Annotated in this window: 52 protein-coding genes (2 of these 52 cut by a window edge); 34 read left to right on the forward strand and 18 right to left on the reverse strand. The window is 47.1% G+C overall.

Going from position 1 to position 57,671, the window contains the following annotated elements:
• The 6 genes from B5Z18_RS26865 to B5Z18_RS26890 all read left to right on the forward strand — a co-directional run.
• Window positions 1-2,930, forward strand: partial view of a glycosyl hydrolase gene (locus B5Z18_RS26865; protein ID WP_079472646.1) — the 3' portion only. It extends 193 nt beyond the left edge of the window; 2,930 of the gene's 3,123 nt are visible here — the last part of the coding sequence; its start codon lies off the left edge, out of view; its stop codon occupies window positions 2,928-2,930.
• 183 nt (window positions 2,931-3,113) lie between these two features.
• The gene (locus B5Z18_RS26870) at window positions 3,114-3,680 is read left to right on the forward strand and encodes a Crp/Fnr family transcriptional regulator (RefSeq protein WP_079472647.1); all 567 of its coding nucleotides are present in this window, start codon (window positions 3,114-3,116) and stop codon (window positions 3,678-3,680) included.
• A 63-nt stretch (window positions 3,681-3,743) separates the two neighbouring features.
• A complete protein-coding gene (locus tag B5Z18_RS26875; protein WP_079472648.1) occupies window positions 3,744-4,577 on the forward strand; it encodes an alpha/beta fold hydrolase in 834 nt (277 codons plus the stop codon).
• 344 nt (window positions 4,578-4,921) lie between these two features.
• Window positions 4,922-5,929, forward strand: a complete 1,008-nt coding sequence (locus B5Z18_RS26880; protein ID WP_079472649.1) for a bestrophin family protein — start codon at window positions 4,922-4,924, stop codon at window positions 5,927-5,929.
• Between the two features lie 35 nt (window positions 5,930-5,964).
• The gene (locus tag B5Z18_RS26885) at window positions 5,965-6,636 is read left to right on the forward strand and encodes a succinate dehydrogenase cytochrome b subunit (protein ID WP_079472650.1); all 672 of its coding nucleotides are present in this window, start codon (window positions 5,965-5,967) and stop codon (window positions 6,634-6,636) included.
• Window positions 6,637-6,697: 61 nt separating this feature from the next.
• Complete coding sequence (locus tag B5Z18_RS26890) at window positions 6,698-7,738, forward strand: SMI1/KNR4 family protein (RefSeq protein WP_079472651.1); 1,041 nt, start codon at window positions 6,698-6,700, stop codon at window positions 7,736-7,738.
• Between the two features lie 79 nt (window positions 7,739-7,817).
• On the opposite strand, the gene B5Z18_RS26895 is transcribed toward B5Z18_RS26890, so the two are convergent.
• Both B5Z18_RS26895 and B5Z18_RS26900 read right to left on the reverse strand, forming a co-directional pair.
• A complete protein-coding gene (locus B5Z18_RS26895) occupies window positions 7,818-8,567 on the reverse strand; it encodes a hypothetical protein (RefSeq protein ID WP_079472652.1) in 750 nt (249 codons plus the stop codon).
• 108 nt (window positions 8,568-8,675) lie between these two features.
• Window positions 8,676-9,053 (reverse strand): hypothetical protein, encoded by a 378-nt coding sequence (locus tag B5Z18_RS26900; RefSeq protein ID WP_079472653.1) that lies wholly within the window; start codon window positions 9,051-9,053, stop codon window positions 8,676-8,678.
• 304 nt (window positions 9,054-9,357) lie between these two features.
• On the opposite strand from B5Z18_RS26900, the gene B5Z18_RS26905 reads away from it, so the two are divergent.
• Window positions 9,358-10,029: a class I SAM-dependent methyltransferase gene (locus B5Z18_RS26905; protein WP_079472654.1), complete on the forward strand. Its 672-nt coding sequence runs from the start codon at window positions 9,358-9,360 to the stop codon at window positions 10,027-10,029.
• A 33-nt stretch (window positions 10,030-10,062) separates the two neighbouring features.
• Here B5Z18_RS26905 and B5Z18_RS26910 read toward each other — a convergent pair whose 3' ends face one another.
• On the reverse strand, window positions 10,063-10,428 hold the full coding sequence (locus tag B5Z18_RS26910) for a DoxX family protein (protein WP_079472655.1): 366 nt from the start codon (window positions 10,426-10,428) through the stop codon (window positions 10,063-10,065).
• Between the two features lie 139 nt (window positions 10,429-10,567).
• Here B5Z18_RS26910 and B5Z18_RS26915 point away from each other — a divergent pair, with 139 nt between their 5' ends.
• From B5Z18_RS26915 to B5Z18_RS26925, 3 genes are read left to right on the forward strand one after another with little or no spacing between them, the layout of a single operon-like run.
• Window positions 10,568-10,906 (forward strand): winged helix-turn-helix transcriptional regulator, encoded by a 339-nt coding sequence (locus B5Z18_RS26915; RefSeq protein WP_079472656.1) that lies wholly within the window; start codon window positions 10,568-10,570, stop codon window positions 10,904-10,906.
• Between the two features lie 27 nt (window positions 10,907-10,933).
• Window positions 10,934-11,818, forward strand: coding sequence for a hypothetical protein (locus B5Z18_RS26920; RefSeq protein ID WP_079472657.1), 885 nt, complete (start codon window positions 10,934-10,936; stop codon window positions 11,816-11,818).
• 1 nt (window position 11,819) lies between these two features.
• The gene (locus tag B5Z18_RS26925; protein ID WP_079472658.1) at window positions 11,820-12,179 is read left to right on the forward strand and encodes a DUF4180 domain-containing protein; all 360 of its coding nucleotides are present in this window, start codon (window positions 11,820-11,822) and stop codon (window positions 12,177-12,179) included.
• Between the two features lie 4 nt (window positions 12,180-12,183).
• Here the strand turns inward: B5Z18_RS26925 and B5Z18_RS26930 are convergent, their stop codons facing one another.
• Complete coding sequence (locus B5Z18_RS26930) at window positions 12,184-13,449, reverse strand: LVIVD repeat-containing protein (protein ID WP_079472659.1); 1,266 nt, start codon at window positions 13,447-13,449, stop codon at window positions 12,184-12,186.
• Window positions 13,450-13,629: 180 nt separating this feature from the next.
• Here B5Z18_RS26930 and B5Z18_RS26935 point away from each other — a divergent pair, with 180 nt between their 5' ends.
• The 7 genes from B5Z18_RS26935 to B5Z18_RS26965 all read left to right on the forward strand — a co-directional run bounded on the left by B5Z18_RS26935 (window position 13,630) and on the right by B5Z18_RS26965 (window position 20,177).
• Window positions 13,630-14,601, forward strand: coding sequence for a 3-keto-disaccharide hydrolase (locus B5Z18_RS26935; protein ID WP_079473106.1), 972 nt, complete (start codon window positions 13,630-13,632; stop codon window positions 14,599-14,601).
• Window positions 14,602-14,952: 351 nt separating this feature from the next.
• Complete coding sequence (locus tag B5Z18_RS26940) at window positions 14,953-15,276, forward strand: S24 family peptidase (RefSeq protein ID WP_079472660.1); 324 nt, start codon at window positions 14,953-14,955, stop codon at window positions 15,274-15,276.
• 48 nt (window positions 15,277-15,324) lie between these two features.
• Complete coding sequence (locus tag B5Z18_RS26945) at window positions 15,325-16,299, forward strand: hypothetical protein (protein ID WP_079472661.1); 975 nt, start codon at window positions 15,325-15,327, stop codon at window positions 16,297-16,299.
• A 13-nt stretch (window positions 16,300-16,312) separates the two neighbouring features.
• On the forward strand, window positions 16,313-17,056 hold the full coding sequence (locus tag B5Z18_RS26950) for a hypothetical protein (protein WP_079472662.1): 744 nt from the start codon (window positions 16,313-16,315) through the stop codon (window positions 17,054-17,056).
• Window positions 17,057-17,150: 94 nt separating this feature from the next.
• Window positions 17,151-18,260 carry a calcium:cation antiporter gene (locus tag B5Z18_RS26955; protein ID WP_079472663.1) on the forward strand — a complete coding sequence of 370 codons (1,110 nt, stop codon included), beginning with the start codon at window positions 17,151-17,153 and terminating at the stop codon, window positions 18,258-18,260.
• Between the two features lie 101 nt (window positions 18,261-18,361).
• A complete protein-coding gene (locus B5Z18_RS26960; protein WP_079472664.1) occupies window positions 18,362-19,300 on the forward strand; it encodes an alpha/beta hydrolase in 939 nt (312 codons plus the stop codon).
• A gap of 292 nt (window positions 19,301-19,592) precedes the next feature.
• Window positions 19,593-20,177, forward strand: a complete 585-nt coding sequence (locus B5Z18_RS26965) for a PhnA domain-containing protein (RefSeq protein ID WP_079472665.1) — start codon at window positions 19,593-19,595, stop codon at window positions 20,175-20,177.
• Between the two features lie 39 nt (window positions 20,178-20,216).
• On the opposite strand, the gene B5Z18_RS26970 is transcribed toward B5Z18_RS26965, so the two are convergent.
• From B5Z18_RS26970 to B5Z18_RS26985, 4 genes are all read right to left on the reverse strand, one after another.
• Complete coding sequence (locus B5Z18_RS26970; protein ID WP_079472666.1) at window positions 20,217-21,437, reverse strand: glycosyltransferase family 87 protein; 1,221 nt, start codon at window positions 21,435-21,437, stop codon at window positions 20,217-20,219.
• A gap of 198 nt (window positions 21,438-21,635) precedes the next feature.
• Window positions 21,636-22,619: a transglutaminase family protein gene (locus B5Z18_RS26975; protein ID WP_079472667.1), complete on the reverse strand. Its 984-nt coding sequence runs from the start codon at window positions 22,617-22,619 to the stop codon at window positions 21,636-21,638.
• 12 nt (window positions 22,620-22,631) lie between these two features.
• On the reverse strand, window positions 22,632-23,567 hold the full coding sequence (locus B5Z18_RS26980; RefSeq protein ID WP_079472668.1) for an alpha-E domain-containing protein: 936 nt from the start codon (window positions 23,565-23,567) through the stop codon (window positions 22,632-22,634).
• Between the two features lie 16 nt (window positions 23,568-23,583).
• Window positions 23,584-25,032 carry a circularly permuted type 2 ATP-grasp protein gene (locus B5Z18_RS26985; protein WP_079472669.1) on the reverse strand — a complete coding sequence of 483 codons (1,449 nt, stop codon included), beginning with the start codon at window positions 25,030-25,032 and terminating at the stop codon, window positions 23,584-23,586.
• Window positions 25,033-25,338: 306 nt separating this feature from the next.
• Between B5Z18_RS26985 and B5Z18_RS26990 the strand changes: the two genes are divergently transcribed.
• Both B5Z18_RS26990 and B5Z18_RS26995 read left to right on the forward strand, forming a co-directional pair.
• A complete protein-coding gene (locus tag B5Z18_RS26990) occupies window positions 25,339-27,720 on the forward strand; it encodes a glycoside hydrolase family 2 protein (protein WP_200817373.1) in 2,382 nt (793 codons plus the stop codon).
• A 366-nt stretch (window positions 27,721-28,086) separates the two neighbouring features.
• Complete coding sequence (locus B5Z18_RS26995) at window positions 28,087-29,253, forward strand: hypothetical protein (RefSeq protein ID WP_079472670.1); 1,167 nt, start codon at window positions 28,087-28,089, stop codon at window positions 29,251-29,253.
• A 42-nt stretch (window positions 29,254-29,295) separates the two neighbouring features.
• On the opposite strand, the gene B5Z18_RS27000 is transcribed toward B5Z18_RS26995, so the two are convergent.
• Together B5Z18_RS27000 and B5Z18_RS27005 are read right to left on the reverse strand one after the other, a co-directional pair.
• On the reverse strand, window positions 29,296-30,129 hold the full coding sequence (locus B5Z18_RS27000) for a ThuA domain-containing protein (protein ID WP_079472671.1): 834 nt from the start codon (window positions 30,127-30,129) through the stop codon (window positions 29,296-29,298).
• A gap of 62 nt (window positions 30,130-30,191) precedes the next feature.
• On the reverse strand, window positions 30,192-31,079 hold the full coding sequence (locus tag B5Z18_RS27005; protein ID WP_079472672.1) for a LysR family transcriptional regulator: 888 nt from the start codon (window positions 31,077-31,079) through the stop codon (window positions 30,192-30,194).
• A gap of 117 nt (window positions 31,080-31,196) precedes the next feature.
• On the opposite strand from B5Z18_RS27005, the gene B5Z18_RS27010 reads away from it, so the two are divergent.
• Both B5Z18_RS27010 and B5Z18_RS27020 read left to right on the forward strand, forming a co-directional pair.
• Entirely contained in the window at window positions 31,197-32,381 is a 1,185-nt protein-coding gene (locus B5Z18_RS27010) for an MFS transporter (protein WP_079472673.1), read from the forward strand.
• Window positions 32,382-33,226: 845 nt separating this feature from the next.
• Window positions 33,227-33,703 carry a VOC family protein gene (locus tag B5Z18_RS27020; protein WP_079472675.1) on the forward strand — a complete coding sequence of 159 codons (477 nt, stop codon included), beginning with the start codon at window positions 33,227-33,229 and terminating at the stop codon, window positions 33,701-33,703.
• Window positions 33,704-33,707: 4 nt separating this feature from the next.
• On the opposite strand, the gene B5Z18_RS27025 is transcribed toward B5Z18_RS27020, so the two are convergent.
• Window positions 33,708-34,127, reverse strand: a complete 420-nt coding sequence (locus B5Z18_RS27025; RefSeq protein ID WP_079472676.1) for a VOC family protein — start codon at window positions 34,125-34,127, stop codon at window positions 33,708-33,710.
• A 123-nt stretch (window positions 34,128-34,250) separates the two neighbouring features.
• On the opposite strand from B5Z18_RS27025, the gene B5Z18_RS27030 reads away from it, so the two are divergent.
• The 4 genes from B5Z18_RS27030 to B5Z18_RS27045 all read left to right on the forward strand — a co-directional run bounded on the left by B5Z18_RS27030 (window position 34,251) and on the right by B5Z18_RS27045 (window position 39,107).
• Window positions 34,251-35,243, forward strand: coding sequence for a GlxA family transcriptional regulator (locus tag B5Z18_RS27030; RefSeq protein ID WP_079472677.1), 993 nt, complete (start codon window positions 34,251-34,253; stop codon window positions 35,241-35,243).
• 2 nt (window positions 35,244-35,245) lie between these two features.
• Entirely contained in the window at window positions 35,246-35,686 is a 441-nt protein-coding gene (locus tag B5Z18_RS27035; protein ID WP_079472678.1) for an SRPBCC family protein, read from the forward strand.
• 164 nt (window positions 35,687-35,850) lie between these two features.
• On the forward strand, window positions 35,851-38,475 hold the full coding sequence (locus B5Z18_RS27040) for a glycoside hydrolase family 2 protein (protein WP_079472679.1): 2,625 nt from the start codon (window positions 35,851-35,853) through the stop codon (window positions 38,473-38,475).
• 158 nt (window positions 38,476-38,633) lie between these two features.
• The gene (locus tag B5Z18_RS27045) at window positions 38,634-39,107 is read left to right on the forward strand and encodes a GNAT family N-acetyltransferase (protein ID WP_079472680.1); all 474 of its coding nucleotides are present in this window, start codon (window positions 38,634-38,636) and stop codon (window positions 39,105-39,107) included.
• Here B5Z18_RS27045 and B5Z18_RS27050 read toward each other — a convergent pair.
• Both B5Z18_RS27050 and B5Z18_RS27055 read right to left on the reverse strand, forming a co-directional pair.
• The gene (locus tag B5Z18_RS27050) at window positions 39,099-40,187 is read right to left on the reverse strand and encodes a mechanosensitive ion channel family protein (protein ID WP_079472681.1); all 1,089 of its coding nucleotides are present in this window, start codon (window positions 40,185-40,187) and stop codon (window positions 39,099-39,101) included. The two genes, B5Z18_RS27045 and B5Z18_RS27050, sit on opposite strands and share 9 nt — an antisense overlap.
• A 27-nt stretch (window positions 40,188-40,214) precedes the next feature.
• Window positions 40,215-41,258, reverse strand: coding sequence for a quinone oxidoreductase family protein (locus B5Z18_RS27055; protein ID WP_235016036.1), 1,044 nt, complete (start codon window positions 41,256-41,258; stop codon window positions 40,215-40,217).
• Window positions 41,259-41,321: 63 nt separating this feature from the next.
• Between B5Z18_RS27055 and B5Z18_RS27060 the strand changes: the two genes are divergently transcribed.
• Window positions 41,322-41,717 (forward strand): winged helix-turn-helix transcriptional regulator, encoded by a 396-nt coding sequence (locus B5Z18_RS27060; protein WP_227024633.1) that lies wholly within the window; start codon window positions 41,322-41,324, stop codon window positions 41,715-41,717.
• 28 nt (window positions 41,718-41,745) lie between these two features.
• Here B5Z18_RS27060 and B5Z18_RS27065 read toward each other — a convergent pair whose 3' ends face one another.
• Window positions 41,746-42,414 carry an NAD(P)H-dependent oxidoreductase gene (locus tag B5Z18_RS27065; RefSeq protein WP_079472683.1) on the reverse strand — a complete coding sequence of 223 codons (669 nt, stop codon included), beginning with the start codon at window positions 42,412-42,414 and terminating at the stop codon, window positions 41,746-41,748.
• 98 nt (window positions 42,415-42,512) lie between these two features.
• On the opposite strand from B5Z18_RS27065, the gene B5Z18_RS27070 reads away from it, so the two are divergent.
• A complete protein-coding gene (locus B5Z18_RS27070; protein WP_079472684.1) occupies window positions 42,513-42,878 on the forward strand; it encodes a winged helix-turn-helix transcriptional regulator in 366 nt (121 codons plus the stop codon).
• On the opposite strand, the gene B5Z18_RS27075 is transcribed toward B5Z18_RS27070, so the two are convergent.
• Entirely contained in the window at window positions 42,867-43,508 is a 642-nt protein-coding gene (locus tag B5Z18_RS27075) for a VOC family protein (protein WP_079472685.1), read from the reverse strand. The two genes, B5Z18_RS27070 and B5Z18_RS27075, sit on opposite strands and share 12 nt — an antisense overlap.
• Window positions 43,509-43,609: 101 nt before the next feature.
• Between B5Z18_RS27075 and B5Z18_RS27080 the strand changes: the two genes are divergently transcribed.
• Entirely contained in the window at window positions 43,610-44,215 is a 606-nt protein-coding gene (locus tag B5Z18_RS27080; protein WP_079472686.1) for a TetR/AcrR family transcriptional regulator, read from the forward strand.
• A gap of 47 nt (window positions 44,216-44,262) precedes the next feature.
• Here the strand turns inward: B5Z18_RS27080 and B5Z18_RS27085 are convergent, their stop codons facing one another.
• Both B5Z18_RS27085 and B5Z18_RS27090 read right to left on the reverse strand, forming a co-directional pair.
• The gene (locus B5Z18_RS27085) at window positions 44,263-44,730 is read right to left on the reverse strand and encodes a YMGG-like glycine zipper-containing protein (protein WP_079472687.1); all 468 of its coding nucleotides are present in this window, start codon (window positions 44,728-44,730) and stop codon (window positions 44,263-44,265) included.
• Between the two features lie 66 nt (window positions 44,731-44,796).
• Window positions 44,797-45,258, reverse strand: a complete 462-nt coding sequence (locus B5Z18_RS27090; RefSeq protein ID WP_079472688.1) for a GNAT family N-acetyltransferase — start codon at window positions 45,256-45,258, stop codon at window positions 44,797-44,799.
• A gap of 194 nt (window positions 45,259-45,452) precedes the next feature.
• Here B5Z18_RS27090 and B5Z18_RS27095 point away from each other — a divergent pair, with 194 nt between their 5' ends.
• Window positions 45,453-47,066 carry a glycoside hydrolase family 43 protein gene (locus tag B5Z18_RS27095; RefSeq protein WP_079472689.1) on the forward strand — a complete coding sequence of 538 codons (1,614 nt, stop codon included), beginning with the start codon at window positions 45,453-45,455 and terminating at the stop codon, window positions 47,064-47,066.
• A 9-nt stretch (window positions 47,067-47,075) separates the two neighbouring features.
• On the opposite strand, the gene B5Z18_RS27100 is transcribed toward B5Z18_RS27095, so the two are convergent.
• Window positions 47,076-48,095 (reverse strand): LacI family DNA-binding transcriptional regulator, encoded by a 1,020-nt coding sequence (locus B5Z18_RS27100; RefSeq protein ID WP_079472690.1) that lies wholly within the window; start codon window positions 48,093-48,095, stop codon window positions 47,076-47,078.
• A 222-nt stretch (window positions 48,096-48,317) separates the two neighbouring features.
• Between B5Z18_RS27100 and B5Z18_RS27105 the strand changes: the two genes are divergently transcribed.
• The 5 genes in view from B5Z18_RS27105 to B5Z18_RS27125 are tightly spaced (at most 18 nt apart) and all read left to right on the forward strand, a layout consistent with a single transcriptional unit that may run on beyond the window.
• Complete coding sequence (locus tag B5Z18_RS27105) at window positions 48,318-51,275, forward strand: SusC/RagA family TonB-linked outer membrane protein (protein ID WP_079472691.1); 2,958 nt, start codon at window positions 48,318-48,320, stop codon at window positions 51,273-51,275.
• Between the two features lie 18 nt (window positions 51,276-51,293).
• Window positions 51,294-52,934: a RagB/SusD family nutrient uptake outer membrane protein gene (locus tag B5Z18_RS27110; RefSeq protein WP_079472692.1), complete on the forward strand. Its 1,641-nt coding sequence runs from the start codon at window positions 51,294-51,296 to the stop codon at window positions 52,932-52,934.
• Window positions 52,934-55,165: a glycosyl hydrolase family 28 protein gene (locus B5Z18_RS27115; protein ID WP_079472693.1), complete on the forward strand. Its 2,232-nt coding sequence runs from the start codon at window positions 52,934-52,936 to the stop codon at window positions 55,163-55,165. The genes B5Z18_RS27110 and B5Z18_RS27115 overlap by 1 nt, the downstream gene beginning before the upstream one ends.
• Window positions 55,155-56,327, forward strand: a complete 1,173-nt coding sequence (locus tag B5Z18_RS27120; RefSeq protein WP_079472694.1) for a glycoside hydrolase family 88/105 protein — start codon at window positions 55,155-55,157, stop codon at window positions 56,325-56,327. The genes B5Z18_RS27115 and B5Z18_RS27120 overlap by 11 nt, the downstream gene beginning before the upstream one ends.
• Window positions 56,328-56,334: 7 nt before the next feature.
• Window positions 56,335-57,671: the 5' portion of a tagaturonate reductase gene (locus B5Z18_RS27125; protein WP_079472695.1), read on the forward strand. It continues 127 nt past the right edge of the window; only the first 1,337 of its 1,464 coding nucleotides appear in the window; it begins with the start codon at window positions 56,335-56,337; its stop codon lies beyond the right edge, outside the window.

The following is a 57,671-nucleotide window of genomic DNA, read 5'->3' on the forward strand; positions in this document are numbered from 1 at the left end:
ATTCCATGCTGAATGATTACCGGAAAAATGACTTTGGCGGCGTGATCATTCATCCACGCCCCGGGTTAATTACGGAGTTCTTATCAAAAGAATGGTTTGATTTATTTGAGTATGCCCTTCAGCAGGGAAAAAAGTTAGGGCTGAATATCTGGATATACGACGAAAACTCATACCCTACAGGCTTTGCCGGCGGATTAGTGGGAGAGCAAATGCCCGAAGCCTACAACCAGGGTCAGATGTTGTATATGGAAGAAGCAACCCGGTTGCCTGATGATCTTTCTGCTTTCTTTTTATTTCTTAAAGAAGAAAATGGATCTTATAAAGATGTAACGAGTAATTTGAAGGAAGAAGAAGGGAAAACCGGGCATTACCGGTTATTCAAAAAAGTAAATTATCAACGATCCAACCGGGGCTCGGTGGCAGGTCCTATTGGCGTGTCTTATGTAGACCTGATGGCCAAAGGCGTTACGGATAAGTTCATCGATATTGCATACAAAAGTTATGAAAAAGTGGTGGGCAATGAATTTGGCAAAACCATCAAAGGCGTTTTCTCTGATGAACCCACCATCATCAACGAGGGCCGCAACTGCGTACGCTGGACACCTGATCTGTTCGACCGGTTTTATAAAGACTGGCACTACGATCTGAGGTTACATCTGCCGTCCCTGTTTAAAGAAACAGGTGATTGGAAACGGGTACGCCATAATTACTACCAGGTTCTGCTGGAACTATTTATCGACCGGTGGTCTAAACCTGTGTCAGCCTATATGAGTGCTCATCAGCTTACCTGGACGGGGCATTATTGGGAACATGGTTGGCCAAGCCCTTATCACGGGCCAGATAACATGGCCATGTATGCCTGGCATCAAATGCCGGGTATTGATATGCTGTTCAACCAGTTTAATGAAGATAAACCGGTGCAGTTTGGCAATATACGCGCCGTCAGGGAGCTGGGGAGTGTGGCTAATCAATTGGGTAAAACACGTACCCTGTCTGAAACCTATGGTGGCGCTGGTTGGGAGCTTACCTTCAAGGATATGAAACGCCTGGCCGACTGGGAGTTTGTATTAGGAGTTAACTTCCTGAATCAGCACTTATCGTTTATGACGCTCACGGGTGCACGTAAATACGATTATCCGCCCAGCTTCTCTTATCATGAACCCTGGTGGCCCTATTACCGTTTCATGAATCATTACTTCACACGGTTGTCTTACCTATTATCCAAAGGACAACAGTACAACAACATCCTGGTAATTGAACCCACCACTTCGGCCTGGATGTATTACGCCAGGGATGCGGAAAACAAACGTTTCTTCGATATCACCAAAACTTTTAATGATTTCGTGACAAAGATGCAGCGGTCGCACCTGGAATATGATTTAGGTTCAGAAAACGTGATCAAAGATCATGGCCGTGTTGATGGCAATAGCTTTGTAGTAGGACAACGGGCTTACAAGGTGGTAGTGATTCCGCCGGGTATGGAAAGTATCAACAGCGCCACCTTCCGTTTACTGAAAGACTATATCGCAGCCGGGGGAAAGGTGATTTGTTTTGAACAATTAAGATTAGTAGATGGAGCAGTGAACAATGAACTTTCCATCATCAGCCAGATCCCGGAAATGAAACCGGATCTGTTCCATAATGAAGGCTTTAGCATCTCAGGATTAAAAGGCGACAGCATTGGTGGTAACATTTATCATCAGCGCCGTAAACTGGCCAACGGGGAATTATTGCTGTTAACCAATGCCAGCATGACCGGAGCCTCTTCAGGCAGCATCCACATGCGGGGACAGGACGTGGTACAGATGGATATGAATTCGGGAAATATTTCCCGCATTAACTATTCGCTGCATGATCAGGAGGTGCATTTCGACTTTAATATCCCGCCCGCCGGAAGCCAGGTGCTGTTTATTGCGGATAAGAAATTACCGGAATATAAAATAAACGCACCAGCCGCAGAATGGGCTACCGTGAACGCTTCCGCGACAAAAATAAGCAGGCCGTTTGATAACAACCTGACGATTGATTTTTGCGATCTTCATTTGCATAAGCCGGATTCAAACTATACTAGTATACACGTAGGCGTAGCTTCCAATACGGCTTTCAAACACCACGGGTTTACGGATGGCGTAGGCAACCCCTGGAATAACCGTACCCAATTTAAACAGGCGATTGTAAGCCGGGATACTTTTTCCACTGGTACCGGGTACACAGCTGTCTATCATTTTAATATAGCCGCCGGTGTTGATTTCCGGAATTTCAAAGCGGTAATAGAGCAGCCGGAACTTTGGCATGATGTAAAGATTAATGGCGAGTACATTAAAAATGAACCCGGGCAATGGTGGCTGGACCGCTCCTTTGGCGTGTACCGGATTGGCCGCTATTTAAAAACCGGGGATAATGAACTGGCTGTAACCGTTTCCCCTATGAGCGTTTATGCTGAAATTGAACCGGTTTATATTTTGGGAGATTTCAACCTGGAAGCGGCATCACGCGGCTGGAGCATCGTTAAACCGCAACCATTACAGTTTGGTTACTGGGATAAGCAGGGACTACCTTTATATGGCCACGGTATCACCTATACGAAAACATTTACTATAACAGAGCCGGGCAAATCATACGCCGTGGAATTAGGTAAATGGAAGGGAACGGTGGCAGCGGTAAAGGTCAACGGGGTACTTGCCGGCGTTATCACTGCTGAACCCAACAGGCTATCTATCGGGGAATTCGTGAAAAAAGGAACTAATAAGATTGAAGTAACCGTAACCGGTAGTCTGAAGAATGTTTTAGGACCATTTTACAACAAACCTGCGCCAGGATTGGTTGACCCGGGTAAATGGTACAATGTGAAAACGCAGCCGCCAGGGAATGAATATGATATTTACGATTATGGACTAACAGAGGATTACGGGATTAAGGTTATGCGCTGAGATTAGTTTGTGTCATTGTAAATGACCGGCATTTGTCCTTTCCACTTATTCCAGGTGATATCATCTGTGATAAGCCTGGTTATGCAATGAGGTATCCTGTCCAAAATTCATTTGCGCAAGATAATGAATCTGTTTATTTTCATATTTGCCGGGAATTTTAGTTAAAATGAAGAGGACTATTTTATGGAGCGATATGAATTTTTCAGACAATTTCACGACATCAGTATAACAGACTATCATTTGCTGACTGATTGCCTTAGTACCAGGTCGTTTAAGAAAGGGGAGTTCATTACCGTTCCCGGACAGATCCAACGGGAGCTTTACTTTGTAAAAAGCGGTGTCCAGATGTCTTATTTTGACACCGGCGATAAAATCTATACCCTTGCCTTTACCTATTTCCCGTTTTTATGTGCCATAGCAGAGTCTTTTTCGTTCCAGGTACCTTCGAAATACTTTTTAGTTTGTTTGACGGACAGTGAACTGGAGTACATCACCTACAACGATCTGCAAACAGTGGTTAACCAATCGCAACAAATAGAAAGGCTCTTCAGGCGAATGACGGAAGCCATGCTGGCAGGTATGATTGATCTCCATATTGAACTGCGTGCAATGACTATTGAAGAACGATACAAAACATTTTGCCGGAAAAGCCCGCACCTGCTTCAGCTTGTGCCGCACAAGTACATCGCCTCTTACCTGGGTATAGACCCCACTAATTTCAGCAAGCTGTTTAACAACGTGATATTCTGATGTTGGTGCACACCAAGATTTGTTTGCCGGCAAGTTCAGAACTTTGGAAGCAAATAAACAGGTATGCAAACGAACAAAACAATTATTTCTTCCAATAACACGACAGACAGCTGTGGTAACTATGCAGAGGTCAACGGACTAAAGATGTATTATGAAATATATGGTGAAGGAAAACCGCTGTTATTGTTGCCCGGCGCGCTTTCCGGAATCAGCACTGCATTTGGGAAGCTGATTCCTTTACTTGCCACAGAAAGGCAGGTCATCGCTGTTGAATTCCAGGGATATGGCCATACAACTGATGTCCCAGGTCGTCCACTTTCCTATGAACAACTTGCAGATGATGTGATGGCATTACTTGATGTTTTGAATATCACTCAAACAGATATTTTCGGGTATAGTACAGGTGCCGGAGTGGCTTTGCAGGTAGCTATCCGCAAACCTGGTGTGATCAGGAAACTTGTACTGGCTTCTGTTAGTTACAACAGCAACGGACGTCATCCGGATCTTAAAACCCTTTTTAGCCCGGAAGTGATGGAGGTAGCTCTGAAGGGGAGTCCATATGAAACGGAGTACATGAACACGGCCGCGAATCCCGGAAACTGGTCCGTACAACTTGCCAAAGTAAGGGCGTTTGAACAAACAGTGCAGGACTGGCCTGAGGACGAAATCAGAAGCATTAAGGCGCCTGCCCTGATTATTGCCGGCGATGCGGATATTATTCAACCAGCGCATATTTTAGCCTTGTACAAATTATTTGGTGGCGGGAGCTTAGGTGAGTTATCAATGCCTGCTTCACAACTGGCAATATTGCCGGGAACCATGCATACAGCATTAACACAAAAAACAGATTTATTGATGGCAATGATCCCCGGTTTTCTTGATCAGGATCACGGATAAAGCAGCGCCTTGTTATGCATTAACCCGTTGGGTGAAATTAAGTGATTTAATTTCACCCAACGGGTATTCTTACCACGGACTGGCATTACCTGGCAACTTGCTCCTGGCCGGGTAGTTTCCGTTCACTTACGGGCTGCCACGTTTCATTCCCGCGACCAGGAAACCCGGCATTTCCGGGAGTGAACCAGGTAACAATTACACTATATTTCGTGTATACGAAAGTGAAATAACGAAATATCGTGTAATTTTTTTGCTGGTTAGAAGATAATCACCTGATTTCTAATGAATTTTTTTGCTGGCCTGTTGATTGTAAATTGACAATACCAAACAGAAAGACTAAAAATATGCATGGAGGTAAATCATACAAATTCGGGGAATTTCTCTTCTGGACACGAAGAAAGGTATATGTACTGCTGGTTATAAGCATTGTACCGGTGATACTATACGAAACATGCGGCCTGGAATGGATCAGTATCCCCTGGACGGTAGTAGCGCTGTTGGGCACTGCCACCGCATTTACCGTTGGGTTCAAAAACACACAGACCTATAACCGCACCAATGAAGCACAACAGGTTTGGACATCTATCGTGAGCCTCAGCAGGTCATGGGGGATATTCAGCAGGGATTTCTTCTCCAATACAGCTACAACGCGGGAGCTGATCTATCGTCATATGGCCTGGTTAACGGCGCTTCGCTATGAAATGCGGACACCACGCACATGGGAAACAATAGACCGGAAGCACAATACAGAGTACCAACGGTTTTACCGTGTGGCAGAAAGGGAAACGCCGTTAGACAAGGAGCTGGCAAAATATCTTTCCGGCCAGGAACTAAAAGAGGTGTTAGCGGCCAGTAATACTGCAGCCCGCATTTTGGCGAACCAGGGCAAATTATTGCGGAAAAGTTTTGATGAGCAGCAGATGCAGATTGCACAGTTTCTTGAAATGGAGAAGGGACTCAAAGAGTTTTATATCAGCCAGGCTAAAAGCGAGCAGGTGAAAAATAGTCCGTATCCGCGGCAATATGCCGTGGTTAACAGTTTTTTTATCAGGATCTTTTGCCTGCTGCTGCCGTTTGGATTGCTGAGGGATTTTGATAAGCTCAATGAGTTGGTGGAAGGAGCTGTAAAAGGACATATGGTATGGCTCGTGGTTCCCTTCAGCATCATGATTTCCTGGATGTATACCTCGCTGGAACAAATTGGCGAAAGCACTGAAAATCCTTTTGAAGGCAGCGCGAACGATGTACCGCTCACCAGTATATGCCGCGATATTGAAATAGAACTGCGTGAACTGCTGGAAGAAAAAGACCTTCCACCGAAACTATATCCTCAGCATAACATCCTTCTTTAGTCCCGGCTTTAGCCGGTTAAAAACATTATTATATCATGAACTGGTTTATTACATTTTTGTCAAGTTCTATCGGTAAGAAATTCCTCATGGCAACAACCGGGCTGTTTCTGATCAGCTTTCTCGTGGTGCATTGTTTCGTTAATGCCATGATCTTTTATAACGACGGTGGTCAAACCTTTACCCTTTGGGCGCATTTTATGGCTACCAACGTGGTAATCCGGACAATTGAAATTGTATTGGTGCTGGCGTTTATCGCGCACATTGTACAGGGCTTATGGTTATGGAAGAAAAACAGGGATGCCCGGCCTGTGAAATACCGTGTAAACAAACCGGGCGCCAACAGCACCTGGTATAGCAGGAGCATGGCATTGCTGGGAACGGTCATTTTGTTGTTCCTGGTAGTGCATACTTCCAATTTCTGGATTCCCAACCGTACAAATCAGTTTCTGCATGGAGAGGAGCTGCCGTTGTATGAAATGATGCTGGAAAAATTTCATCATCCGGTAGAAGTTGTGATATATCTCATTGGCTGTTTCTCGCTTTTCTGGCACTTATTGCACGGGTTCAAAAGCGCTTTTCAATCATTGGGCCTGAATCATGTGAAATACAATACGCTCATCAGGTACAGCGGTATTATATTTTCCATTATAGTGCCGTTTATACTGGCCATGATGCCGGTAGCTATTTATCTGCACTGGATAGGGTAATTTTAGTATGAATGCGCTATTTTTGACCAGGTGAATAATTTTAAACGAAGATTTTTCCATTATGAAGATAATCGGGAGAGAAGAACTGGAGCGGAAGTTATTTGAAGAAACGGATGGGATAAAGTTTTCCCGTCATAAAGATAAATTGATAAAGCTTTTTGCAGAATCGGAGCGGGAAGCTGTGATACACGCATTCATGCAGTATGCAAGGGAGGGCGGATTAAAACATTGGCGTGGTTTCCTGATGACAGATATTCTCGGCCTGGTGCAGGAGGGCGAATCGGCTTATGCATCATTTTTTAAATGGGCGCTTACCGATCCGGCAACGGCCTACTGGGCGGTTGATGGATTTCTGAAAACAGCCGGGCCGGAAGCTTACCCCTTACTGGTAACAATGGCAACTGATGAAGCCGTGGAATTGGCCGTCCGTGCAAATGCCATCAAATGCCTGTCGGTACACAGCCAACAAACATTCGACAGTGGCCTCCCTGCTGATCCCGGTTATTGGAAACCTGAGCAGTTGCCCGTTCAGGCGTTGTTGCAGTGGCAGGAGGAAGGATATCCCCAGGGCATAGGATACGCGCCGCCGGTAACGCACCCTGCATTGCTGGAGCCGATAACGCCATTGGAAAACCTGGCCGCAAAGCTTGAAAAGAAACTGGCGAAACTGCGGAAGCAGCGCTATGATAAGGCCAATCCCGATAATCACCTGGTGGTGGCCAACGAAAATGACCTGGTGCGTATTACTGAAAAATGGACGTTACCGGAAACATATGCGTTATTCCTCAGAAATTTTTCACCGCTGCATGTACAGATTGATGGCGACAGCTTTGAGCAGGGACTACATCTCTACGGCGCACAGGAGCTGATAGCGCGTCAATCCGGATATTCGATGAATACCGTTACCAATGAGGTTATACCGGAGTGGCCCCTGCATCTGTTGGTAATCGCCGATGATGGTGGTGATCCTTACTGCCTGGATTTGTCGGTGATCAGCAATGGAGATGCTCCTGTATTATACAGCCAGCATGGCATAGGGTACTGGGAGTTTGAGAAAGCGGCCGATAGCTTTATAGATTTTCTTAAGATACTGACAAAGTAAAAAATGCAATTATTACTGAATAAGAAAAAGCCTTCAAATCGTTAGATCTGAAGGCTTTTTTTCTGAAAGCAGATAGTCATTAAAACTTAATCAGCAGTTTTTCCGAGATCAGCTTATTATCTTTATAATATTCAAAATACCAATCTCCGTTCTTCTTCAGCACTATTCCATGAGATGCCTCGTTATCGGCAATAAAATAATCCTGTACGGAAGTTTTAAATAATGTCAGTACTTTTTTCGGAGAGGTGTCAATTAACTGATATCCGTTAGCGGTTGCCTGGGCATATAACGTGCCGGCAGCTTCCTTTGTTTCTGCAACGGCAGGTGTTGTAGTAGCGGCAGGAGTGGGAGCCGGGGCTACTGCCGGGGCAACGGCCTGCTGGGGCGCTTCACTAACAGTTCCGTCATACGCGTATGGTACATCATTCAGTGAGGTAAAGGCGTCTCTTAAAGCGAGGTTATAGGAAGCGGCAAATTCTTTCTCCCTGCTTTTACCTTCTTTACTTTTAAAGATGACATTACCTTTGCAGTCCTTTAGTAAAAGTGTAAGATTGGTAACAAACAGTCCTTTTTTCTGCACTACATCAGCATTCAGGGCATTGCATCTATTGCCGGCCAGTTCTTTTGGTATTTCTGAATTGTCGAAATAAACAGTAAACCCTTTTTCTTCCAGCAGCGCTTTGGCTACGGTGTTTAATCCATACTGGTTATCTTCCCGCGAAAAATTAAATCTTTCCGGTATCACCACATATTTGTAATTATTGATCGTATTCTGGGCATACCCGGAAAATGAAATGAATAAAAGAATGATGAAGGCGTATCTTTTCATAAAGCATTATGTGTTCTGATTACGACGAATATATACAAAATAATTATCAAAATCAGCAGAATCCCGGAACGGGAGAATGCACCGTTCCGGGATTGTTTACACAAAATATTATCTGCCACAGTCTGCAGTCCAGGACCTGCCGTCCCTTGCAAAGCCTATTATAAGCTTGTCTTTATTAATTGTTATAAGGCCGGTACCTGAAGAGCCAACGCTTATCATCGTGTTATCGTCTTTCTTTTCAAACTGCACACCAGTAAGATCAGGGATACCGTCGGAGAACCTGAAATCATACCGGGTACCAATTTTTGTGACGAAAACGCTGCCATTGTCCTGGGAGATATTTTTTTCAGAGTCAACATACCCGATCTTTCCCCTGAAAGTACCGGCAAAGATATCAGTGTCTGCAGGATCGGTGTCTTTACTACAGGAAACAAAAAGGATGGCTGATAACAACAACACTCCAATGATGCTAAGAATCGGTTTCATAAACAGTTTTTTAGGTTATTCAATACAGATTTAAATACAAAAATGCAATTAGCATACCAGAAGCGCTCTTACCCGGGGTGCCTCTTCTATATATCAGGCTATCACCGGTATTTGGGTGAAGTGATACACAGAATGGGTATGTATATGCTATGATACAACCCTTTTGAGCCCCGGAAAGGGACGGAAACATTATATTTCGTAATTTGTAAGAAGCAAAAGGAGCCTCCCGCGCAGAGGGCGCTTAATAAAATGAGTGTAGTCGGTTTGCTGAAGCCGGCGATTACAAAACCATCAAAAACAAATCATGGATCAATCAACAAAAATAACTGCTTCCTGGCACGCCAATGCCCATAACTGGATTGCATCCATTGATAACGCAGAAATTGAAACCAGGATACTGGTAACCAATGATGCTATTGTGAACACAATTTGTTCCCACAATATTCAGTCAATATTAGACATCGGCTGCGGCGAAGGATGGCTCACCCGTTGTTTGCAAAACAAAGGAATCGTGGCCTTTGGTGTAGATGCTGTCAGCGCTTTAATAGAAAATGCCATTGAAAAAGGCGGGAATCACTATGCGGTAGCCAGTTTCAATGACCTGGCTACAGGTAAATATACTATCGGAAACAGGCCGGACGCAGCTGTCATTAATTTTGCACTGCTGGATAAAACAGATTCGGAAACACTGTTGAAGAATATAAAGAAATTGATTGTTCCCGGGGGACTGGTGTTTATTCAAACATTACACCCATCTGCAATTGTGCAGCAGGAACCCTATGTTGCCGGGTGGAAGGAAGGGAGTTGGAAAGGTTTGAAAAGAGATTTCGAACAACCTTATGAGTGGTACTTCAGAACATTGGGGGCGTGGGTATCGCTGTTCAGCGAAGCAGGATTAACTATCCGGAAAATAGAAGAACCGTTGCATCCTCAAAGTCAAAGCCCGGTGTCCATCATCTTTGTATTGAAGGCATAAAAGAATTTGGTACTTCTATTCCCCGGAGTGTCATCATTTGTTTAGCGGCAGAAACATCTCTTTTGATTTTAGAAACATGGAGATCCAGAGTATCGCCAGGAATACAACGGAAGCAGTGGGCTGTCCACCGGATATTTCCAGGCACAGGGCGCCACCGAAATAACAGCTTGCCAGCAGGAACCCGGTTTTATTGGTTACCGGGTAAAGCAACAGCGCCGCAATGATCAGTTCAGTTACACCAAGTGCTTTTATATAGTTGCCAAATCCCGATTTTGTCAGGAACTGCATCACTGATTCCGGCTCCGCTCCAATTAGTTTCATTACTCCTCCTATCACAAGCACTATAATGGGAATGGCCATCAGTACCATGGATAGGATACGCTTCGTTTTAGCTGTCATCGTTATTTTTTAAAGCTGTTATCAATTATGCAGCAAAAGTATCTACATTTGCTATACTTGTGATAGTACTATCCCGTTGGATAGCGCTATCCGATCGGATAGTAACGTGAAAACATCGTTTGAATAAAAGGATAAAAAAATGCTGACAAGGGAAGGATGCCCACATAGCGTATTGGCTATAAAAGATGCTTTGGAAGCCCTGGAAGGCAGATGGAAGCTGCTTATCATGCTTTCTTTATCTACCGGGAACAAGCGTTTCAAACAAATATCAAAAGAGGTAGGTGGTATTACGGATAAAGTACTGTCAAAAGAATTGAAAACGCTGGAAGCAAACAAACTGATAAAAAGAGAAGTGCATAATACTTTTCCTCCCACGGTTGAATACTCAATCACCCAACATGGCACCTCTATCGAAAAAATACTGGATTCACTGCATGATTGGGGGATGGAACACAGAAAGCAGGTGATAGGAAAGTAAATTGCTAATAGCGATCCCACGGCAAAGATGACCATTTTTGAGCTACAACTGTATATCGCCGAAACAGAGAAAAATCCGGCACTCTACCAGGAGCATGAATTTGATAAGCGTATAGAGGCGATAGACTTTATCGATTTCCAGGTTCTCGGCCGGATTGATGAACTCCTGCCGGGAACGGATCAACCGGATCAGCTGATCTTACTCAGGAACCGCGCTGAAAAGGTAAAGGCTAAACTGGAAGAAATTGATGTTACCCTCTTTCAGCAACTTCAGCAAACAATCAAAGCAGCCGGGTATACTACGAACGGGTTCAAAAACCTGGTGAATGAATACGTGGATACCAGCTCTGAAGAAACAGGCTATGATAACCTGGATATCTTTATCAACGGATTATCTCATCTTCAAACGATGCCGGAGCAAACCAGGGAGCTTGAACCTGAAATGGTGTATTATCAGAAAACCCCGGCCAGGATCGTGTTTGAACTTGCAGAGAAAGCACATTTCGTAAAAGAAGATATCTTTTTTGATATCGGCGCCGGGCTGGGACAGGTAGCGATCCTCGTACATCTTCTTACCGGAATCCCCACCAGGGGAATAGAGTTGGAGCCGGCTTTCTGCGATTATGCAGGGGATTGCGCTGCAGCACTCTGTCTGCCGGATGTTATATTCACAAATGTGGATGCGCGGGAAGCAGACTATTCGGAAGGAACGGTATTTTTTATGTTCACACCTTTCAGGGGAGAAATTATGCAGGAGGTTTTAGCGATCCTGAAAAAGGAGTCGCTGCAAAGAAAAATAAAAATCATTACCTACGGCCCCTGCACTGCCAGGGTAGCATTGGAAAGCTGGCTGTATTTTGCAACCCCGGAGGATAACAATATGTATAAACTGGCTGTTTTTAATAGTTACTGATATGAAGATAACAATACACGGGAACGGAAATACGAGGATAGCAGAACTAGTTGCAGATGAAGTACTGATACAAACGCCTGATGAGGCGCTGCAGCTAATTATGGATCTGCATTACCAGGACTTCGATAAAATGATTATCCGTGAGAAAAATATCACACCGGCGTTCTTTGATCTGAAAACCGGTGTCGCAGGAGAAATTCTCCAGAAGTTCTCCAATTACAGATCGCGGCTGGTCATCATCGGCGACTTTTCAAAATACCCCGGAAAAAGCATCAGGGATTTCATTTACGAAAGCAATAAAGGTCGTCAGGTTAACTTTATGGATTCGCTGGAAGCAGCGATTGGGCAATTATTAAAATGACCGATTAATAAGGATTACCCACTACGTTTATTTTACTTAACAGCTGAGGGTTGATCATTGAGCTGTAGTCGTATTGATAAATCCCATCCCTGGCGCTTACCAGCAGGCGGTGCTGGTTTTCAAAAGGAATTACATCATAAGTATCCGGTCCTGTTAGCAGCTTTGTAGTGGTGATATTACTGATACTTGTGGCATCCATGAAGCGGAGCCCGAACTGTCCTTCACAAACAAAGAGCTTCCCGTTATCGATACCTAAACCGTGCGGGTTTTGCATTTCAGTAGTACTCAATTTCACGGGACTATCCACATTACTGATATCAAAGATCTGCAGCTGATTGATGTTACCTGCGCATATGGCGCCGCTTCTGATGGTAACATATGCCCTGTTTCCTTCCACCACTACCGGGTCGCATGCCCTGAAATGGGTAACCATGGAGCGTTTGGCAGGTGCCGCCGGATTCGTGATATCATAAATGAACATCGCGCTCTGGCTGCCGATAAAAAGATATTCACCATATGGGAAAATGGTTTCAATAAACGTGTTAAAGGTTTGCAGGCTTTTAAACGCCGGGTTAGCGGCATCGGTGAGATCAAATGCTTTCAGCTGCCACGAATTTACAGTATAGAGATAATTTTTGGCGATGGTGAACCTGGCCATAGACCCGCCTTTCCCGGTACCGGCCTGGTTTTTATAAGAAGCGGCTACTTCTGCGCTGGCAAAGTATATCATGTCGCGGTCTGAAGAACAATCGCAGTAAGTGGTATCCTTAACGGTATAGCCAATCACCATACTGTCCTGCTTTAAGCGCCATCCTACTATCATACCGTTTGCGTCGGTAGGATAGCTGGTGGCTTCCGGTATCCGTTTAACAAACGCGATATTACGCGGATCGCTGATATTGAATACGATCAGGTCAGTATAGCTGTCGGCATAAAGGAAATCCCCCTTTATGGCGATGTCTGCATTTCCCATCACATTTAAAAAAGAAACTTTCTGAGGGGAGGATGGATTACTGTTATCAATAACGTGGATGCCGGCGTAAGGCTCGTTCACAAAAATATACTGGTCTTTCACATAGATCTTGCCGGTGTGGGAAATTTCCTTTGGCGCCTCCGATTTGATGGAAGCCTGGTAGTCCGACAGTGCCATCAGAATGGGCGTGTGTATTTTTGTAGTGATGGTTTTAGTGCACTTCTCCTTTGTGCATCCGCCCAGTACCAGGATAGCCGCGATAAGAACCGGGAATTTAATATAGGTAGAAATATGCATGGGGATAGCTTTGATCGTTTAACGAGAGTGGCGGAACAAATGTTACAGGAGGGTATGCCGGTGGATATCACGATAATTATAGGTTTGGCTTCCGCTTTTAAATAAACCTGATAAAGTGCTATAAGAAGCAGGATCAAATATTTATCTTTATAGCTTTCTTCAATAAACATGGACATGAACATGAATAGAAAAAGTATTATCGCAGGTCTGATATGCTGCATGGGGCTGGGATTAGTGAGTCCTGCCGGTGTAATGGCACAGGTATCAGCTATTAAGACCGAAGCCGTAAAAGGCGGGGCCCTGATTGGCGCCTGGGATATCAAAGTCAGCGAAAACGGCGTAGATAAGCCCTCCTGGCTGGAAGTGGAGCTTTCCGGTTTTAAAACCCTCGTAGGCCGCTTTGTAAGCACCGGCGGAAGTGCCAGACCCATCTCCAAAGTGAACTTTGATAACGGGAAGTTCAGCTTCTCCATTCCGCCGCAATGGGAACGGGAAGACCGCGACCTGACGCTGGAAGGCACCGTAACCGATGCCGGCATAAGCGGCACTATTCATACCAGTGACGGACAGTCCTATTCTTTCACCGGCGTAAAAGCACCGGATCTTAAAAGAACTGCAGCGCCAGCCTGGGGCAAACCCGTGAAACTGTTTAATGGAAAAGACCTCACCGGCTGGAAAGCACTGGGTGAAAACCAATGGATCGTGAAGGATGGCATCCTTACCAGCCCGCATTCCGGCGCTAACCTGATCTCTGAGCAAAAATTCACCGATTTTAAGCTGCATGTGGAATTCCGGTACCAGGCAGGCAGCAACAGCGGCGTTTACCTGAGAGGCCGCTATGAAACACAGATCATCGACAATCCAAAAACAGATCCGCCATCCAGTCACCTGTTTGGGGGAGTATACGGATTCCTGGTACCAAACGACATGGCGGTACTCGGTCCCGGCCAGTGGCAAACATTTGATATTACACTGGTGGGTCGCTTAGTAACCGTTGTGGCTAACGGCAAAACCATTATCTGCAACGCAGCCATTCCCGGTATCACCGGCGGCGCACTGGATAGCAACGAAGGTGAACCCGGCCCGATCTATTTCCAGGGAGATCACGGTCCTATTGAGTTCAGAAACATTGTCATTACTCCTGCAAAATAAAAATGCATAAAAAAAAACGTGATACAATTCCTGTATCACGTTTTTTTTATCTGGCAGAATAGAAAATTTTATTATTTTTGCGGCAGTTGTTCTTTATAGAAAATGCCCCGGCAGTATCCCCAAATAGTTTGATACCTGCGCTGCCCGCAGGTTTTGTTATTTCACAGCATACCATTTGTTATACCCGCCCATCTTGTGTAGCCCAACAGAGTTTCACCATCATGCTTACAATTGAATTTGCCCGCTTCAGTTAATCCTTCCGCATATTGGCTTCAGCAACTCCACGAGCCTCCACTACGATCATTTTACTATATGGTCATCCATTTTTTTATTCAATCAATTAAAAACAACATGAACAAGTACGAAAGATTAAAGTCCGGACTGGAAACCACCGGCACAGGAAAAATGAAAGCCTTTGGCTCCTCTATGTTACCCATTTTGAAAAGCGGTACCCTGCTCACCTTTGTGAAAGAAACAGAATATGCCATTGGCGATATCGTTTTTTGCAAGGTAAAAGGCCGCTATATTGACGCGCACAAGGTGATTAAAAAAGATACCAACAAAGGTTACCTGATCGCCAATAATCACGGTTTCGAAAACGGCTGGACGAAAGTGATTTATGGCCGCGTGATGCTCGGTGAGTTTGAGAATAAAATAATCTATAGGAAAGACTGACCGGGTTGTAAAAATGTTTCCCTTAAATTTAATAATTAAATTAGCTGAATGAAAGGTTTTTGGAATTACTTCTGGTTCATTTACATGCTTTTCTTTGCCATCCCTTTTCCCATGCTCATCTATTACAATACAGAGTATGGGGTGATTGATGGGGATGGTGGCACCGCGCCCTGGCTGGCGCTCACCTGGCTGGCCGTGTCCGCAATACTATGGATCATATTGATCCAGGGCTGGTTTAGGAAATGGATTATACTGCCCTTCATCATGAGAGGCAATATCCTGCGTCTTTTAAAGGAAGGGGTGAAAAAAAATGCACGTGTATTAACCAGTAAAGAATTACCGGCTGAAGGAAAGGATGTTGTGACCCGTGAAATCACCTGTTCCCTGGAGAATTTCTGTGGCACCGGAATCACGGAACAGTTGACGGTGAACGATACCAAACCGGAGCTGAACCGCTACGATGTAGGTAAAACCATTCAACTGCTGATCGATGGAAAACTTAAAGCAGTACCTCACTTAACACTGGATGGTGTAACGGTAGGAATAAAAGCAGGCCGGATCATCATGATGTGCCTTGCATGGTTGCTGGTAGTAGCCGCAATAGTGGGCTACTACGTATATTCCTATATGTTAGAGAACCACGGACGGGGCTGGCGCTTTATGGCCTTCTATCATCCGCTTCTTTTATGTCCCCTGATTTTGCTGGTGAGCCGTATCGGGTTTGGCTGGCTGCTGAAACTCTTTATAGGCACGCCGGACAACGCATTGCAGCTTAAGTATTACGGTTTGCGCACAGATGCACAAATTGTATCCGCCGAGCAAACAGGCACTTATATTAATGAGCAACCCCAGGTACGCTTTGAGTTACGCTACCAGGATGATTTGGGTAAAACCCATACCGCCTCGTTAAAGAAAATAGTGCCGCTACTGGATCTGGGTATGACCAGGCAGGAGTCTGTCCCGGTTTTTTATCTGAAAGAAAATCCTCAACAGGTAGCATTTGCCAGTGATATAGAGGGTTAAAAATATAATGAAGATGCGTTTACAAAAGATGACCGGCATTATAATAGCATTGATGATGTGTATGTCCTGTAACCAGTTCCGGGAATCCATACACGACACCTTGTATGGCAGCGATACAGACAGCAGCTATAAAGATCTTCCGTCCGGCGAAGACGAAACCAGTACTACCACCAGTTCCAGCACAAGTACCCACCTGAGTACCAGTTCCAGCACAACCCATACTACGGTTGTGGAACAACGCAATGGTACCACTATCATATACAATTCCACCAAAACATCCGGCGACAATGATTTTCTTGGCAATGCCGGAAAGCTGGTGGCCGCCGAACGCGCGCTTCGTGAATTACCGGCCTTTGCAGGGAAAAGTATCCATCTCTACAGATCCATTCATTTTTATGAAGACGGACGGATAAATGTAACTATTCAGCATCCGCAGAACCCTGAATATATTGATGAATACAACTATAGCAAAGGGAAATGGGAGGAACCCAAACCAGTGCAGATGTCTGTGCGTGATAATATCAGCGAATCACTTGTTAGTCTTGATGATATCAGCTTTGCAAGCGCAACCGCAGTATACCGGAACTACAACCGCAAAGCGGAAGATGTTGCAGGCGCCAAACCTCTTACACATATTTACGGCATTTTCCGTGGGAACAGTATTACCTGGTATCCCCAGTCCATCAATGGCAGCCGGGAAAAGTATTTCATCAGCTTCACCCCAAACGGCAGCCTGAAGGATTATTACCGGGAATAACATCAGCCCTTTGCTGGAAAACAACCGGATCGTGTGATCGCTGATGCTGATAGATACATGCGGCCATGTGCATAAATTTTTGTAAATTAAACACATGGCATTCAATCACTTTCTCTACAGGAAATGGAAAATTACGCTCCCGTTATGGTGTCTTATCAGTCCAGTGATCGGGTTGGCTTTATTAGGATTCGCAGGGGAACAGCAGAGTGGCGTATTATCAGCAGTGATGGGCCTGGCGCTCATTACGGTGGTATTATCTGCCGTGCATCATGCGGAAGTGGTAGCGCACAAGGTGGGAGAGCCGTATGGCACCCTCATTCTGGCGCTCGCTATTACGGTGATAGAAGTATCACTGATTGTATCCATTATGTTGAATGAAGCGGATCAGGGCGCAACGCTGGCAAGAGATACCGTGTTTGCTGCTATTATGCTGATCCTTTCTGGTATCATTGGAATGTCTTTATTTATAGGCGGCTACCGTTTTAAAGAGCAGGCGTATATAAAAGCCGGTGTCAGCGCCGCATTGGTCGCATTAACGGCGATCTCCGTTTTAACCCTCGTCTTACCAAATTATACTACTACCGAAGCGGGGCCTGTTTATTCCAGCAGCCAGCTGATATTTGTAGCCATCATTTCTTTGGTGTTGTATGGCGGTTTTGTAGCGGTACAAACGGTCAGGCACCGCGATTATTTCCTGCCAAAAGATGCAGCGCCGGGTGATGAAGATACGCACGCCGCACCGCCATCTGGACTCACTACCACCGTGAGCCTGGTGTTTTTATTAATAGCACTGGCAGTAGTAGTGTTGCTGTCGAAAAAATTATCGCCTGTTATTGAAACCATTGTGGTGAACCTGGGCGCGCCTAAAAGCCTGGTGGGCGTTATTATTGCAGCCGTTATTCTTCTGCCGGAGGGACTGGCTGCTATCAGGGCCGCCTCACAAAACCGGTTGCAAACAAGTTTGAACCTGGCACTGGGTTCGGCGCTGGCAAGTATTGGTCTTACTATTCCCGCAGTAGCCATAGTAGCTCACACGCTGGATTTCAGAATTACGCTTGGTATCGATGCCAAATCCACACTGTTACTCATCCTCTCTCTTTTTACCATCAGCATTTCCTTTAATGCAGGAAAAACCAATATCCTGCAGGGGATTGTGCTGCTGGTAATATTGGCTACTTACTTATTTATTACCGTGGTGCCTTAATTTGCACATAAATATTCTTATAGCCAGCAATAAACTATATTATTTTCTTTATAGCCGTAGGAATGCCAGCTTTGTGATCATAAAATAAATTATTACATCACATGACGACAGATCTGGCATTTAAACCCGCCGTACAGGCGGCATTGGACTATATCAATCACATACCAACTGACCCTGCACAAACAGACCCCATTGCGGGCGCACGCGATTTCTACCACCGGTTTATACCGATGGCCGGCACACCGGCCATTGTAAAGAACGTGCAAAACCTTACCCTGCCTACTACCGAAGGCCCGGTAAACGTACGCATTTACAGGCCCTCAGATACCCCCGGCCTGCCGGTAACCGTTTATTTTCATGGCGGATGGTTTTATTTAGGTAGCCTCGATACGCACGATACGCCCCTGCGCGCATTAACCAATGCGGCGGATTGTGTAGTGATATCGGTAGACTATGCCCTGGCGCCCGAACATCCGTTCCCTAAAGGGTTAAAAGAAGGCATCGCCGTGCTACACTGGATCGCGGCGCATGCAGATGAACTACAGGTAGATGCGAATCGTATAGGTGTGGCCGGTGACAGCGCCGGTGCAGCACTGGCCACTGTAATTGCCCGGCATGCAAAGGAGAACAACGGTCCGGCGCTGCGCTTCCAGGCATTGATTTACCCGGTTACCGATGCTTCGCTCCAAACGCCTTCCTGGAAGGAGTTTGCAGAAGGATTGAACCTGGACCTGGCCGGAGCAGAGCTGGCATGGTCGTTATACATCCCCCATTCGCAAGACAGGCAGCATCCGGATGCTGCGCCGCTGCTGGCCGAAGATCTTACAGGACTGCCGCCTGCACTGGTTATTACTGCGGAATACGATCCGTTAAGAGATGAAGGTATGGCCTACGCCGCAGCACTCCGCAGGAACGGCGTACCGGTTCAGGAAACCTTGTATGAAGGCATGATACACGGGTTCTTTCAAATGGGCGGCATGATTGAAGAAGGGAATACCGCGATTAACGAAACGGCTGCTTTTATCCGCAAACATTTTTAACCGGCACTTTAACGCCCCGGCCTTCCTGTACCTTGCGGGAAAACCGGGCGTTTGTCAGTTCAGTCCACTCCGTAATATTTCCAATTGTGCATATCTGGAAGTTGTTGTAACATGACCCCTTTCTATTCCCTGGATGCTTAATCCCGCCTGGATTGCTGCCGGCAACAGTACTTAAAAAAAATAATCCCGCAGGGGCCTGTTAACAGGGTGATAACAACAGGATAATGAGAAAATCACTGTTTCCCGCAACAAAAAACATTACCTTCGTGCACATTTTTTTATAAAGGATATTATGAAGCTGAACGAACTATTACTAACAAGGAGTGAAAACAAGTGCGAACTATGCAAATCAGAAGGACCGCTGAATGTGTATGAAGTACCTCCTCAGACCTACAGTGATCAGGATAATTGTATCTTCATCTGTGAGAAATGTCAGTCGCAGATTGAGAAAAAAGCAGAGCTGGATAGTACCCACTGGCATTGCTTAACTGAATCCATGTGGAGCGAAATTCCGGGTGTGCAGATTGTATCCTGGCGTATGCTGAACCGCTTAAAACAGGAAAGCTGGGCAGCAGATAACCTGGACATGATTTACCTGAACGATGAAGCGCTGGCCTGGGCCAAAGCTACCGGAGATCATGAAAACGACGGCGCTGTAGATCTGCACAGGGACAGCAATGGCGCCATCCTGCAAAACGGCGATACCGTTATTCTTACCAAATCCCTTGATGTAAAAGGTTCTACCTTAAATGCTAAAATGGGTACCGTGGTAAAGAACATCCGCCTTGTACCGGATAATACAGAACAAATAGAAGGAAAGATAGAAGGACAACTCATCGTGATCCTTACCAAATACGTAAGAAAACAAAACGCATAAAAAAGGGAAGGCATCGCGCCTTCCCTTTTCGTTTTATCTTTATACCGCCCGCTGCAGCTTCTCTGCCGTAATGGTTCCCGGCTCCGGGGATGTGACGAAAAATGGTTCCAGCACTATTTTCAGCCATACAATAGAACAAAACACCGCTTTCACTGCATAAGGTTCTACATAAGTTCTGGCAATCCAGTAGGGAGTGATCAGGTCTGTAGAAGAGAAGGAGGTGAATACCAGCGTAAGCACAGCCAGTACTGTATTTAACGTGGATGGCCGCTCCTGTGTAAAATACCAGATCGCCACACCCGTGAGCGCAATAATATAAGTAGGCGATTCCCCCTTGTGGTTAAAGATCACCACCCATATCAGCACAGAAGCCAGCATGCTCAGGTTAAATTTCGATTCCCGGTTGTAAAGTATAGGTATGAACGGCCCCATAAATACTGCCGCCGCAGAAAGCATGAACAGCTGTTTGGAGATATCCATATCAAACCAGGTATGCCACCATCCCATCACGGACACGCCGTAGGAGGCAGAGTAGTCATTGGCCAGCAGGTGGCCCCAGCTCTTGTAAAGGAACAGCAACTGATCCCAGGAAATTACCAGCAACGGCATCAATGCAATCACTACTGTCCAGAACACCGTGTACAACGCGGCTTTCCAGCGTTCAGGATACAACAGGAACAACGACATAGCCACTACGCCAAATAACTTGATATACACGGTTACTACCAGCAGCAATGCTGCCAGCCAGATCTTTTTATTTTCCATGCAATGCCATGCGAGGATGAAAAAGCCCGCGATCAGTACGTTGATCTGGGAGCTGGTGAGCGCAATCATCATCTCGATAGCCAAAAACAATAACAGGATCGATTGCTTTTCTTTCTTTACCGGTAAGGTCCTGATAGCAATAATAAATACTACCACGTTCATAATATTCCAGCAAATCAGGGACGGTACATCCGGCATCCAGGCGAAAGCACCCATCCACAGGGCAAACGACGGACTGTACTTATACAGGTCGTAATACTCTGATTCGTATAATACGTAGAGGTCCTGGTTGTGTATCAGGTGCGAAAACGCCTGTTTAAAGATCAGGAAGTTATTATAACGGGTCCATCTTTCCATATCCTGCGAGGAATACCAGGAATGAAAGGAGATGCCCACCGCCATTAATAAAAATAAAGCATACAGGTATTTCAGCGGGATTTTGCTGACGGTATTACAGATAGCATCCCAGCGGCCTTTTATGGCTAAGCTTTGCATTGTACTTTTTTAAGTTGTGACAGTTGTAGTTATCGTTCGCTCATCAAGGTTCCAGGCAAAACTATATAAATTTTTCTTTATTTGTGAATTATCAAATTGTTTTAAGAAATAAATAGGAAAGATAGTTTAGCGGGCCAAACCGTTGAATGGCGGGCTCCGCAGACGATATCCCGCCATTCAACGGTATAATTCCGGTACTCATTGTTGTTGCTGCTGTTGTTGTATCATCATTTCTTCAAGATGACGCTGATAACTATTTTTTGCAGGCGCTGCCGGAACCGTACTGCTCATGGCGGGCTGGGCAGGGAAAAAGGGCTCCGGATCAAACTGATCCTGGTCGTCGTAACCCACTGATACGGTAACATCCAGCGTGTGGCCGGCGCCACCGCTGTATACGCCTTTCACCGGCGAGCAGTCGCTGAAATTACGTCCCACGGCCAGTTTTACATGGTTCTCACCGGCAATGCAGTTGTTGGTGGGGTCCAGCCCCAGCCAGCCATATTCAGGAATATACACCTCTGCCCAGGCGTGGGTGGCGCCTTCGCCGCGCATACCGTTTTTATTGGGACAGATATACCCGCTCACATACCTCGCCGGAATTTGTGTAAACCGCAGCATGGCTGTTAGCAGGTGCGCGAAATCCTGGCATACGCCTGCCTGTAGCAGCAGGATCTCATCCAGGGTACTGTCTACCGTTGTTACCCCCTTGATATAATCGAAATGGGTGAACACGTAATCACAAAATCGCACCGCTGTTTTGAAAGGCGTGTCTGTATCTTCTTTCAGGTCCAGCGAAATTTGCCGTAAGGAAGCCACGCTTTCAAAAACTTCGTGTTTGAGATAATCAATAAATGCTACGTCGTAGCGGATATCTTCCAGCATTTGCCACTGGGTGGCGGGAGGAAGGGTATCGGCTGGCAGCGGCCGTGGTATGGTTTCTACAACGATGGCGGAAAATATTTTCAATTCATGATGCGGCTCCGTTTGCGTAAAAATACCCACTTCATTGCCGTAATAGTCTTTGAATATTTCCACTTCCGGGTGACGGGAAATACTCAGATCATGTTTGATCACTTTCTGGTATTCATCTTTTACGGGATACAGGATAATTTGATTGGCGCTGTCCCGCACGGGTGTTTCATAGGTGTAATGCGTGATGTGTTTTATTTTGAAAACAGGCATATAATGCAATGGTTAAGCGTTTGCGAAATAGTATTCATTCAGCAGGTTTCCGATGCCATACAGCTCGCTCCTGATTTTAACAAGATAGGGATGTAACCCTTCCGCTTTCATACTGTTTACGGAGCTGTAAGTGATGGTACTGTTCAGCCGCCCGATGTTAAACGACAGCTTATTATAGTGTTCAATATTTTTATCACTTTTCAATCGTTCAAAATAACGGTAAATATTATTGACGGAATATTTTGCCGACCGTGGAAAATCGTTATTGAGCATCACCAGTTCCAGTACGTTTTCCGCCTCAAAGCCTTTACGGTAGGTTTTCAGGTACAACTCATAACCGCCCAGCGACAGCAGCAGGTGTTGCCAGTAAGAGGTATCCGTGAGCAGGTCCGGATTATTGGAGATAGAAATAAACTTGATGTCGAGGATATCGATGGACTGTATACTTCTTTCCAGGTATTTACCAATGCTCATAAAGCTCCTGCTTTCGCCTCTTTCCATGATACTGCCTGCAGTGCCGTAATACAGCATTACCTGCTTAATAAGGATGTCCAGCGCTGTTACGGGATCATCTTTCTGTACATACCAGAGCAGCTTTGGATCTTTCACGGTATGATAGTATTCATTGAGGCATTGCCAGAGGTCTTTTGCAATGTGTTCCTGCACACTCCGGGCGTTTTCACGGGCCAGTGTGATCATGTTGATGATGGAGTTGGGATTGTCGCGGTTAAAGAGCAGGTACTCGATCACCGACCGGCTGTCGTTTTTGATAGATGAAATTTCTGCTTCATTTCCGCCGGAAGAAATACGGATCACCGGTGTCCACGTAAATTCCTGGATGGTGTCCTGTGAAGATGCGTAGTTTATTTTCAGCATTCTTAAAATACCATCGCTTCTTTCTACATACCTGCTCAACCAATATAAACTGGAGGCTACTCTGCTTAACATAGGCTTGTGTTTTAGTTTATGATGCCAGTACCCAGGTGTCTTTACTGCCGCCACCCTGTGAGCTGTTTACTACGAGGGAGCCTTCTTTCAGGGCTACCCTGGTTAATCCGCCGGGAACAATAGAGATGCCGTCTGGTCCTACAAGGGCATAAGGTCTCAGGTCTACCCGGCGCGGTTGCAGCATTCCGTCGAGGTAACAAGGGGCGGTAGACAGGCTGATAGTGGGCTGTGCGATGAAATTGCGCGGATCTTTCAGTATTTCTTTTTTATAACTTTCTATTTCTGATTCGGAGGCAGCATGCCCCATTAACATGCCATAGCCGCCGCTTTCATTGGTTTTTTTGATCACCATTTTATGCATGTTCTGAAAGACATATTCCTTATGTTCCGGGTTACCCAAACTATAGGTAGGTACGTTTTTCAGGAGCGGTGTTTCATTCAGGTAATATTTGATCATGTCGGGCACGTAGCTGTATACAGCTTTATCATCGGCCACACCGTTGCCGGTGGCGTTGATGATGGCTACATTGCCTTTGCGGTAAGCGCTCATCAGTCCGGCTACGCCGAGTACACTTTTAGGATTGAACACCAGCGGATCTATAAACTCATCATCTACGCGGCGATAAATCACATCTACCTGTTGCAAACCGGTGGTGGTTTTCATGTATACTTTCTGATCGCGTACCACCAGGTCGCGGCCTTCCACCAGTTCTACGCCCATGAGGCGGGCCAGCGTGGTATGCTCATAGTAGGCGGAGTTGTACATACCGGGGCTGAGCAAAACGATGGTGGGATTGGCGACCGCCCGCGGCGACAGCGACAGGAGGTTTTTATAAAGAATAGACGGGTACTCCGTTACGCTGCGCACCTTGCACTGTGGCAGCAGGTCGGGGAAAAGCCGTTTGGTGATTTCGCGGTTTTCCAGCATATAACTCACACCGGAAGGCGTACGGAGATTATCTTCCAGCACATAGAAAGTACCGTCGTAATCCCGGATAAGGTCTATCCCGGCAATATGGATATAGATGTCGTAGGGCACATTCAGCTGATGCATTTCCCGCAGGAAATGAGGGCAGGAGTAGATCAGTGAAGCAGGGATCACGCCATCGCGGATAATAAACTGGTTATTATATACATCTTTCAGAAAAAGGTTGAGGGCTTTCAAACGTTGTTTAATACCTTTTTCAATAAAGGTCCATTCGGCGCAGGTGATGATGCGGGGGATAATATCAAACGGAAAGATCTTTTCAATCCCTTCTCCGCTGTCGTATACCGTGAAGGTGATCCCCTGGCTCATAAACAGCCGTTTCGCCAGTTCTTCTTTCTTATTGAGGTCGTTGGCAGATTCATTCTCCAGGTAGCTGATAATCCGGTGGTATTGCTCCCGGAGGTGATTATCGGCAATGTACATTTCATCCCAGGTGTTGGAGATGTGATCATAGCGGTTGAGGTTTATAGTATTCATTTTAATAATATTTTAATTATGCCATAGGATGAGATTGTTTTTGTATAATTTATGAATAAAATATTAATTATCATAAAGAGATGCTGTTTATTTTTTAATTATAGAGATGATTATATAACATTATTGTAAAATATAATATTAATGAAAATGCAAAATATACAGATTAACAAACCTTAAAAGTTAAGTCCGTTTATTCATCGGGAATTATGTATATTTTGCTACCGTACCTGTTTTAGCCATTAAGATGAACTGAAGATCACAACCCTGTCAACCACTCAATTTAACCACAAAGAAATAAGTAACTCCATGATGAGAACACCATTACTGGCCGCTGCCTTGCTGTTATCCGGCCTTTGCCCGCTACAGGCACAAACCACTTATAAAATGAAGCCCGTTGCCATTCAATCCAGGTGGGCGAAAGAAGTAAGTCCGCAAAATGCCCTCACCGCTTATCCACGGCCACAACTGGAACGGAGCAACTGGCAAAACCTCAACGGTCTCTGGGAATACGCCATCACCGCCACTGATGAAGCAGCGCCTTATAATTTCGACGGACAAATACTGGTGCCTTATCCACTGGAATCGGCACTGTCGGGGGTAAAGAAAACACTGCTCCCGGAGCAACGGCTCTGGTACCGTCGCAAAATTGAGATCAAGCAAAACGCCGGCGAAAGAACACTCCTGCATTTTGGCGCGGTCGACTGGCAAAGCAAAGTATATCTCAACGGGAAAGAAGTGGGTGGTCACACCGGCGGCTATACGTCGTTTACCATCGATATCACCAACGCTGTAAAGAATGGTGAAAACATCCTGGTGCTGAAGATCTACGATCCGTCCGACAGGGGCATCGGTCCTTCCGGCAAGCAGGTGCTCAACCCCGCCAATATTTATTACACGCCCAGCTCCGGCATCTGGCAAACCGTTTGGCTGGAGAAAGTGCCAACAGATTATATCTCCGGGTTAAATTTCACACCGGATATAGATAAGCAGCAGCTTAACCTTACCGTAAGCGCTCCTGCCGGCTACACCGTAGAAGCCATCGCCTCTGCCAACGGTAAGCCCGCAGGTAAAGTGAAAGGCAAAAGCGGCGCGCCACTGCAGCTAAAGCTGGAAAACCCTGTCTTATGGTCGCCCGGAAACCCTTTCCTGTACGACCTTTCCGTGAAACTCCTGAAAGGCAACACAGTCGCCGATGAAGTGAAAAGTTATTTTGGTATGCGCAAAGTATCTATCGCAAAAGATGAAAAAGGAGTGGACCGCATCTTCCTCAACAACAAACCATACTTCAATCTTGGTACACTGGACCAGGGCTTCTGGCCCGATGGTTTATACACCGCGCCAACTGATGAAGCACTGGCATTCGATATCAAAGCCATCAAGGCAATGGGCTTTAATACCATCCGTAAGCATATCAAGGTAGAACCGGACCGCTGGTACTACTGGGCAGATAAACTCGGCATGCTGGTATGGCAGGATATGGTAAGTCCCAATCACAGCCTGCCGGAAGGCGCCAAAGCGGCCTTTGAACAACAATGCAAAGAAACGCTGGCACAACTGCATAACTATCCCTCCGTTACCACCTGGGTGCTCTTCAACGAAAAATGGGGACAGTTTGATCAGCAACGCCTGACAGAATGGATCAAACGCAGCGACCCCTCCCGCCTCGTTAACGGCCACTCCGGGGAATACCTGTATGTAAATGAAAAACTCCGCAGTCCCAGTCCGAATGCATACGTCAGTGCAGACCTCACCGATGTACACAGCTACCCCAATCCCATGAACGCTATTAAGATGCCCGGAAAGGCCCGCGTACTGGGCGAGTTCGGCGGTATCGGCGTATTCATCGCCGATCATCAGTGGAACACTAATACCGCCTGGGGATACATCCAGGAAAAGCCCGGCGCGCTGAAATCGAAGTACGCCGTGATGAACCAACACCTGCAATTACTGGAACGGCAAGGCTTATCCGCCAGCATCTATACCCAGCCATTTGATGTGGAAGGAGAACAAAATGGGTTGCTCACGTACGACCGCGAAGTAGTAAAAATTCCGTTTGCGGAAATAAGAAAAATCCATGCACCTCTCAATAAAGACATGGGCGCTATTCCCGCTGTCGCCGCACAGGATGCCGATCTCACAGAACCCACCGCTATTTACAGCGCCATGCTGCAGGAGTACATCGATGGTAAAAAAGATCCGGAGTTTTTAAGAAAGCTGGCAATGCTGGCCGTGCAGGCAGGCGATAAAGATGGCGCCGCCCTCGCAGGAGCCGACTATTTCGCCGTGATGAAACAGCCCTATTCAGAAGATGATCTTCGTTATGTGATGCAGGTAACCGGCAGCACCCGCGACACCGGCTTCTCCATTATCCGCGATAACATGGAAGCCATCGATAAAGCAATGGGCGCACGACAATCGGCCGTAAAAATGATGAACCTCATTTACCAGGACCTCATTGCACCCGCCGTACCGGAAAATGGCGCTAACCCTGATTGGGGCGCTATCTACACAGCCGTAAAGCCTTATGGCGCGCCGGGAGAGGAAATATACCTGCGGGCAAGAACAATCTATCTGCTCAATAAACAGGATAAGGCCGGGTTTAAAACAGTGGCCAAAGAATACCTGGATAAGTACGGACAGTTTGTAAAACTGGATGAGAAGAAAAAGATAGAAGCGTTTATGAATTAAAAGCGGATTTTGTCTTTCTCAGGATTAGGTTGATTATACTGATTACCTTGATTTTCTTTTTTGGGATTTTTAAGGATTTAAAAGATTTGGGGAGAGATAAGCAGATTCGCTTATATCTCCCCGAATCTTTTAAAATCAAAAGTGATCAAATCAAGGTAATCAGTATAATCAACCTAATCCTGAGAAAGACAACTTTCGCATAGATTAACACAAAAGTGTGATCGATACTTTTGTTCTTTCTCCTTTCCTTTGTTCCCGGACGGAAAGTGTTCAGAATGGTTAACCCGTTACCCTTAAGTACCTTGCAACATAACCTTGTTGTGCTTTCTGTTCTACCCGGAATTTATATCTGATAAATAAAATCTCATGAAAAAATTACTCCCTGTACTTTTTGTACTCGCTTTTACGGCTGTAAAGGCTCAAACCAATGTGATTGGTACCACCGGAAATGTAGGAATTGGAACGCTCAACCCTGTAAGTAAGTTGCAGGTGGTGGATAATAACCGCAACTACTATGTGAATCGGCCAATTGCCGGTCAATCGGAAGATGCGCAGGGGCCTAATTATATATTGCTCCATGAAATTTATACAGGAACCCCAATGATTGATATGCATGTGATGGGAAAGATCACAGGGGTGAGGGGCAGCACAGTATCATCTAACAGGAAATGGACAATAGAAGTCAATACTTCAACTGCTTATACTATCAATAGGGGATCGCTCATTAGTTACAATGAGCCGGTACGATTAGTGACTGTTATTTACAATAGCAAAACTTATCTGGCGGCAGAGATATCAAACAGCTCCACCATGTATGGCTTTTCCTTCACCGGCTACGCAAGTGGTGAGACTTTGTTATTAGTAAAAGATGATAATGTAACAGGTATGCAACCCTTTACGCCAAATGATGTGATTGGAATACAAGGAAATCTCAGCGTTGGTGTATTTGGGTCCTCAGCAAAGCTGGATGTGCTGGGAGGCCCAACGTGGACTTCCAACGGCTGGAAAAAATCAATAAAATTGTATGACGTATCCGCTATTGAATTTGCCGGCGCCACACGGTCATTTGGCCTGGGCGCCTCCGGTGCAAATTTGTATTTCTCAAATATGAACACCGACGGCACCGGCGCCGCTAATTATTTTATGGTAGCTGATGGAACTACCGGTAATGTGAGTATTGGAAGTCCTAGTCCGTCAGCCAACTACAAACTAACGGTAGAAGGCACACTCGGTGCACGCCGTATTAAAGTACAGCAAGGCGCCTGGGCTGATTATGTATTTCACCCGGAATACGAGTTGCCATCCCTGCAACAGGTGGAGCACTTTGTAACAACCGAAAAACACCTGGAAGGCATCCCTTCCGAAAAAGAAGTACTTGAAAAAGGATTGGACCTGGGGGAATTTGATCAGCAGCTACTGAAGAAGGTAGAAGAACTCACGCTGTATATTATACAGCTGAATAAAAATGTAGAACGCTTAAATAAACAGGTAACAGCACAACAGCAAACTATTGCCACCTTACAGGCTAAATAATCAACAGTCGCGCACCGATGTATACATCGGTGCGCGGCTTTTTTATTTTTTCTTCCCCATCCACTCCAGCGCATCCAGTATCAGCCTGTTCTGCGTTTCATTCGCAAATGTGAAAGATAATTCCTTATTGGTATGATGCTCATAGTCGATATCGTTATGCCCCATATTCAGGTATAGCATCTTGTATTTTTTGTTAGTCCATACAACGGGGTAGTAGCCGCTGTGCCAGATCTCATGTGGCTTTGGGCCGGTACCCAGCGGGAAGCTGCTGGAATCCACCGACAGCAATATTTTAATGTCCGGGTTTTTACGCAGATCATTGCTCCAGCGGTACCACTCATTGGGTGCGGCAGAGAAAGTATCCGGCAGATTCCTGGTGGCCGGATGCCGGTGGTCTTCCACGCGCAGTACAGCGGAAGTGGGGCGCCAGGTGTTGCTGCCATAAGATCCGGAGCCCAGGAAGGTGTTGTGGTACCAGTTCCAGTTTTGGGGTACATCCGACGGCGTGAGCGCAAAAGCTGCGAAGTGAAAGCCTATCCAGCCGCCGCCATGTTCCATGTATTGCTGAAACGCGGCGCGCTGTGCAGGATCTTCCGGCCGCGTATCCAGGAAAATCACTACCTGGTACTTCGAGAGGAATGATGCATTCAGGTTTTGCCAGTTGTTGGTGGAGTCGTAGCTGAAATGATATTTCGCGGCCATCTCCGGGAACCACTTATTGGCTTCATGTACAAAACTGATGTGTGCCTGGTCGTTTTTAGCAGTATAAAAGGCGATCACCCGGAAGCGGGGAGGAGTTTGTTGTGCCTGGCTCATGGCGCTGCCAAACAGGCTTAAAATAAGCCAAAGGGTGCTTAGGTGGAATCTTAGCTTCATAAATAGTAAAATGATCGTTCAGAACTACAAAATAAACTTTATTTTTCTTTTCAGCAGCCTCTTTAAAGTTGCAGCAGGTTCCGCACAATTTTCACCCGGTCGGAGGCCATCCGGGTATTGTCATAAGCCAGGTACAGCGTATTGCTGGCAGGCACATTGCCCCGCCATACTTCTTTCAGTTCCCCTTTTTTGATGCCTTCTTTCACCATATAATCGGCAGTGATGGTAACACCGTTACCACAACTGATTGCCTGCAGGATGGTTTGCATGTCCGGGATAATAAACTGCGGTTTGATAGCGGGACGTTTGCGGAAATTCTCCAGCCAGAAACGCCGTATCACCGGCAGGTCGCTGCTATAGGCAAACCATTGCTGTTTCAGGAGCCACGACTCTGCTTCATCCAGCGTTTTCTTTTTCAGGAAGTTTTTAAATGGTTTGATATCAAGATCCGGGCTGGATACAATCAGGAACTGCTCGCGGAGTATGGGCTCGTAGATGATATTCTTTTCTTCTGTCAGCTGCGTGGCAATGAGGAAATCAAGATCGCCTTTCTGCAGCCGCCGCAGCAGGTCTTTGGTAAGACCAAACTCCGTTATGATATTCGCCGGCACATCGCTGATGCGTTTGGCTACTACGGCCTGGAAATATTCTTTCACCGCGCCGATGTGAATATTGGGTAATTGTTTGGTGATACAGAAGTAACGGAAGTCAGCTTCTACATTCTCCAGTTTTTCCAGCGGCTCTACCACCTGCGTATAAAATAACTTGCCATAATCAGTAGGTACCAGTTTGGGCTTACGCTCAAACAGCTGTTTCCCGATATGCGCTTCCAATGCAGATAAATGCTGACTTACATTCGGCTGCGAAATAAACAGCATCTTTGATGCCGCCGTTAGTGAGCCGGTTTGATATACGGCTTTAAATGTTCTGTACCACTCCAGGTTAACCATCCTGCAAGTTATAAATATTTTTATGATGATTGATAAATCATATTATTTTCTTTATATGATATAGTCCCTCACTTTTGTATCTGCAAAAAAGCATGGCATTATTCAACCACAAAGCAAATGAAAAGGATCGCATATATTGGAAGTCTTGGTTTACTTGGCATCATCACCACCGAATTCGGTGTAATTGGTATACTTCCGCAACTGGCGGCATATTACAACATCTCTATCGATCAGGCAGGCACCCTGTTAAGTGCCTTTGCATTGGTGATTGCACTGGGTGGCCCCCTGATGACACTCTGGTTATCAGGATATAACCGTAAAACGCTGATGGCTGTCAGCATTTCTATTTTTCTCATAACAGGAGTGGTATCATCTTTATCACCTCCCTTCTGGTTACTGCTGCTGGTGCGGATGTTGCCGGCATTCCTGCAGCCGGTGTACATTTCCACAGCCATCGCAGCCGCTACCGGTGCGGCCGATAAAAAGCACACCCATAAAATGATGGCTATCGTGATGAGCGGCATTGCCCTTGCAACGGTTACGACTATACCGTTTGCTACCTGGCTGGCAGGGATCTATAACAGCTGGCAATTATCGTTTGTAGTGCAAACTATTGTGAGCGCGCTGGCTCTGATTGCCATCCTTGCTTTTCTGCCATCGATGCCGGCAGGGGAAAAACCATCTTATGGCGCGCAGCTGAAAATACTCACCAAACCTGCGTTCCTGGCCAGTAGTATTATGAACGTGTTTATGGTGTCGGCCATGTTTTCCACCTACAGTTATTTTGCGGACTATCTTGGGAAAGTAAATCATATGTCCACCGGCGAAGTAGGCGTAATGCTGCTGCTGTTTGGCGCCGCCGGCGTACCCGGTAACTTCCTGGCGGGTAAACTGCTGAGCAAAAGTGTAACCGCTACCATGGCTGCTTCCCTCATCGCTATTACCCTGGTGTCTATCGGGATTTACTATCTCCCGCTGTTGTCGGTGCCGCTCATTATTGTATGGGGTTTCCTGCACACGCCCTGCTTTATCACGGCACAGGCGTATATGGTGGCTGCTGCACCGGAAGCGCCGGGGTTTGCCACCAGCTTATCTATTTCTTTCGGCAATATGGGCGTTACCCTGGGAACAGCCGTTAGCGGCTGGATTATTACCACGCAGGGCATTCACAACGCTCCCTGGGTGATGCTGCTCTTCGGTACCGGCTCTTTGCTCATGATGGGATTAAAAGAATTGCTGGCCGCCCGCGAAAAGCAATCGTCTCCGGCGATAGGAAATTGTGTTGGAGCAGGATTAAACTGATTTTGCTGATTACATTGATTTTATTTTTGGGATTTTTGATAGAAGATCAGGGGAGATGGATTTCCCCTGATCTTTATAAGTCCCTAAAACCATTTCATACAGAAATAGAGCACAATGACCGATAGTATCTGGATACAGATTGCCGCCAGAAGTCTCTTAATACCCCCGGTTTTGGACGGACTGAATACATATACCGCATAGGAAAAAAAATATACAGCCATCGCCAATACCACAACTATTAAAAGATTTGGACCTTCAGGATCATTGAAAACGTAGAACAGCATTCTGGAACAAATGAGGGCCGTTGCTGCCAGGATTATTAACGAAGTCTTTTTTGACTTGAAATATAAATTTGCGACGTTATTACCCATGTTCATAAGATGACCATTTTCTTAAATGAATAATCTACTCCGGAATTTTGTTTTTTGCCCGGTTACGTTTATCTTTATAAAGTACCTAAAGCATTGATATCCAGTTTGTTTCTCTGATGCATCCCCCCTAAGGAACCTTCCGGAACCCCCTATAGCGCATTGGTACACAATATGTTACCGATCAAGTCCACATCACCTCCACGTCAACTCCATGTTCTCTCCACATCAAAGGTAAGTGTAAAGTATCTGCAAAGCATGTGCAAAGTATTGCCTGTCTATTGTTCAAGCTATCATCTTCCAAAGAAAAAAGTAAAATCAATGTAATCTGTATCATCAGTTTAATCCTGTTCCAGGACAACCTCCGCTTTGTCGCAAGTGCCCCCAAAGAATGTCGCTTTTGCACCGTCAATATGAAAAAGACGGCAGGTATCTTTGTAACGAAATGAAAAATCTGTAAAACTTCAATCTATCGTTATGCAAAAGATCACCCCATCATTATGGTTTAATATGAATGCAGAAGAAGCGATCAGCTTCTACTCATCTATCTTCAAAAATTCAAAAGTAACAGACAAGTCATATTACGGGGAAGGATCTCCCATTCCTGCCGGTACGCTGCTCGCCGCCACCTTTCACCTGGAAGGACAGGAGTTCCTGGCTATCAATGCAGGACCACAGTTCCCGTTCACAGAAGCCATTTCTTTTACGGTATATTGTGAAACCCAGGAAGAAGTAGATTACTACTGGTCGAAGCTCACCGCAGACGGAGGAAAGGAAGTGCAATGCGGCTGGCTGAAAGATAAATTTGGCTTGTCCTGGCAGATTACGCCCACCATCATGTCTAAATTTCTGAGTGATCCTGATAAAGAAAAGTCGGGTAGAGCCATGCAGGCCATGATGAAAATGGTGAAACTGGATATCGCAGCGCTTGAAAAAGCATTTAACGGAAAATAGAGCATTATTGCCGGCTGTTGCCTTCAAAATTAATGAGCCAGTGAAGACCAAACTTATCGGTAAGCCCACCGAATAAAGCGCCCCAGAAAGTACTTTCCAGCGGATGCGTAGGAATACCATCCGCAGAAAGACGGGCATAAAAAGTACGGGCCTCGTCTTCACTGTTGCAGTTCAGTAATAAAGAAACGGTATTGCCGGCGGTAAGTCCCGCTTCAGGCACCATATCGGACGCAGTGAGTACCAGGCTGCCTTTGGTAAGACTGGAATGTAAAATGAACGGTTTCATAAAAGCAGGTATTTCCGCCGAAACAGGCGATTCCCCGATGGTTTGAAGCATCAGCTCTCCACCCAGGCATTCTTTGTAGAAAGTCATTGCTTCCCGGCAGTTACCGTTAAAAGTAAGGTAGGTATGGATCATGGTCATTATAGAACCGGATTTTTGTGTGAAAACTATACTGCAAAAATCGCAAGGGTTGCGGGAAGTAACAGGGGTGTAAAGCGACAATTCTCAGGGTAATTGCGGCATAAACTATTATAATTGCAGCGTATGATACATATTTCCATCCTGGTCCCTCTCGGGCATACCAGTTTAGTTAACATCGAGGGCAGCTATCAGATCTTATCGGACATCAACAACTTCCTCACTGAAAAGGGCCGGGAGCCCAAGTTCCAGGTGCAGCTGGTGGGATTAACCACCGAGGTAAGCCAGCGTAACCGCTTATTTACGATCTCTCCGGAAGTGCTGATAAAAGATGTAAAGAAAACGGACCTGATCATTATTCCTTCGCTGCACGGGGATCAGTCGAACGCCGCAGCCATGAACCAGGATTTTATTCCCTGGATCAGGCAGCAATATCAACAGGGCGCTGCTGTAGCCAGTTTATGCCTGGGCGCTTTTTTCCTGGCAGCTACCGGCCTCCTGAAAGGCAAACAATGCGCTACCCACTGGAAAATGGCGCAGGAGTTCAGAAGCATGTACCCCGATGTAAACCTGATGGACGACCGGATCATCACGGAAGAAGAACGCATCTATACCAGCGGCGGCGCCTATTCTTACCTCAACCTCATCCTTTACCTGGTGGAAAAGTATGCTGGCAGGGATATTGCGATCCTCACCGCTAAAGCATATGCCATTGATATTGACCGCCAGAGCCAGTCGCCTTTCATCATTTTCGAAGGACAAAAAGCACATAACGACGAACCAATCCGGAAAGCACAGGAATTTATTGAAGCCAGCTACCAGGACAAAATCACGGTAGAACAACTGTCCGATATGTCGGCTATAGGAAGAAGATCTTTTGAAAGAAGATTCAAAAAATCGACCGGTAACACGGTGATAGAATATATTCAGCGGATAAAAATAGAAGCCGCTAAGCGCGACTTTGAAACCAGCACAAAAAACGTGAACGAGGTAATCTATGACGTGGGATATATCGACACTAAAACATTCCGGACAATGTTCAAAAAGGTAACCGGACTCACCCCGCTGGAATACCGGAACAAATACAACAAACAAATTATGAACCCTGTAAATGACTAGTTATGGAAAAAACAACATTTAAAACGACCATCAATGCGCCACGTGAAAAAGTATGGGACGTACTTTGGGGCGAAACTTCCTACCAGCAATGGACAGCCCCTTTTGCTGAGGGCTCTCAGGTAGATACCAACTGGGAGAAAGGAAGCAAAGTCATATTCCACGATGGCAGTAACCGCGGCATGGTGGCCAGGATCGCAGACAAAGTGCCCAATGAATTTATGTCGTTCCAACACCTCGGTGAAATTGATAACGGTGTGGAAGACCTCACCAGCGACAAAGTAAAAGCCTGGGCCGGCGCTTATGAAAATTATACGCTTACTAACGTGAACGGCAAAACGGAGTTACTCGTGGAAATGGACCTGGCAGACGATTTTAAAGATTACTTCAGTAAAACCTGGCCCGTAGCGCTGGATAAAGTAAAGGAATTAGCAGAGCAGCAGTAATATTCTCCCTTCGCCCGCCATACAGCAGCAGGCGAAGGGATTTTTTATTATTTCCGGGAGAAACAATCCTGCGCAGAAAATACCTGCTTTGATCCGGAATACGGTTGTGCTATCTTTGCGGTTATTGTAACAGGTAACTACAGGCCGTAAAAATAAAATGCACTATGTTTCGGAAATCAACGATCTCCTGCCTGCTGATCTTATCTTTTTTAAGATTATCAGCGCAGGAAAAATATGAACTCAACAGCGGATGGCAATGCAATAATATCGCCGGTGTAAAAGTTACCGGTCAGCAACTCTCAGATCCGGCATATACCCTCTCCGGATGGACGCCGGCCACTGTACCAGGTACGGTGCTCACCACGCTCCTGGATAATAAGCAGGTACCTGATCCGATGTATGGCATGAACAATGAAAAGATACCGGATATCTACCACACCGGCCGCGATCACTACACTTATTGGTTTGTAAAGGATTTTACAGAACAGCCGGCCACCGGCGATGCACAGGTATGGCTGCATCTCCGGGCTGTAAATGATGGCTGCGATATTTACCTGAACGGCCACCGCGTTAATAAAACTACCCACTACGGCGCCTATCTCCGCCAAACATATAACATCACGCCCTTCCTGGCGAAAAACGGAAAAAACCGTTTGGCTGTAATCGTGTACCCGCCCCGGTTTCCGGGTAATCCCAACGGCGGACAGGGAGGCGATGGCACCATTGCAAAAAATAACGGTCCGCAGTATACCGCCGGGTGGGACTGGATCCAACCCATGCGCGACCGCAACACCGGCATATGGGATAAAGTGACCATTGAAAAAACAGGCGCCGTAAGGATTAAAGATCCGCACATCATTACCCGCGTACCCGGTACCCGCCAGCCGCAAGGCCCGCAGGCGCCCGCTACCCTGCAGATAGGAGCGGAGCTGGAAAATGCTACCGCCAGAAATATCACCGGCACGTTGCAATATACCCTCGCCGGTAACCACATCACCAAAAAAGTAACGCTGCCGCCACATACCACTGCCACTGTGCAACTGCCGGACCTGCTGCTGAAACAGCCGCTGTTATGGTGGCCCGCCGGTTATGGCCCACAGTCGCTGTATCAGCTGCAATTGCAGTTTGTAAACAACGGCAAAACGGATGATCAGGAAGACGTGGAATTTGGTGTTCGTGAAATTCAAACATACTGGAATGCACACACCGGCAGCAGGGAAATTGCCGTAAACGGTCAGAAGATATTTATTAAAGGCGGCAACTGGATCACCTCCGATGCCCTGTTCCGCTTCACTAAAGAAAGATATGATGCGGAAGTACGCTTCCACCGCGATATGAACCTGAACCTTATCCGGATCTGGGGCGGCAGCCTTACGGAAAGGCCAGAGTTCTACGAAGCCTGCGATAAGTACGGCCTGCTCGTGTTCCAGGACTTCTGGATATCGGGCGACTGTAACGGCAGATGGCAGGACCCCATGAAGAAAGAAGACCAGTGGACCCGTCGTAAATACCCCGACAACCACTCCCTGTTCCTCGAAAGTGTAGCCGACCAGGTGAAGATGTTACGCAACCATGCCTCGCTGGCCTTCTGGTGCGGAGGAAATGAAATTACGCCTCCGGCAGATTTGTTCGCCGCCATGAAGGATTCTATTATTCCAACACTGGACGGTACACGCTATTTCTTCGACTACTCCAACTCCGACAGTATGTCGCACAACACGCTTGGCGGCAATGGCGACGGTCCTTACGGTATTCAGCCACTGTCCACCTTCTGGAGCACCCGCACCTTTCCGTTTAACTCCGAAGTAGGTTCGGTAGGTACGGGCGATTATGAATCACTCGAAAGATTCCTCCCCGCGGAAAACCTGGTGCCGCCCGATCAGCAAACCGGCAAAACCGACGCGGTGTGGGATTATCATAAGTACATCGCTTATAACAAAGCCGTAGATCCCTATGGGAAAACAAACGACCTGAGAGAGTGGGCCAACAAAGCACAGCTGGTAAACTACGATCAGTACCGCGCTTTAATGGAAGGCTTCAGCTCACATATGTGGGATTGGTACACCGGCGTGATCATCTGGAAAACGCAAAACCCCTGGACTGCCCTGCGCGGCCAGATGTATGATTACTACCTCGATCCCAACGCATGCCTGTATGGCACCCGCAAAGGAGCCACCCCGCTGCACGTGATGTATGATCCGGAAGAAGGAATGGTGATGGCCGTGAACAACACCTTCCAATACGCCCGCGACCTGATGCTGGAATTAAAAACATACGACATGCAGGGCAATGACAGCCTGCTCACACAGGTGTTTGTAGAAGTAGGACCCACCACCGTGCAAAAGTTTATGAATATGAAACCCCTCCTGGATAAACTAAAAGCGCAGCAGGGACTGTTCTTCTCTTTACGCTTGCTGAATGCCCATCAACAGGTGGTAGATGAAAACCTGTACTGGTTACCGGATGCCAAAGGAAATTATTCCGGGCTGGCACAAATGCCGGCAGCAGAAGTGAAGGTAACAGCAGTGAAAGCGGGAGCCGACAGTATTAACGTTACCATCAGCAACCCGGCAGGAGGGCCTGTGGCATTTTTCAACCGCGTATCGCTGGTAAATACACAGAACAAGAAAAGGATCTTACCGGTATTTTACAGCGATAATTATATTTCTGTATTACCCGGCGAACAGAAAACGATCAGCATCAGCGGCGGCGCTACCGCCACCAGCAAGGATGCGCAGATAGAAATTTATGGTAATAACGTAAAGCGGCAGTACATCGCTGTTCAATAATCAAACATATTGCAGGCATCTGTGTAAACAGATGCCTGTTTTTTTGTATATTCATTTTGTTAATCTGTTCCCTGAACCTGTTTGTAGCTGTTGCCCTGGGACCCGATTCGTAAGAAAATACCTATTATTCCAATTTATAGCAACAAAACTATTCATCGATGACCTCCCTGCAGGAAGAAACAACTATCCGGAAATTAGCCACCAACGAGAAGATGCCCTATGACCTGTTGCTACTGGCCGATCCATCTGTAACCATGATCAACAGTTACCTCCCTTTCAGCGACGTATATGTGCTGGAAAAAAAGAAACAGGTAATTGCCGCCTACGTACTTTTGAAAGATAATGATGAACTGGAAATTAAGAACATCGCCGTAAACCCGGCCTACCAGGGAAAGGGCCTGGGAAAGATCCTCCTGCAGGATGCCGCACAACGCGCCAGGGCAGGCGGCTCTAAAAAGCTTTGTATTGGTACAGGCAACTCCAGCATTGCCCAGTTGTACCTGTACCAGCGGCAGGGTTTTGAAATAACCGCCATCCGGAAAAACTATTTCACCACACACTACCCCGAACCCATTTATGAAAATGGTATTCAATGCCGGCACATGATTGTGCTGGAAAAGTCGCTATGCTGATAAGGGCTGGTCGCCTTTATTTTCAATATAGGCCCTGGTTTTCGGCAAACTGTCGGGGTGATGCTCCCTTATATATTTAATGAGGTTTTCGCGGATATAACACCGGAGGTCAAACGCATTGCCTGAGCTGGAGGAACTCATCAGCGCCCTTACTTCAATGGTGCGTTCGCTGGTATTGGTTACCTGCAGGGCTTTTGCGCGTTTGTCCCACAGCGGCGATGTATCCAGGAGTCTTTCAAACTCGGCCCTCACCTGGTCCACCGGCACGGTATAGTCCAGGTAAAAGAAGGCCGTGCCCAGTATTTCCGAACCGGTGCGGGTCCAGTTCTGAAAAGGTTTCTCTATAAAATAATTAATCGGTAAAATCAGTTTACGCTGATCCCAGATGTTCAACACCACATAAGTAAGGGTAATTTCTTCCACACGTCCCCATTCACCTTCTACTACCAGTACATCATCTATCCGGATAGGCTGTGTAAATGCCAGCTGGAAACCGGCCAGCAGGTTGCCCAATGATTTCTGCGCGGCAAAACCAATAATGATACCGCCTACACCTACACCGGTAAGGAGCCCTGCGCCGAGCTTACGCATGTTGTCGAAGCTCAGTAAAATAATACAGGCCGTGATGATCAATATCAGCGCAATAGACACCTTACGGATAAACTGCAGCTGCGTACGTATTTTACGCTCCTTCAGGTTATTGGTCTTCTTCAGGTCGTAGGTATGATATACATAATCTTCCAGCACCTTGATAGCGCCGATCACCAACGCCGCAAAAGACAGTGTCAGCGCTATTTCCGCCACTTTACTCAGCGCAGGCACATAGCTGGGGTGTACCCGCATTAATGGGATGGCCATGTTGAGCAATAACAACGGCAGGAAATAATTAAACGCTTTTCCCAGGCGGAAAAGGATGGTGTGTATCAGGGAGAAATCCTGCTGTGCTCGTACAGATTGGCGTAAGAAGATCGATAACAAGTATTTGATCAGCCATCCGGTGATAACTGCAATGCCCGCCAGTATAAGGTTCCATAGGAAATTAGGCAGGTGGTCCGCATTTTCTATAAGTTGATTCCACATGCGCGCCTTGCCTCAAACATGATGCCGTTATATATCTGTTGTCATTAATTTATCATTAGAAAACAGCGCCATCACCAGCTTGCGGCCCTTGCTCTGGTTGAGTTCCAGCAGTTGGTGCGAACGTTGTACGGTATCCACACTAAACCCGCCGGTGATCCATACGGGGGAAGGCAACAGGGCGCCGGTTTCCAGTAATGTGGTTATCTGCCGGAGGCCATCTCCATAATATTTAAAATTCCCGGTAAGCGAATATGCATAGTTGGAAATGTTCATGATCACGGCGCCTTTGTTGAACAACGTTTCCCTGGCTGCGGCTGTGGTAAGCGCCGTTACATCCTGGTAAATGCCGTTGGTAGTAAGCAGCGCTGCACTTAATTCGGACATAGTTCCGCCAACAAGATCTATGCACGCATCAAACATTTTTCCTTCCCGCTGATGTAGTATTGCCTGTAGCAAACCGGGTTGGCGGTAATTAATAATTTGGGAGACAGACAGCCCTGCGCTGACCAGCTGTTGAGTACTTTCTTCACTGCCCGCGGTGGCCAGCAGTTGCGTAAAACCTGCGTGCAGCAATAGTTTTACCAGTACCAGTCCTACGCCTCCGGCGGCGCCGCTGATAAAAACAGGCGCCTCCGGGGAAAGTCCAAGCCTGTTTATGCATTGCAACGCTGTAAGCGAGGCGGTTGGGATAGCGGCTGCTGTGGCAAAGGAAATACCCGCCGGCTTATGCACCAGTATATCCTGGGGCACGCTGATATATTCCGCGTAAGTGCCATTGGAGCCCATACTGCCGGATGCCGCCATCACGGCGTCACCTGGGCTGAATTGCGTAACGGCTTTGCCTGTTTTCACAACCACTCCCGAAAATTCACGGCCCAGCACCGGTGAGTGCATACGCTTGCGTTCTGTAGCGCCCTGCCTGATCTGGTAGTCGATGGGGTTAAAGGCTGCCGCTGCAATCTGCACCAGCACGCCGTCATCGCCGGGTTCCGGTATGGGCATGGTGGTCATGGAAAAGTTTTCCACGCCGCCGAAATCGTTTAATATAATCGCCTGCATCTGATGTTTCATCCCACAAAACTATTACGATGTTGGGTTATCTTTGCTATAGGTAAACCGGAGGTAACCGGTTACATGAGGAGAACCTATATGGCAACAATCAACATCAAAGGACAGATACGGGAAGCTACCTGTGAGGAAGAACTCACCGCTATGCGCGATAGCATTGAGCTATTCAGCGGCAAATGGAAACTGCAGCTGCTGCGGTACCTGGCGAACCGTACGGAGGAAAGCAATCATTTTAAAAAAATGCTGCGGGAAATCAATGGTATCTCTGCGCGTATGCTGTCGAAGGAACTAAAGGTGCTGGAGATCAATTTCCTGGTGACCCGTACGGTGCTGGCCACCAAACCAGTCACTGTAGCGTATGCCATTACACCATACGGGCAAACTATTCTCCCCGTGGCGGAAAACCTGGTGGAGTGGGGGCTTTGTCACCGGGAGAAAGTAAAGTCGGCTATATCCGCATAAGCTTACTCATGTACCCGGATAATTAATATTAATAAGCGGTCAATTCAATGGCGGCTTCTTCCGCTATCTGTGTTAACCTCTCCGTCCATTTTTCTAATGCCAGTGCGCGTTCTTCCGGTGACATCCTTGCAGGGCCATGTATTACCTGTGGCTCCAGTACGGAAAAGCCCGTGAATTGGAAGATGCCGCGGTGAATAGGTTTCAGTATGTTTTCCAGGTCGCCGTGAAGCCCGCCGCTAATATACGCATCTTCCGGTCCGCCGATGGTGAGTGAAAGCATCGCTTTCTTCCCGGTGTAAATGCCGGTTTCATAAATGTGGCCGTTTCCATAAGAGGTACCCATTGCAAATACGCGGTCTACCCAGCCTTTGAGGATGGCGGGGATGCTGAACCACCACATCGGGAACTGCCAGATCATTACATCGCACCAGGCTATTTTTTCCTGTTCGGCTGCAACATCAGCTGCAAAACCGTTTACACGGGAAGCATGTTGTTCTTCCAGTTGTTGTTTAAAAAAAGCATCGTTGTATACACTGGTGAAATTTGTGCGGTCGGACGTTGGGTTAAACTGCATGGCATAAAGGTCGGAGGTTTGCACTTCATGACCTGCTTCCTGCAACGTAGTTATTGCGGTGTTAAACATAGCCCCGTTCATACTCTTTGGTTCCGGATGCGCATACACTATTAATATCTTCATAAAAGTTGTTTTTTAAATAACTGCGGACAAAATTATTCCACGAACGTTACATTTGTATTTTTGTAGCCTATTGTATGCAACACACAAAAATGTAAGTAATGGCAAAGCGCAAGGAAACGTCTACCAATCATTTGAACCGCGAACAGATCTCAGGTGTGTGCGGAGTGGCCCATGCCATTGATATTCTGGCAGGGAGGTGGAAATTATTTATCCTGTATAAGCTGGTGAACAGAACGCTGCGCTTCCGTGAATTAAAAGAACATATTCCCAATATCACCGATCGTATGCTTACCCTGCACCTGCAGGAGCTGGAAGCCGACGGACTCGTTACCCGGACTGTATATGCCGAAGTACCGCCGAGAGTGGAATACCGGCTCACGGAAATTGCTGCACGTCTTATTCCTGTATGGGATCAGCTGAACGACTGGGGACATCAGCACCGCGATAAGCAGCTACAGCGATAGCGTAGTGGCGTTACCGTTATTTTCTATGGTGATGACAGCGGGAAAGTATTGCGCCGGAACGTTGGTAGGAAACCAGTTTCGTCCTGCCGCCACAATGATCAGTAATCCATTATCATCTCCCAGCGCTGTAAACTGTTCCAGGCGCGGTTGCCTGGAAAAAACAGGTAGTCCGTAAGTGCTGATGAGCCGGTCCGCATAACCGGTAGGATCGGTTGTTACCACACCCAGCTCACTGATACTGTCGATATACAGTTTCGCGGACTCATTCTCCAGGCCATGCCGCGCAATCAGCTCCAGCAGATTCCCATTGTTATCGTAAAAGTATACCGCCTGTGCATCCCAGTTGCTGAAATCAGCGATATGGCTGCTGCCTGTTACCGGAAGCAGGGTGGTAAAGGTTTGCAGCCACTGTATAGCTTCACGTAGCTGGTTATGCGGAATATTGAATGCTACGTGGTATACCGGTGCAGTAGCCGTTTCCTGCTGTTCAAATGTAAGTATGGAGCTGCCGGCCTGTAAGCTGATGTGGCGGCTGCTTTCACTGATCACCGGCAATTGCAGTGACTGGGTATAAAATGCCGTGGTGGCGGTAAGGTTATGCGTGCTTAAAATAATCTCCCTGATCTTCATTGCTATCTATTTTAGTACAAATGTACAAAAGCATCGGTTTTAATTTGTACATTTGTACTAATTTTTTTATTTTCGTAAGATATTAAAGGCGCGGGCATCTCATGAATACAAAAGAAAAGATACTGGAAACTGCTTTGGAACTGTTTAACAAGCAGGGGATAGATGTGATCACTATCCGGCATATTGCCAAAGAAATGGGGATCAGTCACAGTAACATCCAGTACTATTTTAAAAACGCAGATGACATCATTTACACGATATATGCCCGGCATATCGATGAACTGAATGAACTGCCCGTATTTGCAAACGGGCCGGCGGCAACGCTTCATACCCTGCAGGAGTCCATTACCACGATACTGGAACATATCTATCAGTACCGTTTTATCTACATCCATTTTGTGATGATTGCCCGGCGTATGCCGGAAATAAAGAAGGTATATACCCAGCGGTTCAGCATCCGCAGAAGGCAATTCCTCCGGCTATTTGAAAACTACCGGGAGCAGGGTATTGTAAGAACGGATATACCGGAAGAAGTATGGGAAAGCCTGATCAGGAGCATTTATCTCATCGGTGATTTCTGGATTTCGGCGAACGAACTTACTACGGGATTGAAAGGGAAAAAGGCAGTTAATTATTATGCCCGCCTCCTTGGGGATTTATTTTATCCCTATCTCACAGAAAAAGGAAAGAAGCTGGCAGCAGCATAAAAAAACGGCGTACCCGTGAGGATACGCCGTTTCTTCATCATTATGGGTTACTGTTGTGTGGATTGTTTCTTCTTATGGTCAACAATAGCACCGGTACCGGCACCTACACCAGCACCAATCAGGGTACCAATGGCAGCGCCTTTCAGGCGATCTTTGTTTACGATAGCACCGGTTACAGCACCTGCGCCGGCGCCTACTACGGCACCCTTAGCAGTATGACTCCACGATTTCCAGCCCTTTTTCTTTGCAGGGGCGGGCGCCGGAGCTTCTGTATTGGCTACTGCCGGAGCAGTTTCATTGTTATATTGAGTACCGGCTACGTTTTCACGACTGTGTGAACGGTTGCTTTTCAACGCATTCATGGAATCCACTACCTGCTGTTTGATGGCACTTACATTGTTCATTGAATCAATGGTGGCTTTCTTTGCACTTTCAATAGCGGCGGCATTATCAGCGTTACTTTTGCAGGAAAAGAAAACGACTGCTGCAGCTAAGGCTACGAGTATCTGTTTCATGGTTTTAAGTTCTTTACCCCGCCTCCTGTCGAAAATTGTGCCATTTTTTAAAGGAATCCCGGAAACTCAGATGGGTAGCCGCATTTCCAGCATGTGTTTGCTAAAGCCGGTTTTCTCATAAGCCTTTATAGCGGGCTCATTTCCATTGTACACCTCCAGCCGCATTTCTACGATACCACGCGATTGTGCCCATGTTTTCAATCCATCTATGATCAGCTTATTTACTCCCTTACCCCGCCATGATGGTGTTACATACATAAAGCCCAGGTACGCATACTGTGCAAACTTCACATAGGGCTTTGCATCCTCTATACGGGCATAGCCGGAGCCAATAAGCTGCCCTGCCGCCTCTGCCACCAGCAGCTCAATGTGCGAAGCAGTAATCATGGCTGCTATATCGTAATAATGTATAATGCCTTCTTTTAAAGTCGGATCAAAAGGACGTTCTGCGGTGATAACTCCCTGCTCAAATTCCAGTAATGTGGGCAAATCTGCAGCAGTGGCTTTACGGATAATAATTTCCTGCATGGTTCTCTGTATAACTGATTCTTACAAATATCAGTTATTTTCTGTTTTCTGAAACAGGGGTATTCATGTTAGCTTTTTTATTTTACGGAAGAAGCAGTTCCTGCCGGGAACGATTGCGTAAATAACGCCCTGCTTTTGCAGGTCATTTGTTATTTTGACCGCACGTTATGAAACAAATTTCATCCGAATTTTTTATGAAGATAATTACCTGTGCGTTATGCCTGCTAACCACTACTACCGCTATCGCACAATCGGCCGCGGATATTTCTAAAGTATGGGTTTCCGATAAAGGTGATGGCACGTATAAAAACCCGGTGCTGTACGCCGACTATTCCGATCCGGACGCGATCCGCGTAGGGGAGGACTATTACATGGTTGCTTCCAGTTTTGACGCTATCCCCGGCCTGCCCATCCTGCATTCCCGCGACCTCGTGAACTGGCGCATTATCGGGCACGCATTATTACGCCAGCCTCCTTATGATCACTTTTCCGCACCACAACATGGCAACGGTGTTTGGGCGCCGGCCATACGCTATCACAACAACGAATTCTATATCTACTACCCGGACCCGGACTTCGGGATCTACGTGGTGAAATCAAAACAGATCGCCGGCCCGTGGAGCACACCACAGCTGGTAGTGGCAGGCAAAGGACTCATTGATCCCTGCCCGCTGTGGGACGATAACGGGAACGTGTATATGGTACACGCATACGCCGGCAGCCGCGCAGGTATTAAAAGTATTATCGTAGTGAAAAAGCTGGATGCCACTGGTACAAAAGCTACCGATGAAGGCGTACTGGTATTTGACGGTCACGATGAACACCCTACACTGGAAGGCCCCAAGTTTTATAAACGCAACGGCTACTATTACATTTTCGCACCTGCAGGTGGCGTGGGCACCGGCTGGCAGCTGGTGATGCGCTCAAAAGATGTGTATGGCCCCTATGAAAGCAAAATAGTTATGGACCAGGGACGAACCTCCATCAATGGCCCGCACCAGGGCGCCTGGGTGCAAACACCCAAAGGGGATGACTGGTTCCTGCATTTCCAGGACCTGGAAGCTTACGGCAGGGTAGTACACCTGCAACCAATGAAATGGGTGGACAACTGGCCGGTGATAGGAACGGACAACGACCATGATGGAAAAGGAGAACCGGTACAGACCTACCGCAAACCAGTTACCGGCGCAGGTTGCCCGGTGGCCACGCCACAGGAATCAGATGAGTTTAATGCCGCCACTTTAGGTTTACAGTGGCAATGGCAGGCCAACCCGGCTGCCGGCTGGGCATTCCCGTCGGTGGCAAAAGGCAGCCTGCGCCTGTTTGCCGCACAAATACCGGATAGCGCCCGTAACCTCTGGGAAGTACCCCAGGTACTCCTGCAAAAATTCCCGGCGCCCGTATTCAAGGCTACTACAAAACTCAGCTTTAAACCACGGCAAAACGGGGATCGCGTAAACTTCCTGGTAATGGGACTTAACTACGCAGGACTGTCACTGAGCAAAAAAGCAAACGGTATTTATCTGTCGTACTTCACCTGCACAAAGGCAGATAAAGGCTCTCCTGAAAAAGCAACCGCCATATCGGAGATAACGTCAACGGAGATATTTTTCAGGGTAGAAGTGAGCGCAGGAGGTATTTGCCGCTTCAGTTACAGCACGGATGGAAAAACCTTCCAGGCCGCAGGTGAGCCGTTTACCGCCACTACCGGCAAATGGATAGGTGCTAAGATGGGATTGTGCTGCAGCCGCGACGTAAAAACAAATGATGCCGGCTGGGCAGATGTGGATTGGTGGAGGGTAGAATAAGACCCGCGGTTACCTTGGCGGTATCAGCAACTCAGACTGAAGCACTCTTGTTTCAAACTCTTTAACGGGCCGTTTGCTCTCTATCAGTTGCAGCAATAATTCGGTGGCTACCTGGCCCATTTCAAAAGCGGGTTGCCGTACTACGGTGATAGGCGCATGCAACAGCTCTATCAGGTCTGAATTGGAAAAACCCGTGAGTGCCATTCCTCCGGGAATAGCCACCTTTGCCTTTTTCAGGGCACGCATGCAACCCGTGGTGAGCTTATCTGAGGTGGCAAAAATAGCATCCGGTTTGGTCTTTAATTTAATCAGCTGGTTCACTGCATCAGTTACTTCAGGCAGCAACATGCCGCCGTGAAAACAATATTTAATCAGCGCCGGCTGTGGATGAATACCATGTTTCTCCAGCGCAGCTATATATCCTGCCACCCGTTCCCGCGTAATGGAAAGATGCGCGGAGTTGGTAATACAGGCAATACGCCGGTATCCCTGCTGAAGCAGGTGCATGGTAGCGTTATAAGCGCCCTGGAAATTATCCACCATCACTTTATGCGTGGCAATGTCTTCTATAATCCTGTCGAAAAATACAATCGGGAATCCGTACTGATGCAGCGCTTTCAGATGGGTGAGGTCTTTCGTGGCACTCGATACGGAAATGAGTAACCCATCTATCGACCGGGAAGCCAGGTATTGCAAGGTTCTCACTTCTTTCTCAAAAGATTCATGACTCTGAGAAATAATTACCGTATAGCCCTTCTCGTTAGCTACCGATTCAATGCCATTGATCGTTTGTGAAAAAAAACTGTTGGCAATTTCTGATACAATCACACCAATCGACCTGCTTTTCTTTTCTTTTAAACTCAACGCAATCGGGTTGGGATGATAGTTCAGACTTGCGGCATGTTCCAGCACCAGTTGCTTGGTAGCGGCACTGATCTCATGACTGTCACGTAACGCGCGCGACACTGTGGACGTGGACAGGCCAAGCGCCTGCGCAATATCTTTGATGGTTGCTGCTCTATACTTCATAACGGCTTCCGGACTATGTTTTCCGGTATTCTTGTTATGGTGAAAGTACTGATTTTTCCGGGAACGATTGCGTAAATAAACTTCACCATTAGCAAATAGTTCTGTAGACTTGTAACAGCACAATACGGAAGAAAGAACTCCTGTTCAACCAATTAATCACCACGTTAATCAACGCTTACTATAGCACAACTTTTATTTGCCATTTAATTCACGCCAAACGTTATGAAAAGAATTTACTTCATTTGCTTACTGTTGTTGGGTTTCAGCAGTTGGGCGATTGCACAGACCCGTACCGTGAAAGGGAAGGTGACAGACGCCACTTCCGGCGAGCCACTGCCGCTTGTGAGTGTTCAGGTTAAAGGCACTACTTCTGGTACACAAACAGATACACATGGGAACTTTAGCCTCCAGGTGCCGGAGGGTAAAAAGACCGAGCTGTTGTTCAGTTACATAGGGTATACTGCGGTGACACTGACAGCGGATAATGTCAACATGACAATAAAAATGGAACCAAATAATAAGAAACTGGATGAAATTGTGGTAGTAGGTTACGGCCTGGTGAAAAAACGGGATCTCACCGGCTCCGTGGTATCAGTAAAAGGAGAAGAACTTAAAAAGGTACCTTCTACCAACGTGATGGAATCTGTACAGGGAAAACTACCCGGAGTGGATATCACCCGTAGCAGCGGTGCAGCAGGCGCAAAGGTGAATGTAACGGTGAGAGGTAACCGGTCCATCAAAGCGAGTAACGGCCCCTTATACATCGTAGACGGGGTACAGTATGAAAATATACAGGATATTAACCCGAATGATATCCAGTCGATGGAAGTACTGAAAGACGCATCTTCCACCGCCATCTATGGTTCCCGCGGCGCTAACGGCGTAATCATGGTTACCACCAAACGCGGTACCTCTGGCAAACCCAGGGTAAATGTCAGCTCTTATGTTGGTTCGTCTGAAGTAAACGGCTATCCGCGTATGAGTAACGGACCCGAATATACGGCGCTGAAAAGGGAAGCCAACCGTACCACCGGCAGATGGGCCAGCGAGGCAGATGATTCAAAAATATTCAACGCATTTGAACTGGATGAAATAAAGAATAACCTGTGGGCTAGCTACGCCGACCTCCTGTTACATAAGGGCTTACAACAGGACTACCAGGCAGGCATCTCCGGAGGATCAGAAAAAACAAAAGTGTATTTCTCCTTTGATTATTTCAATGAGAAAGGATTATTGAAACTGGATGATCTTAAACGTTATTCCACCCGTCTGAATATCGATCAAACGATTAATGATGCAATCAAAATAGGCGCACAAAGCCAGATCACCTATTATGAGCAGAGCACCCGCCGTGATCCGCTTAACCAGGCCAATAAGTACATTCCGCTGGCCATACCTTACGATTCGGCCGGCAACCTGGTATTATTTCCCAACAGCGGCTCGGCTATCAATCCCCTGGCGGATGAGCAGCCGAATGCTTACCAGAATAATACCCGCACTACGCGCACATTTATCAATGCTTACCTGGAACTTACACCCTTCAGCGGTTTCATGTTCCGCTCCAACTTTGGTGTAACACTGGAAAATGCGAAACAGGGTGTGTTTGCATCTAAAAACTCTATCGACCGGTCTACCGCTTCTACCTCGCGGTCGCAGTCGAACGGCAGCACCCGCAGGTACCTCAGCTGGGAAAACGTGGCCACCTATAATAAAACAATCGGTGATCACTCCTTTGGTATTACCGGCGTAGCCAGCGTACTGTCGGACCAGCGCGACTCTTCACTTATGCAGGGCGAAGGCCAGCTGCTTCCGTCGCAGTTGTACTATGCCATGCAGAACAATGTAAGCGGTATTGCTGCACGCAGTATGTACCAGTCCAGCAAACTCATTTCCTTCACCGGCCGCCTGAACTATGCGTACAAAGGAAAATACCTGTTGTCGCTCACCGGCCGCTCCGATGGCTCTTCCAAACTTTCACCGGGCAACAAGTGGGCGTTCTTTCCCTCTGCAGCCGCAGCATGGCGCATCAGCGATGAAGCGTTCATGAAATCGCAAACTTTTTTCAGTGATCTGAAACTGAGAGTGAGCTACGGTATTGCCGGTAACGATGCAGTGGACCCTTATTCCACAATGAGCTATCTTACCAAAATACCTTTTTCATGGGATGATACCAATGCGGCAATGGCTTACACCATCGGCGACCAGGCAGGCAACAAAGGACTTAAATGGGAACTGTCTGCCACCAAAAATATAGGACTCGATTTCGGTATCATCGCTAACAGGATTACCGGTAGCATCGATTATTATGATACGCAAACAAAAGACCTGCTGCTGCAACGTACGCTGCCTACTTCTTCCGGTGTGAGCACTGTAGTGCAGAACATTGGTAAAACCCGCAACAGGGGTATTGAAATAGGAATTAATACCACGAACATTTCCACCAGCGATTTCCGTTGGACTTCCAACATCGTGTACTCCCGCAATAAAGAAGAAATTGTAGCGCTGGCAGATGGAAGCACTAACGATGTAGCCAATGGCTGGTTCATCGGCTCCCCGGTAAAAGTGTATTACGACTATGAGAAAATGGGTATCTGGCAAACAACAGAAGCTGCTGAAGCTACAAAGTATGGTTACAAACCCGGCGATATCAAAGTAAAGGACCAGGACGGAAAAGGAACCATCAACACATCCGACCGCATCATACTTGGTGCGCAGGTACCTAAATGGAGCGGTGGTTTCAATAACGATTTCCGGTACAAAAACTTTGATCTCAACATCTACGTATTTGCCCGTATTGGCCAGTGGATCAATTCCGAGTATGCGGCAAAATACGATCCGCAGGGATTGGAAAACAGCGCACCGGTAAATTACTGGACCCCGGAAAATCCATCCAACGATTATCCCCGGCCCAATGCCAGTCTTTCCAAAGACGGTACGCCTTTTATCAAAACACTGGGGTATAGAGATGGATCTTTTGTAAAGATCCGTAACCTTTCACTCGGATACACTTTCTCCGCTGATGCGTTGAAGTCGTTGCACCTGAGCAGTCTTCGTTTATACGTTACCGGTAAAAACCTCTTCACTTTCAGCAAAGTAAAAGACTATGACCCGGAAAGGGGAGGCGATCTGAGCAACCCGCTCACCAGGATGTATGTGGCAGGAATAAATGTTGAGTTCTAATTTCTAAAAAAAGTAACAATGACACCCACTATAAATAAGTACCTCATCATATTGTGTATGGCCGCCGGCAGCCTTGCCGGATGCAACAAGCAACTGGAAGAATACAATCCCGGCGGCACTACCACCGATGCTGTATACTCCACCCCGGAAGGTTTTGAAACACTGGTAAACGCAGCGTATACCTATAACCGTTGGTGGTATGGAAAAGAAGAAGGATACAGCATGGCCGAAATGGGCACCGATATATGGACCAGCGGCACCGGCGATAAGTACCCGGATATGACCAACTACAACAACCTGCAGGCCAGCAATTCCGTGATGAGCGCTTTATGGAAACAGCTGTATGCAGCGATCAATTTGTGTAACGCGGGCATCACACGTATAGATGGCGCCGGGTTAACGCCGGAGAGAAAAGCCATACGCAGCGCCGAATTACATTTCCTCCGCGCCTTTTACTACTGGCATATTGTGGAAACCTGGGGGCCTGTCCATTTTACCCTTATCGAAACTTCAGGCGTAGTAACTACTGCCAACCGCACACCCGTAGATACTTTCTATGCGCAAATCTTCCGCGACCTGGGAGAAGCAGTGAATAACCTGCCTGCTACTACATCCGACTATGGCCGTGTAACCAAGCCCGCTGCAGAAGCTTTCCTGGCAAGGATGTATCTCACCCGCGGCATGAACCAGCAGGCTGCTGACCTGGCAGACAAAGTGATTAACAGTTATGGCTACACGCTGTTACCCAAATATGCAGATCTCTGGCGTATGGATAACCTGCAGAATAAAGAAGTGATCTGGGCTGTAAACTATATGAAGAACCTGGTGTTTGACGACCGCACCGATGCTACGCTGTTTCCTAACGGGCACTCACGTGGCGCCAACAACGCACACATGCTGTTTGCCATGAAGTACGATGACCTGCCGGGTATGCAGCGCGATATCCTTAACCAACGCCCTTTTAACCGGTATATGCCCACGCTGTTCCTGTTAAACCTGTTCAACGAAAATGCAGATGCACGTTACGAAGGTTCTTTCAAACAGGTGTGGTATTGCAATAATCTCAAAACAGCGCCTAACGGTATGAAGCTGGGTGATACCGCTATCTATTGCAGTAAATATGTACTGCCCGCTTCCACCAAATACCGGATCTACGACAGGAACGCCGTATATACAGAAAATGGCGGCGGAAAAGACCGCACCCGTTATGTATCCCTGGATAAATTCGACGATCCCACACGGGCATCCATGAACGAAGAACAAAGCGCGCGGGACGCATTTATTATCCGCCTCGCGGAAATGTATCTCATTGCAGCAGAAGCACAGTTCAAGCTGGGCAATTCAGCTAAGGCGGCAGAGTATATCAATGTAATCCGCAAACGGGCTGCCATCACAGGGCATGAAGCAGAGATGGTGATAACCGCCGCAGATATCAGTCTCGACTTTATCCTCGATGAAAGAGCGCGGGAGCTGGCCGGTGAACAACTGCGCTGGTTTGATCTGAAGCGTACCGGTAAACTGGCTGAGCGGATTGCGCTGCATAACCCGGATGCCAAAGTATATTTCCAGTCGTATCATACCGTGCGGCCTATTCCGCAGGATCAGATCGACGCCGTAACAAATAAAGACGAGTTTAAGCAGAACGATAAATATAACTAATGAAGATTCTTCAGATACTTTTATTATCATTATTGGGACTGGCGCCAGCCGGTCCCAAACCCGCTATATTCATGATCGGTGATTCCACCATGGCCAACAAGCCACTGGAAGATAATCCTGAACGCGGCTGGGGACAATTGTTTCCGCAATTCTTTGAAAAGGATATCATCATAAAAAACTATGCAGTTAACGGAAGAAGTACCAAAAGCTTTATCGATGAACATCGCTGGGATAGCGTGTTAGCGCAACTGAAACCCGGCGATTGGGTGATGATCCAGTTTGGCCACAACGATGGAAAGATCAGTGACACTACCCGTTATGCAGCGCCGGAAGGAGCGTACAAAACCAACCTGGAGCGCTTTGTAAAAGAAGCCCGCGCCAAAGGCGCCCATCCGTTGCTTATTACACCGGTAGCGCGCCGTAAGTTTACCAATGGAGTTTTGGAAGATACCCACGGCGCTTATCCTGCAGTGGTAAGGTCCATAGCAAATGCGATGCAGGTGCCGTTGGTTGATCTGCAACACAGTAGCGCTGCTTTACTGACTAAAGAGGGGGAAGCTGCGTCGCAAAAGATGTTCCGCACTACACCGCCGGGCCACTATAATACGCTGCCACAGGGTATTACAGACAATACCCATTTTTCTGCCTATGGCGCTGCAAAAATAGCTGCGCTCGTAGCCGGGGAAATCCGGGAAAAGAAATTGCCGCTTGCTGCGTACCTGCAAACAACTCCTTTTGAAGGGAAATATAGCTATGAGCTGCCGGTGATCTATGAACCTCATTTCAGGAAAGATACTTTTACGATCGCTTCTTTTGGTGCTAAAGCAGATGGTGTTACGTTAAACAGTACAGCTATCAACGAAGCAATTACCGCGTGCAATAACAAAGGTGGCGGTGTGGTATTGGTGCCACCGGGCCTTTGGCTCACGGGCCCAATCGTGTTAAAAAGCAATGTGAATCTTCACCTGTCGAAGAACGCGGTATTGCAGTTCACTACCGACTTCGACCAGTATCCGCTTATCAGCACTACGTATGAAGGGCTTGCGGCCGTGCGTTGCCAGCCGCCCGTTTCTGCCAGCAACCAGGAAAATATAGCCGTTACCGGTAGTGGTATCCTTGATGGCGGCGGCGACGCCTGGCGCATGGTGAAGAAGACCAAACTCACCGCCACGCAATGGGAAAACCTGGTAGCCTCCGGTGGCCTGGTTGGCCCTGATAGTGTTACCTGGTACCCTTCACAGTCATCTTATCTCGGCTCCAAAACTAACCTGGCAGGGGTAATCACCCCCGGCAGTAAAATAGCCGATTACGCAGGTATCAAAGATTATCTCCGGCCAAATATGGTGAGCATTGCCTCCTGTAAAAATGTACTGCTGGAAGGGGTTACCTTCCAGAATTCACCGGCATGGTGCCTGCATCCGCTGCTCTGCGAAAACATCACCCTGCGTGGCGTGTATGTTAAAAACCCCTGGTACGCACAAAATGGCGATGGGGTAGACCTTGAATCATGCAGCGGCGCACAGATCCTCGACTGCACCTTTGATGTAGGCGATGATGGTATTTGTATCAAATCCGGCCGCGATGAGCAGGGACGTAAACGTGGTAAACCTACCGAAAATGTTATCGTGCAAAACTGCACGGTATACCACGCGCATGGCGGCTTTGTAATAGGCAGCGAAATGTCTGGTGGCGCCCGTAATATTTATGTATCCGATTGTTCGTTCCTGGGTACCGATATCGGGCTGCGTTTCAAAACGGCCCGTGGCCGCGGAGGAATCGTGGAAGACATTTATGCTGCCAACATCAACATGAAAGATATTCCGGGGGAAGCCATCCTGTTTGATATGTACTATGCCGCCAAAGATCCGGTGCCGCTGGCTGGCGAAAAGAGAGTGGCTCCCCGCGTGGAAACGCTGCCGGTTACAGCAGCTACGCCCCGGTTCCGTAATTTTTATATGAACAACATCGTATGCTACGGTGCAAAAAAGGCGGTGTTCATACGCGGCCTGCCGGAAATGCCGGTCAGCAATATTCACCTGCGTAACCTGGTGATCAAAGCGGATGAAGGCATCCAATGCCTGGAAGCAGAAAACGTGCATTTCAATAATGTATACCTGCTTACGTCTTCCGGCAAACCACCGGTGGAAACACGCAATACAAAAAACATCACACTCGACAGTTGCCGTTACCGCGATACTAAAACCAAATCAACGGAAGATCATGCGTTTTAAAAAATCATTACTCTCCTCTGCATTGCTGCTTATCGTTTCACTCACACAGGCACAAACCGGTGCGGCCGGTATGGCGGCAACGGTGATGCGCATCTGGAAAGACTCGCTGGAAATACAGCCCGGCAGACCGGTCCGGTGGTCGTACGACCAGGGCGTGATCCTGGAAGGATTCACCGGCTTATGGAAAAGAACAGGTAACCAGGAATATTTCAGGTACATGCAAAAGAGCATGGATCATTTTGTGGATACTAACGGTAACATTCATACGTACCAGCTGGAAGATTACAATATTGATAATGTTAAAAACGGCCGGATACTGCTAACGCTTTATAAGGCCACCAAAAATAATAAGTATAAGATCGCTGCAGATCACCTGCGGGAGCAGCTGCGGGGACAACCCCGCACAAACAACGGCGGCTTCTGGCATAAAAAGCGCTATCCCTGGCAGATGTGGCTGGATGGACTTTACATGGGCGAACCTTTTTATGCAGAGTATGCCGTGCTCACCGGGGAAACCGGCGCCTTCCGGGACATTACCCGGCAGTTTGTACTGATGGAGCAGCACGCACGTGATTCCCGTACGGGCCTGTTATATCACGCGTGGGATGAATCAAAAGAGCAGCGCTGGGCCAATAAAACCACGGGGCAGTCGCCGCACTTCTGGGGCCGCGCTATGGGCTGGTATGCTATGGCGCTGGTAGATGCGCTGGAATATTATCCGGCTGGTGACCCTGGAAAGGACAGTCTCATTGCTATTTTAAACCGTACCGCTGCCGCTGTAAAAAAATACCAGGACGCCAAAACCGGCTGCTGGTACCAGGTGCTGGACAAAGGCGACAGTACAGGCAACTATGTAGAAGCCTCCGCCTCCTGCATGTTCGTATATGCGTTGGCGAAAGGCATGCGTTTGGGGTATCTGCCAGCAAGCTACCGCGGGGTAGCGGAGAAAGGATACAAAGGCATCCTGAAACAGTTTATCCGTAAAAACCCGGAAGGGGATATCACCCTGAGCGGCACTGTAAGCGTGGCCGGGCTTGGCGGAGATCCCTATCGTGATGGCAGCTATGCTTATTATCTCAGCGAAAAGGTGATCGATAACGATCCTAAAGGCGTAGGGGCCTATATATTGGCCGCTAATGAAATGGAAATGATGACTAAATAATGTGGATATGAAACTTTCAAAAGAATTACTGGCACGGCTGCACGAAAATGATGCGCTGCAGGTTCCGGCAGAAGCGTGCTTTACGCTGCCCGAAAAAGTGCTGCAATTTGGAACAGGCGTATTGCTGAGGGGACTACCCGGTTTTTTCATAGACAAAGCCAATAAGCAGGGTTTGTTTAATGGCAGGATAGTGGTAGTGAAATCAACGGACAAAGGCAGTACCGCTGCTTTCGATGAACAGGATAACCTTTATACACAGTGCATCCGGGGCATTGACGGTGGGAAACCGGTATCGGAAAATATTATTAACGCCAGCATCAGCAGGGTGCTGACAGCCGCCACCCAATGGAACGATATCATGGATTGCGCTGCCAGTCCGCATATGCAGGTAGTAATATCCAATACCACTGAAGTAGGTATTGTGTATGTGGAAGAAAGCATTCATGCCACACCGCCGGCATCTTTCCCGGGTAAACTGCTGGCTTTCCTCTATCGTCGCTATCAGCATTTTAAGGGAGATGCCACCAAAGGAATGGTGATCATCCCTACAGAACTGATCCCGGACAACGGAAGCAAACTCCGGGAAATCCTGTTGCAGCTGAGCGCATTTAATCAGCTGGAAGAAGGCTTTATACACTGGCTTACCAACAATAACTATTGCTGTAATTCACTGGTGGATTGTATTGTGCCCGGTGCTGCCGACATCGCATTAGGTTATGAGGATGAACTCCTGATCATGACCGAAGTATACCGGTTATGGGCCATTGAAACCAACAGTGAGCACGTAAGAAAGATATTATCTTTCAGCGAAGCAGATGCCGGCGTGGTACTGTCGCCCGACATTAATGTATTCCGCGAGCTGAAGCTCCGTTTACTCAACGGCACGCATACCCTCAGCTGCGGACTGGCCTTCCTGGCCGGGCATGAAACCGTGAAGGCTGCCATGAATGATGAAGCAATGGCCGCCTATATGGAAGGGCTGATGATGCATGAAATTATCCCTGCTATAACAGACATCCATATACGTAACGACGCCGCTATCCGTTTCGCGGGCGCCGTGCTGGACCGCTTCCGCAACCCGGCTATTGAACACAAGTGGTTAAGCATTTGCAGTCAGTATACGGCGAAGTTAAGAATGCGGGTATTGCCGGTACTGTTGCAATACCACCGGCGTACAGCACATGTACCGGCACTGATGGCGCTGGGTTTTGCAGCGCATGCGTTGTTTATGCGCGGTGGCAGTAACTATACTATCACAGATGAACAGGCCGCCTGGTATGCGGCGCAGTGGCAGCAGCATACGCCGGAGGATGTGATAAAAAACTCCTTCAGCAATGAGGCCAT

It is taken from the genome of Chitinophaga ginsengisegetis, from assembly GCF_900168065.1.
GTDB classification, from domain to species: Bacteria; Bacteroidota; Bacteroidia; order Chitinophagales; family Chitinophagaceae; genus Chitinophaga; species Chitinophaga ginsengisegetis.

Coding starts and splice junctions, on each gene's coding strand:
- B5Z18_RS26870 (WP_079472647.1), top strand. CDS start 3,114: ATGGAGCGATATGAATTTTTCAGACAATTTCACGACATCAGTATAACA.
- B5Z18_RS26875 (WP_079472648.1), top strand. CDS start 3,744: ATGCAAACGAACAAAACAATTATTTCTTCCAATAACACGACAGACAGC.
- B5Z18_RS26880 (WP_079472649.1), top strand. CDS start 4,922: ATGCATGGAGGTAAATCATACAAATTCGGGGAATTTCTCTTCTGGACA.
- B5Z18_RS26885 (WP_079472650.1), top strand. CDS start 5,965: ATGAACTGGTTTATTACATTTTTGTCAAGTTCTATCGGTAAGAAATTC.
- B5Z18_RS26890 (WP_079472651.1), top strand. CDS start 6,698: ATGAAGATAATCGGGAGAGAAGAACTGGAGCGGAAGTTATTTGAAGAA.
- B5Z18_RS26895 (WP_079472652.1), bottom strand. CDS start 8,567: ATGAAAAGATACGCCTTCATCATTCTTTTATTCATTTCATTTTCCGGG.
- B5Z18_RS26900 (WP_079472653.1), bottom strand. CDS start 9,053: ATGAAACCGATTCTTAGCATCATTGGAGTGTTGTTGTTATCAGCCATC.
- B5Z18_RS26905 (WP_079472654.1), top strand. CDS start 9,358: ATGGATCAATCAACAAAAATAACTGCTTCCTGGCACGCCAATGCCCAT.
- B5Z18_RS26910 (WP_079472655.1), bottom strand. CDS start 10,428: ATGACAGCTAAAACGAAGCGTATCCTATCCATGGTACTGATGGCCATT.
- B5Z18_RS26915 (WP_079472656.1), top strand. CDS start 10,568: ATGCTGACAAGGGAAGGATGCCCACATAGCGTATTGGCTATAAAAGAT.
- B5Z18_RS26920 (WP_079472657.1), top strand. CDS start 10,934: ATGACCATTTTTGAGCTACAACTGTATATCGCCGAAACAGAGAAAAAT.
- B5Z18_RS26925 (WP_079472658.1), top strand. CDS start 11,820: ATGAAGATAACAATACACGGGAACGGAAATACGAGGATAGCAGAACTA.
- B5Z18_RS26930 (WP_079472659.1), bottom strand. CDS start 13,449: ATGCATATTTCTACCTATATTAAATTCCCGGTTCTTATCGCGGCTATC.
- B5Z18_RS26935 (WP_079473106.1), top strand. CDS start 13,630: ATGAATAGAAAAAGTATTATCGCAGGTCTGATATGCTGCATGGGGCTG.
- B5Z18_RS26940 (WP_079472660.1), top strand. CDS start 14,953: ATGAACAAGTACGAAAGATTAAAGTCCGGACTGGAAACCACCGGCACA.
- B5Z18_RS26945 (WP_079472661.1), top strand. CDS start 15,325: ATGAAAGGTTTTTGGAATTACTTCTGGTTCATTTACATGCTTTTCTTT.
- B5Z18_RS26950 (WP_079472662.1), top strand. CDS start 16,313: ATGCGTTTACAAAAGATGACCGGCATTATAATAGCATTGATGATGTGT.
- B5Z18_RS26955 (WP_079472663.1), top strand. CDS start 17,151: ATGGCATTCAATCACTTTCTCTACAGGAAATGGAAAATTACGCTCCCG.
- B5Z18_RS26960 (WP_079472664.1), top strand. CDS start 18,362: ATGACGACAGATCTGGCATTTAAACCCGCCGTACAGGCGGCATTGGAC.
- B5Z18_RS26965 (WP_079472665.1), top strand. CDS start 19,593: ATGAAGCTGAACGAACTATTACTAACAAGGAGTGAAAACAAGTGCGAA.
- B5Z18_RS26970 (WP_079472666.1), bottom strand. CDS start 21,437: ATGCAAAGCTTAGCCATAAAAGGCCGCTGGGATGCTATCTGTAATACC.
- B5Z18_RS26975 (WP_079472667.1), bottom strand. CDS start 22,619: ATGCCTGTTTTCAAAATAAAACACATCACGCATTACACCTATGAAACA.
- B5Z18_RS26980 (WP_079472668.1), bottom strand. CDS start 23,567: ATGTTAAGCAGAGTAGCCTCCAGTTTATATTGGTTGAGCAGGTATGTA.
- B5Z18_RS26985 (WP_079472669.1), bottom strand. CDS start 25,032: ATGAATACTATAAACCTCAACCGCTATGATCACATCTCCAACACCTGG.
- B5Z18_RS26990 (WP_200817373.1), top strand. CDS start 25,339: ATGATGAGAACACCATTACTGGCCGCTGCCTTGCTGTTATCCGGCCTT.
- B5Z18_RS26995 (WP_079472670.1), top strand. CDS start 28,087: ATGAAAAAATTACTCCCTGTACTTTTTGTACTCGCTTTTACGGCTGTA.
- B5Z18_RS27000 (WP_079472671.1), bottom strand. CDS start 30,129: ATGAAGCTAAGATTCCACCTAAGCACCCTTTGGCTTATTTTAAGCCTG.
- B5Z18_RS27005 (WP_079472672.1), bottom strand. CDS start 31,079: ATGGTTAACCTGGAGTGGTACAGAACATTTAAAGCCGTATATCAAACC.
- B5Z18_RS27010 (WP_079472673.1), top strand. CDS start 31,197: ATGAAAAGGATCGCATATATTGGAAGTCTTGGTTTACTTGGCATCATC.
- B5Z18_RS27020 (WP_079472675.1), top strand. CDS start 33,227: ATGCAAAAGATCACCCCATCATTATGGTTTAATATGAATGCAGAAGAA.
- B5Z18_RS27025 (WP_079472676.1), bottom strand. CDS start 34,127: ATGACCATGATCCATACCTACCTTACTTTTAACGGTAACTGCCGGGAA.
- B5Z18_RS27030 (WP_079472677.1), top strand. CDS start 34,251: ATGATACATATTTCCATCCTGGTCCCTCTCGGGCATACCAGTTTAGTT.
- B5Z18_RS27035 (WP_079472678.1), top strand. CDS start 35,246: ATGGAAAAAACAACATTTAAAACGACCATCAATGCGCCACGTGAAAAA.
- B5Z18_RS27040 (WP_079472679.1), top strand. CDS start 35,851: ATGTTTCGGAAATCAACGATCTCCTGCCTGCTGATCTTATCTTTTTTA.
- B5Z18_RS27045 (WP_079472680.1), top strand. CDS start 38,634: ATGACCTCCCTGCAGGAAGAAACAACTATCCGGAAATTAGCCACCAAC.
- B5Z18_RS27050 (WP_079472681.1), bottom strand. CDS start 40,187: ATGTGGAATCAACTTATAGAAAATGCGGACCACCTGCCTAATTTCCTA.
- B5Z18_RS27055 (WP_235016036.1), bottom strand. CDS start 41,258: ATGAAACATCAGATGCAGGCGATTATATTAAACGATTTCGGCGGCGTG.
- B5Z18_RS27060 (WP_227024633.1), top strand. CDS start 41,322: ATGAGGAGAACCTATATGGCAACAATCAACATCAAAGGACAGATACGG.
- B5Z18_RS27065 (WP_079472683.1), bottom strand. CDS start 42,414: ATGAAGATATTAATAGTGTATGCGCATCCGGAACCAAAGAGTATGAAC.
- B5Z18_RS27070 (WP_079472684.1), top strand. CDS start 42,513: ATGGCAAAGCGCAAGGAAACGTCTACCAATCATTTGAACCGCGAACAG.
- B5Z18_RS27075 (WP_079472685.1), bottom strand. CDS start 43,508: ATGAAGATCAGGGAGATTATTTTAAGCACGCATAACCTTACCGCCACC.
- B5Z18_RS27080 (WP_079472686.1), top strand. CDS start 43,610: ATGAATACAAAAGAAAAGATACTGGAAACTGCTTTGGAACTGTTTAAC.
- B5Z18_RS27085 (WP_079472687.1), bottom strand. CDS start 44,730: ATGAAACAGATACTCGTAGCCTTAGCTGCAGCAGTCGTTTTCTTTTCC.
- B5Z18_RS27090 (WP_079472688.1), bottom strand. CDS start 45,258: ATGCAGGAAATTATTATCCGTAAAGCCACTGCTGCAGATTTGCCCACA.
- B5Z18_RS27095 (WP_079472689.1), top strand. CDS start 45,453: ATGAAGATAATTACCTGTGCGTTATGCCTGCTAACCACTACTACCGCT.
- B5Z18_RS27100 (WP_079472690.1), bottom strand. CDS start 48,095: ATGAAGTATAGAGCAGCAACCATCAAAGATATTGCGCAGGCGCTTGGC.
- B5Z18_RS27105 (WP_079472691.1), top strand. CDS start 48,318: ATGAAAAGAATTTACTTCATTTGCTTACTGTTGTTGGGTTTCAGCAGT.
- B5Z18_RS27110 (WP_079472692.1), top strand. CDS start 51,294: ATGACACCCACTATAAATAAGTACCTCATCATATTGTGTATGGCCGCC.
- B5Z18_RS27115 (WP_079472693.1), top strand. CDS start 52,934: ATGAAGATTCTTCAGATACTTTTATTATCATTATTGGGACTGGCGCCA.
- B5Z18_RS27120 (WP_079472694.1), top strand. CDS start 55,155: ATGCGTTTTAAAAAATCATTACTCTCCTCTGCATTGCTGCTTATCGTT.